The sequence below is a fragment of the Arthrobacter sp. NQ7 genome (assembly GCF_029581595.2).
GTDB lineage: Bacteria > Actinomycetota > Actinomycetes > Actinomycetales > Micrococcaceae > Arthrobacter > Arthrobacter phenanthrenivorans_B.
Genome location: NZ_JARFXU020000010.1, coordinates 1 through 55804, shown reverse-complemented (window position 1 = coordinate 55804; position 55804 = coordinate 1). Strand labels below are relative to the sequence as shown.

The window sequence follows — 55804 nt, the reverse complement described above, 5'->3', positions numbered from 1 at the left end:
CGCCCGGGTTGGCCGCGAAGGTGTCATGGCAGCCCTGGGAGCAGAAGTAGTAGGTGTTCCCGTGATGGTCGTGGGTCGCCGCCGGGCGGGCCGTGTCCACGTCCATCCCGCAGACCGGGTCCACCGCAACATTCGGGGTCTGACCGGCGTCTGATCCAATAGGGATGGTCTGTGCCGCGCTGGTGAATGCGCCCGGGTTGGCCGCGAAGGTGTCATGGCAGCCCTGGGAGCAGAAGTAGTAGGTGTTCCCGTGATGGTCGTGGGTCGCCGCCGGGCGGGCCGTGTCCACGTCCATCCCGCAGACCGGGTCCACCGCGCCATCGGGGGTCTGATTGAGTCCGTCTTCTGGCTTGCCGGCGACCTGGGCTTGGCTTGCATCCGGTGCCGGTGCTGCCGCCCCCATGGGTTCGGCGCCGGGCTGATGGATGTATTTGCCGGGGTCGTTGACGAACTTTTCGTGACACCGGTCCGAGCAGAAGTAATAGGTGTTTCCGGCGTGCACGTGGGTGGCGGGGGCGTGTGCGCGTTCTACCTGCATCCCGCACACCAGGTCCTGGGCGTATTTTTCCATCCCGCCGTAGCGTTCCCTGTTCCGATACAGCCAGTACACGACCGCCGCGGCGGCGATGGCGATGATGTTCAGCCAGGTGGTGTAATTCCACTCGAAGGACGTGTGGGCGATCTCTGCGGGACGGGCGGGAGCGGGGATGCCCAGGGCACGGAAGAGCAGGTCAACGGCGAGCCCGGAGACGCTCATGACGGCCCAGAACGAGAAAAAGATCCGGGTGGCGATCCGGCGGCCGTAGAACTTGCCGTAAATGATGACCAGGGGCAGTGCGATGAGGTCCGCGAAGACGAACGCGACGGTCCCGCCGAAGCTTAGGCCGCCTTTGAACAGGGCCGCGGCCAGGGGAACGTTCCCGATCGAGCAGACGAAGCTGATGAACGCCACGAAGGGCCCGACGATCACGTTTTCCAGATCCGTCCAGAACCCGTGGCCGGAGAAGAAGATCACATCGTAGGCCGAGGCCGGGACGGCGACGGCGAGGATCCCGGCGACCAGGTAGCCGATGAGCAGTTCACGGCGGAGCATGCTCACGTCCGAGACAGCGTAACCGGCCGCGTCAGCCCAGCCTGCCATGGAGCGCAAGCGCCTCCACAGGCCCACCCCGTGCCGCTCGGCCTCGTCCGACACATCGGGGCGGCCCTTCACAGCGGCCCGGGCGTTGAGCTGTTCCCTGGCCTGCTCGAGTTCGGCGGCGGGGAAAACGCGTGGGGCGACCAGCACGAACAAGGCGATCATGATCGCCCCGCCGACGAATTCGGCCAGGGCGAACTGCCAGCCGATCAGCAGCCACAGCACGATACCCAGTTCAACCACGAGGTTCGTGGAGGCGATCATGAAGACCATCGCGGTCGTGAAGTCCGCGCCGCGCTGGAACAGCGATTTCGCCAACGCTGTGGCCGCGTAGGAGCAACTTGAGGATGCGGCGCCGAGGAACCCGGTGCGCACCACAGTCCCGGGCCGGTGATCCCCCATGGCTTTCTGCATCTCATGCCGGGACACAAAGGCCTGGACCGCCCCAGAGAGCGTGAACCCGAAAATCAGGGCCCACAAGGTGGCCCAGAACATGAAAAACGCTTCCAGGACGCTCTGCCCTGCTGTCTGCAGCACTACCATCAATCCATTCCTTCGCTGCTCGTGGTTCCCGGACTCCGGCCGGGGCCGACAGGTGTCGCGCCGCCCCCTGAACCAGCGGCCTCTGAACCGGGGGCCTGGGTGGTGTCCGGGGTCGTGATTCCGTTGGTTCTGCCACTTCGACGGCCGCGTAAACGGGCCAGTGCATGACCGATTTCCCGGATGACGAACGCGGCCCTCCCGGCAGGCCCGGCGTCACAACCTGGCAGGCCCTCAACTATCGCGCACCTCTTGGCGCTGTCCCGGCCTCCCTGCCCGGTGCTGCTGTCGCGCCGGGCAGAGGTCCTGGCAGCGGCCACGGGGACCATCAATTCTCTGCTTTGCATGATTCTGCCTTTTTCCATATGGTCCTTCTGCTTCCCGTTTTTGTCGCCGTCCGGCCCGGGCTCATGCTGGCACCAGCCTCCGGGCGCACGTGCAGGCGCAAGCTGCGGTATCGCGCCGAACCATCCTAAAACTTTGCCCTTGGGGCAAAGTCAAGTCGGGGTCTGGTGTCATTTCTACCGGCCGGGGATGGGTGCGGCCCTGAACGGGGCCATCCTCCGGGGCAGGTTTTCCAGAACCGTCTGCCGGGTGCCCTGGATGCGTTCGACGGCCCTGTGGCTGCTGATGTTGAACAGGTGCGGAGATCAGCTGCAGGTGCTTGAGGCGTTGGCGTTCGGGCAGCATCGCGACAGCCGACGGGCGTCGGGTGTGCATCGCCACCCGGTGCTCCTCGGGCAGGTCCGCCAGCGAAGCGGTCATGATCCGCACGGTGCCGGCGAATTCCCCGGTTCAGGGCCAGGGCGCGGCGGGATGAGGATGAGGAAGCCGAGCGGGAAACCCAGAGGCCCCGCCAAAAGCTGTAGTAGCCGCAGCAGCTGATGCTCAACGCCCTGCCGTCGAAGATGGGAAGGAAGCCGTAGACCATCAGGGCCAGCCCGGCCCACAGCACGCCTGCTTGCCCATCATGAGGAAAGGGGTCCGGCTCACCCAGCCGGGTCTTGAGCCAGCCCCGCAGCGCGGTGAACCGGCGGGGGCGGTGATAAAGGGTTCGGGCCGGGGTTCCAGCGCCCGGCAGGGTGCAGAGGTTTCCTGCCGGAAAACCAGCGGCACCATCCCGGGCGGGGTAGGAACCCGGTCCCGGGCGGCTTCGTCAATCATTGCCGGGCCGCCGATGGCAGGTTCGCTGCCGCTTACTGCCCGTCTCATGCTTCCTGCTCCTGGGCCGCAAGCCGGGCTTTGCGGGCTTTGACGCTGCCGATGGCGTCGAAGAGCAGGGCCGGGCGGGTGCCGATGGAGTTCAGGAAGATCGCCGTGACGGAGGCGGCCATCGCGATCATCGCCCAGACCGGGTAGACCAGGCCGGTGGCTGCCAGCGGGACTCCGATGCCGTTGAAAGCGAAGGCCAGGGCGACGTTGGTCCGGGTCCGCCGGTAGGCGGAGTCGCTGATGGTGCGGGCGTCCATCACCCCGGCGACGTCTTCGCGCAGCAGCACGATATCCGCGGATTCGACCGCGATGTCCGTACCGGCTCCGGCGGCGATGCCGACGTCGGCCTGCATCAGGGCCGGGGCGTCGTTGATCCCGTCGCCGACCATCGCGACCCTCGTACCTCCGGCCTGCAGCTCCCGGACGATGCCGGCTTTGCCTTCGGGCCGCACCCCGGCGCGCACATCACTGATGCCGGTTTGTTCGGCGACCCGGCGGGCGGCTCGTTCGTTGTCCCCGGTGACCAGGACCGGTTCCAGGCCTGCGGCGCGCATCGACGCGACGGCTGCAGCCGCGTCGGGACGGAGGCGGTCGGCCAGGGCGATCACCCCGAGGGCACGCCCGTCCCGGGCGATGCCGATGACGGTGTTCCCGGCCGCTTCGAACTGATCAATCCGGTGTACCAGGCCCGACAGGGCCACGCCTTCAGCGGTCAGGAAGGCCGGTGAGCCGGCCAGAACCACGGCGCCGCCGATCATGGCACGGACCCCGGAGCCGGTGACCGATTCAAACTCCCAGGCAGGAGCCGGGGTGATGGCCCTGTCCCGGGCAGCGTTGACGATGGCCCGGCCCAAGGGGTGTTCGGAGTGCTGTTCGGCCGCCGCGGCCAGCGCCAACAGCTCATGGGCGGTACCGGTAGCGGGTTCGGTGGCGGTGACGGCGGGTTTGCCTTCGGTGAGGGTGCCGGTCTTATCCAGCACGATGGTGCGGACCTGGCGGAAGGTTTGGAACGCTTCCCCGGTGCGCATCACGATCCCCTTGTCCGCGGCCGTTCCGGCGCCCCGGACAATGGCCAGCGGGGCAGCGATACCCACGGCGCAGGGGTAGCCCATGACGAGCACGCTCAGGGCCGCGAACACGGCGCGGCGGACATCCGGTTCCCCGGTAAGGGCCCAGCTGCCGGCCAGCCAGCCGAGGAGGGCAACGGCGGAAATGGTCAGAATGGTGGGGGTGTAGACGCGCAGGATCCGGTCGACCAGGTGCAGGATCCCGGGTTTGAGGGCGCGGGCGTCCTCAACATGGCGGATGACCTGGGCCAGGAACCCCTCGGCCCCGGTTGCCCTGACCTGGACCAGCAGCGTCCCGGTGCCGTTGACGGAACCGCCCACGACCTGGTCCCCGGGGCCGGCGTCGACCGGCACCGGTTCGCCGGTGACCAGGGACACATCCACCGCGGACACCCCGTCACGGACCCGCCCGTCCAGCGGGATCCGCTCGCCGGGACGGACCCGGACCAGGTCACCGACACGGACCTGTTCGACCGGGACCTCCGCCTCGGCCCCGTCAACAGTCACCAGGCGGGCCAGGTCCGGCTGGAGATCCAGCAGTTTGCGCACCGACTGACTCGATCGGGTCTTGACCAGCAACGAGAGCCACTCTGAGAAGACGTGGTAGTTCATGATCAGCACAGTGACCGCGAAAAATGCCGCCGTCGGATAATCCGGCAACACCCCGGTCAGCCCGATCAACCCGCCGGCGATCCCGGCGAACGCGCCGACCTCCAGCAGTACGTGCTGGTTCAGGATCCCCCGCCGTCCCGACTGGTACGCCATCCGCAGGATATGCGGGCCGATCCCGAACACCGCGGCCAGTGCCAGGAGCCCGGCACTGACACTGACCACCGGTTCGCCCAGCACCCCGGCCGCCCGCAGGACCAGGGCTGCGACACCGGGCGCCACGACACCAGCGGCCCCGGCCAGCGCCCGGGCCCTCCCTGCCGGGCGCAGCAGCACGTACGAGAGCGGGACCATCAGGACCACGACCGTGGCCGGGACCAGAACCGAAAGTACCCCGGTCACCACAGCGATCAGCCCGATCGCTGCCAGGCTCGCCGTGACCGCCGCCAGCAGCCGAACACCTTCCCGGACCAGGGCCGCTTCCTCTTCCTCGAACGGACGCAGCTTACGCGGGTCATAGAGCTCGTACCCGATGTCCCTCAGTGTGCCCAGAATCAGGTCCGGGGAAACGATCTGCGGGTCGTAGTCGACCAGGGCCTGTTCATGGGTCAGGGACACCGCGACCGTGCCCACACCGTCCATCCGGCCCAAAGCTTTCTCGATCGTTCCCGTGCACAGCGAGCAGTGCAGGCCCGCGAGCCGGGCCCGGATCCGCTCATGCCCCGGTTCAGCGCCCGGCTCCGATGCCCACAACCGGGCACTGTCCTTCGTCGCGTTAATCATTCCGCTGCCCTCGGTCCGGCTCGCCATCAGGTCCAGCCTTCATGCCCGCATCTGACTCTGTTTCGCTGCCCTTCACGGTGTAGCCGGCGGCGGTGATTTTCGCCGCCAGCACCCCCGCTTCCACTCCCGGCCCGACATGGACCCGGACCCGCCCGGTGGTGTGATCGGCGGTGGTTTCCCGTACTCCTTCGACCCGGCGCAGGGTGTTGCCGATCCGCTGCTCGCACCCGGTGCAGGACATGCCCTCCACCTGCAGCGTGATCAGCGCCGGACCTGCCGCGTTGCCGGGAAAAACATTGTTGTTCATTGCTGATTCTCCTCATTCCCGTCGGGGCTTGTCCTCGTACTCCGGCCATGCTAAAACTTTGACCCAGGGACAAAGTCAAGGGTGCGTTGTTCGCCGCCGCCAGAGAAAACAAAAGGAGTCCGGATGAAAGTTGGACAGGCAGCCGACGCAGCCGGGGTCACGCCCAAGGCCGTGCGCTTATGGGAGTCCAAAGGGCTCCTCCCACCGGCGGGAAGAACTTCCACCGGATACCGGATCTTCACCGATGAAGACGTTCGGATTCTGCGGTTCATCCGGCAGGCAAAAGCACTGGACCTCAGCCTCGAGGAAATCGGGGACGTGCTGGACCTCCAGCGTCACGGCGCGGTCACGTGCGGGAAAGTCACCGCCTTGCTCGATGCGCACATCGAACGGCTCGACCGCACCATGACTGACCTCAAGCGCCTGCGCCGGACCCTGGACCGCGCACGCAAAACTGCACGCGATACCCGCGCGAGAGGCCAGGAAGCGGTCGTCTGCCACATCATCGAAAACACCGGGTGAACAGCTCTTCCCCCGTCCTGGGTCTCACCCGACGGCACGGGGGTATTCCCAGGATGCAAGGGACACAACCGAGATGAACCTCACCCGCGGTCCCTTCAGCGGAAGTTAGAGGTAACTGCAGATCCGGTTGGGATCGCAGTCCGCCGGGTCGCCGGCGGAGGCGGTGTGATGGAATCCGGCGACGGCATCCCGCAAGGCGGCCAGTTCTGCGATCTGGGCGTCCAGGTCAGCGAGTTGCCCGGCAAGCAGGTCCCTGACGTGGGTGCAGGGGGCGCTGCCGCGGTCGCGGAGGGTGAGGATCTCACCGATCTGGGCCAGGGTCAGGCCCGCAGCGCGGCCCCTGCGGATAAACTCCAGCCGCGTGATCGCGTCGTTACCGTACTCGCGGTATCCGTTTCCGGTGCGTTCCGCGGGCGGGAGCAGACCGCGGTCCTCATAGAACCGCAGGGTTTTAGTGCTCGTTCCGGCAGCTGCTGCCGCCTCACCAATCCGCATCATCTGCTCCTGCCGTGAAGGGGAAAGCCGGGGGTCCGATAAACCCCGCTTGACATTCCAGCATAGGGGAAGGTCAAGAATGGGGATACGGCAGAGCTGCAGTATCCCAAGTCCCGCTTCGGAACTGCCAGGCAGGCCCCACGCCCTCGGAGTTCCCGGCGGCCCGTTTTGCCGAAACCGATCCTTCCAGACCGACCCCTACCGGAGGTACCGTTGACCACCCAGACCACACCAGCCGCCCTTTCCGGCGGTGTTCCCGCACCGGCAACACCGCCCGCCGTTCCGGTGACGGCCCTCATTGACCTGCCCGGCCTCCGCAACGCCGCACCCATCGGCGGGGGCTGCTGCTCGCTCGCCGCCGATGACGTTGTCCGGGACGAGCTTGAGAGCTGGCCCGGGGTTACGGTCGAGAAGATCGATGCCGAAGCTGAAACCGTCCCGGTCCGGTACGAGCCGGACCGTGCTGACCGGCTTTCCGATGCCGTGGACGCGGTCCGTGACCTCGGCTTTGACCAGGCCGGCATCCGCGGCCGCTGACCCCAGTCCGGAAAGTTTCCGGCCGACCGGCCCTCTTGACCTTGCCCTGCAGGTCAATGTGCAGACTGGGCATGAACATTAGCCATTGGCGACGCGGCGACCAAAGAGGTCTTCGCACCCATTTTCTGGAAGGTCTCATGACTGAAGCAACAGCGTTTGATTATGATCTGGCAGTGGTCGGCTCCGGCGGTGGGGCGTTCGCCGCCGCGATCCGGGCCACCGGCCTGGGTAAGCGGGTCCTGATGGTGGAACGGTCCACCGTCGGGGGGACGTGCGTGAACACCGGCTGCGTGCCGTCCAAGGCCCTGTTGGCTGCCGCGGACGCCAGACATATTGCAGCAGATGCCTCCGGCCGGTTCCCCGGCATCAGCACCTCGGCCGCGCCGGTGGACATGGCCGCCCTTCTCGCCAGTAAGCGGTCGTTGGTGGAGGGGATGCGCACGGATAAGTACGTTGACCTGATCGCGGACTACGGGTGGGACCTGCGTCAGGGTAACGCGGTGTTCGCCGGAACCCCTGAGGAACCCGCCCTGGAAATCACCGGACAGGATGGTGTCCGTGAATCCGTTACCGCCGCCCACTACCTGGTCGCTACCGGTTCGGCCCCCTGGGCGCCCCCGGTTGAGGGTCTTCAGGATGTGGAGTACCTGACGTCGACAACGGCGATGGAACTGGAAGAGGTCCCCGAATCTCTGTTGGTGTTCGGCGGGGGCTATGTGGCGTTGGAACAGGCGCAACTTTTCGCCCGCCTTGGCTCCAGGGTGACCATGCTGGTCCGTTCCCGCCTGGCCTCGGCGGAAGAACCCGAAGCATCCCGGGCACTGATGGGTGTTTTCGCGGACGAGGGCGTCCGCGTCGTCCGCCGGGCGATGGTCACCGCCGTCCGATACGACCCGGATACCGCAGAGGTCCTCGCGACCGCCACAGTGTCGGGCGGCCAGGAGGAATTCCGGGCCGCCCGGCTGCTCGTCGCCACCGGACGCCGGCCCGTCACCGATGGTTTGAACCTGGACACCGTCGGGGTCAAGACCGGTGACCGGGGCGAAATCCTGGTGCAGAACACCTTGGCCAGCACCAACCCCCGGATCTGGGCCGCCGGCGACGTCACGGGTCACAGCGAGTTTGTCTACGTTGCCGCCTCCCACGGTTCCCTGGCGGTGGAGAACGCCTTCAACCAGGCCGGCCGCGAGGTCGACTACCGCCACCTGCCCCGGGTCACCTTCACCAGCCCGGCCCTCGCCGCGGTCGGCATGACCGACAAGGAAGCCAACGCCGCCGGGATCCGGTGCGAATGCCGGGTCCTGCCCCTTGAATACGTCCCCCGGGCACTGGTGAACCGCGACACCCGCGGCTTCATCAAGATCGTTGCGGACGCCGATACGGGACGGATCGTGGGAATCACCGCCGTGGGCAAGGAAGCAGGCGACCTGGCCGCAGCCGGTGTCTACATCCTCGAAGCCGGCATGACCGTGGACCAGGTCGCGAACCTCTGGTCCCCGTACCTGACCATGGCCGAAGGCATCAAAATCGCCGCCCAATCCTACAAAACCGACGTCTCCAAACTCTCCTGCTGCGCCTCCTGACCCCTTCGGGCACCACTCCCCTGAGGCCAGTACACGCCGGGATCACCCCTGCCACAAATACTCACTTTAGGAGGGACCCCGGTGGATGCGAATAACACGGCGAACGGTGGTGCTGCGATTATTTCGTCATCAGGCAAGGCGGTGCGATTACCACATGAACATCGGGGTCGGACTTCTGGCTGTGTAGGCGCACGGATCTGCTAGGAGCAGCCGGCTGTGGACGGATAATGAGCGAGGCCCGCTCGTCCCCGGGTCAGGGACCACGGGAAACCTGAGCATTTGGTTCCATAGCCATTCTGATCCTGCTGCAAAGGCTGGAGGTCGACCAGAGCAAGGCATCCGGCAGCAAGTTCGCGACCTTCACCTACCTCGACCAGGTACTGGCTCTGGATCTGCGCCATCTGGTGGGCAAGGTGCGCGGGTAGTGGCGGCTTTTCAACGGTCACCCATTTTCTATCCGGCCGGGGTCTGGTCCGCTGCCACAATGGTCCAGTCAGCCCCTGCGCGGCAGAGGTCATTCCAGCTGCCCGTCGGCGCGGACAGCTCCGGTTGCCACGCCGGGGCGAGTGAGGCGATCAGAGGGCGGATGACCGCCTCGTGGGTGACAACGATGACCGATCCCTCCGGGTTTTCATCAAGGACCGCATCAAGGGCAGGCCTGACCCGGGCGAGAACGTTACGGGCAGACTCGACCCCGGGTGCGTCATCAACGCTTCCCCACTGTGCGATCACCTCCGTTTTGAGCCGGCCCGTCTGGGGGCCGTAGTCACGGTCGTTGAAGCGTTCATCCACCACATGGGCCACCCCTGCCCGCTTCGCGATGGCGGCTGCGGTGTGTACCGCCCGTTGCAGGGGGCTTGAAATTACGATGGAAGAACCCTTTGCCGCCAGGGCTTCGGCGAGGCGGCGCGCCTCGGCTTCCCCTGCCGCATCCAGTGGCGGGTCCGCCAAACCCCGCAGCCGTCCTTCAGCGTTCAGTGCGGTTTGCCCGTGACGGGCCAGGTAGAGGTGCCGCACACCGTTCTCCGGCACTGTCATGGATACTCCTGCCTCCCTGCTTCCGTGCGCCGTGGTGGGACGACGGTGGTTTGTTATGGCTCGGTGGAGGGGGCGAATATCCGGGCGTACAGGTCCTCCCCGAAACTGGTGGCAGTCGGTTCGCCCTCAACCATTGTGAAGGTCCGTTCTCCGTTGTCCCGGCGCTCGGCCTGCAGGAACAGGGCCCCGGCCCGGTGCCGGGTAAACAGGGCGTGGGCGAGTTCGAAGAAGTGCGTGACGAAAACGACCCGGATGCCGGATTCGACCAAAGCGGCGATGACATCCCAGGCCAGGGCGGAGCCTTCGCGTTCGTTGGTCGCTGAGAACGATTCGTTGAACAGCATCAGCGACCCTGGCCTGATGGTCTGGGCGATCCGGTTCATCCGGTCCAGTTCCTCATCGAGTTTTCCACTGGTGAGGTTGGGGTCTTCCTCGCGCCGGTAGTGGGTGTAGAGGCCGGTACAGATGCCTGTGCTGAAGTATTCGGCGCAGACAAATATCCCGCATTCCATCATGAGTTGCGCGTTGCCGATGCTGCGCAGGAAGGTCGACTTCCCTCCTTCGTTTGCCCCGGTGACCAGGATCAGGTTTTTGGATTCACCGTTGACGTCACTGCCGATGACAGGCCCGGTGGAGGACAGTCCCAGGGCCGCGTCGCAGAGGCCTTTGGCGCACAACCAGTTCGGGGAGCCGGGCGCCTCGGGCTTGGGAAAACAGATCGGAACGGTGGCGGACAGCCGTTCGCGCAGGTTCAGGCACCCGACATAGAAGGCCAGTTCGGAGCGGAGCATCGAGAAGAAGCTCACGATGTGCTGATCCGACCGGGCCAGGGCGTTGGCCACGAGGATCAGGCCGCGGTCTTTGAGCTCGGACAGGGCCCGGTATCCGCTCTCGTCACGATCATTGATCTGAAAGGTGTAGCTGGATCTGTCGGGGAAGAAGAACCGCTGGAACCAGTTTCTGGGGTCCGCGTTGGGCCGGCGGAGGGTGTACCCGGTTCCCTCGTTGGCGGCGCCGAGCCCGGCACTGATCAGGGGTGCCGAACGGAACCGCAGCGTCTCCAGGTGCCCTGCGATAGTCCGGAAGTAGTCATCGTCAAGTTCCTCTGTGATCATGCTGAAGAGCCGGGTGAGCCCGGGGGAACTGAACCGGTGGCCGTGCTCGGCGGCGAGGTTCCTTAATCGCCGGAGCATGGGGACCAGGAACTCGAGTGATTCGATGGCTGTGCGCAGGACCGCGTCCGGGTACCGCAGGAAAATGCTGTGGTAGACCTTTTTTTCACCGTCAATGGTCTCCACCGCGAGGTCGTAGAGGTCCCGGATGATGGCCGGGTGTTCCAGGCAGTCGACCAGGATGTGCTGCCGGTAGAGGATGTCCGCCTGCTCTTTGAGTGGTGAGAGCAGGGTTTTCCTTGCGATGTCCTGCAGGAAGGTGTCTCCTGCGGCCATTGCATGCACTACCGGGACCAGGTTCAGGTCCCGGATCAGGTCGTGTTCATTCTCCGGCGGCGCCCCCTGGGGAACGTCCCGGTCGGGGAACATCAGATACGCCTTCATGGGGTCAGCCGCTCCTTCAATTGCTCGTAGGTGAGGCCGTATTTTTGGGCCAGGACCCGAGCGTAGGCCATCCCGTCGGCGGGCCTGCGCACGACTTTGAAGGTTCGTTCGGCCGGGTTCCCGGGGTTGACCGTACTGACCATGCTGACCATGGTGCTGCTGAGCGAAACCAGCTCATCGACGAACGTCACGCAGACGCAGAGCAGGTCCAGCTCAACGATCCGTGACATCACCTTCCGGCCCAGGGCCACCGCGTCCCGGAGGGCGGTGGAGGTAAAGATTTCATTCAGGATGACCAGGCTGTCAGGTGTTGCCGCTTCGAGGATGTCGTGGACCCTGACGAGGTCGTCCATGAGTTTTCCTCGAAGGTCCTTGGTGTTTTCTCCCTGTTCGAAATGGGTGAGGATGCGGTCCGGGAGGAAGATCCGGGCAGCGGTGCCCGGCACGGGAAGACCCAGGCCGGCAAGATAGTGGAGTTGCCCCACGGTCCGGGCAAAAGTTGTCTTACCACCCTGGTTCGGACCTGAGACAAGAAAAATGCGTTCCCGGTCGTGCAGATCGAAGTCATTGGTCACCACCGGGCGCCCATCGCCCACGCATTGCGCCGCGAGGGCAAGATCGAACGTTGAACGGACGGCCAGCTCCTTCGAGGTCCGGGAGACCTCCGGGAGACAGAACGGCAGGCCCGAGCGCTGCAGGGTGGCAATATGGGCCAGATACGCGAGGTAAAACTGGACCTCCCGGTCAAAGCGGGTGATGACCTCATCGATGTAGCCGGCGTGCCGGCTGCAGAAGTCCCGGAGGGATTCGAAGGTTTCAGGGAAGAGCCAGGCAACCCCATCGAGCACCATGGCCTCCACATGGTTGATGTCCACGGTGGTCGGGGGCGCTTCGAGGCGGTTCTTCACCTCTCCCTGCTGAAATTTGCTGAACGTCGCCGCGACCTCGGCGCTGTAATCGGCTTCGTCCTGATACCGGGAAACGCTCACCTGCCCGCCCTTGATGCGGAAACAGTATGTGGCGTTCGCCAGATCGTCCTTAAGGCGTTCCGCGTCCTCCAGCAGAGCCTGGAAGGATGCCGAACCGACGTACTGGTTCAGGTAGTCCCGCAGCGTGCGGAAACCGGACGACGTGACCGCTGAGGCGGCCAGGTCCGTGGACAGGCTGCCCACGGCCGTGCAGTAGATGGTGGCGGCGTCCAGGAACAGGGCCTGCTTCTGATACGGGTAGTGCAGCTTTTCCGACAGCGCACGCTGGTTGCGCATGCTCTGCATCCGCCCGGCGAAAGACCCCAGGGACGCCAGTAAGGAACCGTCCCGAAGGTCCTGGAGTACTTGATGCCGGTAGCTGATCTCTTCGACACTGGCCAACGGGGCGTAAAAGAAGGGTTTCAGGTTGAACTGATCCCTGCCCGCGGTCACCGCAGCAATGACCTGGTCAAGATGCAGATCGGCCAGAAAGGGTTCCTGCCCGGAGAGACCGGACCCGCGCGCGGTCCCTGCGGCCGCCCATAAAATGCTGGTGAACACCGCGGCGGTTGGTTCTGTGCGGGAAGATAATTTCGCGTCTGGGAACATGTGCCCCGCCTCCGTCCTTGAAGTTCTCTCAGACAGGAGCCATAAGCCGGCCGGCGGTTGAAACCGGATTTATCCGGTTCAGGCGGGTTCCATCACCTGGCTCCATGATAGCTAAATCGGGAAACATTGGGCCCTATCGTCTGGCCCTCTTTGCTGGGCTGGGAGCAGGACAGGCCAAGTGAAGGAGCCGGTAACCGGAGTTAAGGCAAGACTCGTCAAAGCCCGCTGCCGCGCCTGCTCCCTCTCCCAGCAGCGGTGTGTCCAGGGCATTAAACAGCGCTGCAGATAGCATCACGTGCACCGCATCCGGGCATCTGTGCTGGTCCCACCCGGGGGCCTCTGAGGGGACACCCCCGTCATTTCCTTGCCAGTTGGCCCCGCCATGTGGTTGATTACTGGCAACGGTGATGGATCTCGCCGGGGCGGGTCGCACCGTCCGAACCGCCGCCCCCGGCTGATAGTTCCTGTTCAGTGCCACGCACAGACGGAGAACTATGCCTAATTCCGCCACCGCCTCCCCTAGCCGGTATGAGCATGCCGACGAGGGCCGCAAAGACTTATGCCGTCCCCTGTCCCACGTTGCCCGACAGGAGACGCTCTCGTGACTGACTACAACGCACTGCTTGAGTGTGGGGACTACCTCCAAGGCCTGGTCACCGGAGTCATCGACATCCCGATGGGTTCGAGCCACAAAATCGAGTGGGACCGCACCACGGGCCTTTTTCACCTGGACCGCGTCGACCCGGGGATTTTCGCCAAACCGGTGAACTACGGCTTCATTCCACAAACCCTGGACGAGGACGGTGATGAACTGGACATCCTGTGCGTGACCCGCCAACCGCTGCCCACCGGGCTGGTCGTGCACGGCCGGATACTGGGCGTCCTGAACTTCCGCGACGGGGACGACATGGACTACAAGATCGTCGCAGTCCCCTCAGATGATCGTGATGAGGGGAACAGGATACGCACCATCGAAGACCTCGGCACCAGGTGGCAGGAACAGATCACCCACCACTTCAACCACTACAAGGACCTGCAGCCCGGCACACGCACCCGCGTCCTCGGATGGGGCACGCCGGAAGAAGCGGCCAGGATTGTCGGTGAATGCAGCCAACGCTGGCGGGCCCTCAAAACCGGCCGGTCCCGGCCATGAAGACCCCACTCGTGACGAACGGAAACCGATGGCCCCTTTCACCGCGTCCGAAGCAGGCGGCATGACCAGCATGCTCACCATTGCCATCGGTGCCCTGGCGGGATCCTTGCTCCGCATCCTCCTCCAGCGCGGCCTGGGCACAGCTGCGCGGCCACGGACCGAATGGGTCGCCGAATCCGTGTTGGCCCTTGTCCTGGGCGTGATCACCGGCGGGATCTTGGCCGCCGGGTCGGGCCCGTCCTCTTCGCCGGTGGCGATGGGCGTGGCTGCCGGGGTGACTACCTACGCCGGGACAGCCTTCGCCCTGTCCTGGATGAGGCAGGAAACGATCGAACGGGCACCTGTCGTGCCCGCTGTGCATCTTCTCGTCTCCCTTGCCTTCTCACTTGCCGGGGCCGGGGCGGCCGCTGCCGTGTGGCTGTCATGAGCAGGACCCCCGCCTGCCCGCCCGGACCGCGTCGCCAGGGAGGCCGCCGTGGCTGACGAGGCAAACACTCCCGCCCCGGACCCGAAAGCGGTCACCGGGCAGGACGCGTCCGGGGGCGGGGAGGGAGCGTGGCTGAACAAGGGGATCCTCGGGGTCGGCACCGCCTCGTTCTTCAGCGATGCCGGCCACGAGTTGGTGACCTCCCTGCTTCCGTCGTTCCTGACCTCGACCCTGCATGCTGGCCCGGCCGCCCTGGGTGCTATCGAAGGGGTGTCTGATGCGTTAGTGGGGTTGAGCAAGCTTGCCGGCGGCCCCCTCGCCGCTGAGCCTTCCCGCAGGGCCAGGATCGCTTCGGGCGGCTACCTCCTCACGGCCGCCGCGACGGCGCTGATCGGGGTGGCCACGATGGTGTGGCAGGTCGCGGTGCTCCGCGCCCTCGCCTGGGCAGCCCGAGGAATCCGTTCACCCGCCCGGGACACCCTGCTCGTGTCCATCACACCGCGTGCCGCCTACGGCCGGGCGGCGGGCATTGAACGGGCAGGGGACAACGCCGGCGCGATCGCCGGGCCGCTGCTGGCCGGGCTGCTGGTCGGACTGATCGGGGTACGGGAAGCCATTCTCCTGTCCTTCATCCCCAGCATCCTTGCCGCCGCCGCCATCACCCTGGCCGCCCGGCAGGCCCGCACTGTCCTGGCCGCACCCACCGCGCGGGCCCGGCTCAGCTTCAACCTCGGGGAACTGCGCCGCAGCGGAGCGGCCCGGGCGCTGGTCCCGGTGTCCTTTTTCGAACTCGGCAACCTTGCCACGACCCTGCTGATCCTGCGCGCAACCGACCTGCTCACCGGAGAAGACAGGGACACCACCGCCGCGGCAGCCCTGGCCATCTTCTTCTATGCAGCCCACAACGGCGCAGCGACCCTGGCAGCCCTGGCCGGTGGCCGCCTCGTGGACCGGGCAGGGCCACGCCCCGTCTTCGCCGCCGGCGGCGCCGTCTACGTCGGCGCCTACCTGCTCTTTGCGTTCAGCCCCCACACCTGGGCGCCCGTGCTGGCAGGATTCCTTCTCGCCGGCATCGGCATCGGCTTCGCGGAGACAGCCGAATCAACAGCGGTCGCTCTCGCCCTCCCGGACAGGCTGCGCGGTAACGGATTCGGCGTCCTCGGCCTCGTCCAATCCGTCGGTGACCTCGGCGCCACGGTCACGGCAGGGATCCTGTGGGCGGTCTTCTCACCCGCCGCCGCTTTCACCTACGCCGCCGCCTGGATGCTCGCCTCGGTCCTTTTCTCCCCCGCCCTCACCCCGGCCAAGGCAAGGGCGGGCTCCTAAAACAGCCTGGGTACAGACGCCCGGCACAGGGCCCGGCATCGTCCTACACCGCTGCTGCCAGGGCCAGGCCCGCCGCCGCGGCAGCTACGCCCATCACCGCGGTGCCGATTCCGTTGAGGAGGGCCAGCCCGGCGCGGCGGGACTGGATGAGTCGGACGGTTTCGAAGCTGGCGGTGCTGAAGGTGGTGTATCCGCCAAGGAACCCGGTTCCCGCGATGGCCTGCAGCTGGGCCGGTGCGGCGTGGACGATCACCGCCCCGGCGAGAAGTCCCAGGAGGAACGAGCCGGTGACGTTGATGGCGATGGTGCCCACGGGCAGGGCGGTACGGACTTTGGATCGGACCAGCCCGTCGACGACGAACCGTGTTCCGGCGCCAAGCCCACCGGCCAGTCCCAGGAGGATGAGAGTCAGGGCGTTCACCGGCGGCCCTCCTGCCCGTGGGGGCGAAGGGTCGCGTCCTGGCGCCGGGCGGTCATCCTGGTGTGGTGCCCGGAGGCGACCCGGATCCCTGCCACTGTTGCTATCGCGCCGCCGATCAGGGTCACCCCGGCATAGAGCAAAGCATCGCCGGTACGCCCTGCGCCGAGGAGTGTGTTGGTTTCCAGGGCCAGGGTGCTGTAGGTGGTGAAGGCGCCCATGAACCCGGTCCCGGCGATCAGGCGGATAATCCGCAGGCGCCCGGCGTCGGGGCCGCGGCGGACCAGGGCTTCCAGTAACGCTCCGAGCAGCAGTGCTCCGGTGAGGTTGATGATCAGGGTCGGCAGCGGCCAGCCGCCCGGGGACGGCAGGACGCCGCTGAGCCCGTACCGGGCCAGGGCGCCAAAGATGCCTCCGGTGATGACGACGAGCACGAACCCTGGGTGCAGGTGGACAGGCCTGTGGGTGCGCGCCTGACCCAGCGTCCCGGCATCAGTTTCATCGTCGCTGGTATCGGCCAGGTCACTGTCGATGGGCAGGGGCCTGTCGCCGGTGGTGTCGGTCCTTTCGTCGGGTGGGCCCGCTGTCGTGGTCTCGGGGGTCGTTGGTTCCATCAGTGGGCCTCCTTCCGGTGATGCCTGGTGTAGGGGGCGAGCGGGACGACGAGGACGGGCCGGTGCTGGCGGTGCGTAAGGTGGACTGCGACGGACCCGACGAGCAGCTCCTCGAAGCGGGCTCCGAGGCCGCGCTCCCGGGTGCCCACCACAATGACCGATGCCTCCACTGACTCGGCCAGCCGTCCCAGTGCCCGGGCGGGGTCGCCCGCGAGGGTGAGGAAGGACCAGTCGATGCCGGTGCCGGCCAGGGCGTCCTGCAGGCGTTCCCTGATGCTCTCGCTGATCCCTTCGATGTCGTCATCGATCCCGTCCGGATCAATCGGCAGGGACTCGACGCGTCCGTCGGGCTCTTCGGCGAGGTAGCTGGTGACGTCAACGTAGGCGCAGATGAGTTTCACGTTCAGGCTGTAGGCCAGCTCCGCGGCGCGGTGGGCGACCGCCAGCGGCTGGCCGGGAACCACACCCATCAGCACCGGCCCGGTGATCCGGCGCGGGACATAAGGCGTCTGCCCGGTCACCGCCGCGGAGGTGTTCTCTGGTTCATTCATCGGCGCTCCTGTCATTGGCCGTCGGTGTTGAGGAAGGTCCCGGTGGGCCCATACGGCAGGGACGGGTCTTCGTCGGTGATTTCCAGCAGCCGGTTGTACTTGGCGACGCGTTCCCCGCGGGCCGGTGCCCCGGATTTGAGCTGCCCGCAGCCGGAGCCGACCACGAGGTCAGCGACGAACGTATCATCGGTCTCCCCCGAGCGGTGCGAGACCATCGCCCCGAATCCGCCCTCGGACGCGGCGGTGAGCGTATCGAAGGTTTCGCTCACGGTCCCGGCCTGGTTCGGTTTGATCAGCACCGCCGTCGCCGACGCATGCTTGATGCCGTCCCGCACCCGGTCCGCGGAGGTGACGAACAGGTCATCGCCCACCACCTGCACCCGGTTCCCAAGCGCTGCGGTCAGCGCCGGCCACCCGTGGGTGTCCTCTTCGGCCAGCGGGTCCTCCAGGCTCCAGATCGGGTAATCGGTGATGAGCCTCTATAGTAGGAGATCATCTGCTCCGGGCTGTAAGCACGGCCGGCCACGGTGTAGTTTCCGTCCGCGTAGAAGGAGTTGGCCGCCGGGTCCAGTGCGATCGCCACCCCGTGCCGGCCCGGGGTGTAGCCGGCGTCCTCGATGGCGGCCACGATCAGGTCCAGTGCTTCCTCGGGGCGGGCGATCGCCGGGGCGTACCCGCCTTCGTCCCCCAGGCCGGTCGCGAGGCCCTGCTTGTGCAGCCGCCGGGACAGGGCGTGGTAGACATCCGAACCCCAACGCAGCCCGTCGGCGAAAGTGGGTGCCCGGCGGGGGCGATCATGAATTCCTGGAATTCCAGCGGGTTGGCGGCGTGCTGTCCGCCGTTGAGGACATTGAAGTGCGGCACGGGCAGCCGCCCGGCCCGGCCCAGGGTCTGGGAGATCCAGACATGCAGGGGCGTCCCGGCAGCGGCGGCGAAGGCGCGGGCGGCCGCCATCGACACTGCGACGACCGCGTTCGCTCCGAGCCGGGACTTTCCCGGTGTCCCATCCAGCCCGGTCAGTGCCTGATCCAGCTCCGCCAGGTTCTGCCAGCTCCGGGACATAAGCATTTCACTGATTTCCCCGCGGACGTTGGCCCCGGCTTTGGTCACGCCGCGGCCGGAGTACTCCTGGCCGCCGTCACGCAGCTCGACCGCCTCATGGGCCCCGGTGGATGCCCCGGACGGGGCAGACGCGACCGACACCCTGCCGTCTTGTGCCGTGAGCCAAACCTTCACCGTCGGGTAGCCGCGGGAGTCCAGGATCTGCAGGGCACGCACCCCGGTGATCTGAAGTTCATACATGATGATTTTCTCCTTTTCCTTGTCGTCGTTTCAGGTTCCGCCTGCTGCGGCTACCATGGCGGCCGCGGTCCGCGCCGCCAGCGGATTCAGGTACTCCCCACCCCGGACCAGCGGCACGATCTCCGGGGTGAAGCGGTAGGCCAGCGGGTGCCCGGTGGGGATGTTCAGGGCCTCCACCTCGGCATGGGAGAGCCGGTCCAGGACAAGGCACAGCGCCCGCAGGGAGTTACCGTGCCCGATCACCAGCAGATCCTCTCCTTCACGGATCCTGGGGCGAAGGTGCTGGTGCCAGAAGGTCCGAACCCGTTTAATCACTGCGCAGAGGGACTCGGTGGCCTGGACGGCTTCCGGCGGAAGGCCGGCGAACGCGCGGCTGCGGCGGATCCTGCGGAGCTGGGTGCCCGGCATGGGTGGAGGCGCCCCGTAGTAGGAGCGGCGCCAGAACCGGAAGACCTCCGGCCCGAGTTCGGTGAGCAGTTCATTCCGTGCCCTGCCGGTCAGGGAGCCGTAACTACGCTCGTTCAACTCCCACGCAGCACGGACCGGGACCTCAGTGGCGCCCATGGAATCCAGGACGATGCGGGCAGTGTCCCGGGTGCGGCGGAGGGTTGAGGTGAAGACGAGGTCCGGGGAGAAACCTGAGGAGGCCAGCAGGGTCCCGGCGCGGGCGGCTTCCTCTACGCCTGCGGGGGTCAAGGGAGGGTCGAGCAGGCCGGTGAACCGGTCCTGGGCGTTCAGGACGCTTTGGCCGTGGCGGAGCAGGAGAAGTCTGCCGGGCGCGGGCATGGCTCACCTACCTTCGGATCAGCAAAGGTAGGAACCATCAGCCAGGGAGGCGGTTCGAACACCCCCCACATGTGCGGGCTGTTCCGGCGGGATCCATCACCGTGAACAGAGACTACAGGCACCCCAGCGCAAACCGCCACCATGTGACGGGCTCATTCGCCCTGTTCAGCACCCTGACTGTGAGGTTCAGGCCATCCTTCCCCGACGTCAGTGGCCAGGTACAGGGGCAGCCCCCAGCCGGCGAAGAAGCCCATCGCCTCGATCCAGGACGTATTCTCAGCAGCCCCGACAGCGGCCCCGTGATCAGTCATGGAGTCGGTCAGGTGCCGCATCCGGGCCCGGATCTCCCGCAACCGCGCAGCCACCTCATGCCGCAGATCCTCAGCGAGGGGACGTCTTTTCGCAAGGTGGTAACAGCACAACAGCACCGGGTCGCCGGTCCCCTCCGATGAGGGATCGCAGTCCGGGCAGACCCTCTCCCGCCACAGGCCCACCGTTTCGAGGCACCATGTCGTGGAATGCACCAGAGTGTTCGCCTCGGCGGTCAGGGCCTCGGTATTGGAGTTCGCGTACCCAATCCGCAGCCCGGGCAGGTCCGGGGAGGCCATATCCGCGCAGATCCGGCACGGCCCGACCGGGACAAGGACATCATCAGGGTGCCGGTGCAACAGGGAACTCTTCTGGTCCAGCCCATCCGCGACGTGCTCAAGGAGATCCTCGTACAGGATCGTGACATCAAAGGGCTGATGCCCGCCCCGGGCACCAGCACCGGCCTGCCACAACTCGACCTCCACCACCGCGTAAGCCCAGGCATGCCGGGGACACAAGCCCAACGACGCCCGCAGCAACCGGCGCATACTCCCATCCATGATGTCCCCGTGGATGAAAGACCACAGCTGGCGGACTTCCTCCATCGACAACTCCAACGGGCCCACCGGCACCAACCCGCCAGTGACCCTGTCGCGCTCCCACACATCCGGGCCACGGGAACGCCCCTGATGTCCTGTCACAACCCATCACCTGCCCTCCAGAACCGGGCAGGAACCATCAGCCACGACCGGCAGTCTGGACAGGCATTTAACCGGTCCCGGTGGGATCCATCACCGTAATACCAAGGGTAGACCCGCACCAGGAGGACCGGGCAGCATCTGTCCAAAATTGTGCCTGGCCCACATCCCCCGGAAGCCCTTCGTCCTACCCAAGTCCTCTTCTTGAGAAAGAAGCAGAGGACCGCCGGAAAACTGCACGGGTGCCCTGGAAGTTAGGCCGGATGGATTTACGTAAGTATCGCGACCCTGCTTGCAATTCATCATGTGAATGCCGGCTCGTTCGTCTTCACAAGCCATCGATGAGCGACGGGTTCATGCTGCGCAGACAGGGTCCGCCAGTGACGGTCGGATGGGATAGGGCCGACCGACGCTGACGGACTGCATCAGAGTATCAAGGCTGGCGCTGACCCGGGCCTGCGGGTGTCCGCCAAGGCTGCTTTCCGTTTGGTCGTGCGGGGCCCGGGTTTGGGTGTCGCAGCCGCGATGAAAAAACCTACAGGCTCCCACTCGGAGCAAGAAATAAAAGCCGTACAGATGGCAAAACGCCCGTACGAGACACGGCCAAACCGCAAAGCTAACGCCCGGGTATCGACCGGGGACCAGGACGCAGCCCAGGTGTTGTGGCGGAAGACGTTCTCGGGGGGTCGTATTCGGTTTTGATCCTGTCCAGCCGGGAGAGAGGAAAGTGGCCGAGCACACCTAGCGCTCCGTATTGGTACCCGCGAGAGACTGCGGACCGGCTTTACCGGCTTCCGGATAGCCCGTGAGGATGAAGGCCGAGACTTGCATCTGTGAAGATTCGTGCAGTCCGGGTAGCAGGGCGGGATTTTCCGGGACGAAGAATGAGAAGACGATGAGCGCCGCTCCGACGATCCTGCTGAGCGTGCGGCCGTGACTCCATGTCTTCTCCAGCAGAACCGTTGCGGCTATGACGGCCATCCACGCAAGGTTTGAAAGGCCGACCGCTGTCAGCACCACCATCAGGCCCCAGCAGCACCCGATGCAGTACATGCCGTGGTAGATGCCCACGCGGACGTCCCGGAGCGGGCCACGGTAGCTGGAGGTGTGGAGCAGGAACGCGATCGGTGAGCGGCACTGGCGCAGGCAATAATCCTTGAGCGGCGTGAGCTGATAGGCGCCCGCGGCGGCCACTATTCCCGCTCCCACCCAGGACGCGACCTCGGGCGCCGACATTGCCAACTGCGATGCCAGCAGCGCAGCCACGAACGCGCCAGCCCCGAAAAGTGCCCAAGATACAAGGTAGCCGAGCACGAGCGCGATGGTCCTTCCCGCCCGGACCGAGGCGCTCCGGGTCGCTTGGATGGACCGCAGGTACACCGTGGTCAGTGGTGTCAGTGCCGGAAGCATCATCGCGGCCATCATCAGGGTCCATGCCGCGAGAAAGCCGCCGAACTCCAAACCCATCGTCCCGGGACCGGGAGGCATACCTCGGAGCCCCAGGATGGTGAAGTACCACGCCACGGCTCCACAGCCAAGCAGCACCAAGAGTGCCGCCTGGCTTCGGACGTCCAGATGCGTCCGCCCTGGCAATTCAGGCGGACCAGGCGAACGGAGCCGAGAAGGAATTCTTCCCGGTATTGTCCCACGACAGACCAAACACATCCACGGTAGACGTGGTCGCATGCCCGGCAGCCAGGGTGTCGGCAGGAAAGCCAACCCCACTTACCTTAACGCCTGCACCGGTGGAATCGAGGGAGGAAACGAAGTCCTCCACTTTTACCTTGATGACACTGTCGATCTGGACGCTGTGCTCGCGCCCGTCATCGGCGTAGGCGATAGCGCGGGACTCCATGCCCAGCATTTCACCGACCAGCGGGGCGAGGCCTTCCATTGGGCCTCCGAGTTGGCCGCCGAAGACCGCACCCAGCGCTTCGGCCTGCTCCGGGGATGCCGCTGAATCCATCAGCACGCCCATCTTCCAGCCCCCCTCGCTCATCAGCGCGGGAGCGTCGGCCACGACGGCGACGTTCAGGCCCCCGACATCGATGCCGTTAATATCGCCCTTCTCTACGTGGAAGGCCAGCATGACGTTGCAGCGGTCTCTGTCACCGGGGGCGGTGAGACCGGAGGTCGAACACGGGCAGACCATATCGCAGTTGCAGTTTTCGAAGTACGTGCCTTCAATTTGCCATGCCATCTGAGTTCCTTCTTAGGGTGGGCCCCCGGAACCCCACAGCCGTAAAGTACTCCCGCCGGTGACAGCCGTCAATACCCCGCGCCAACGCGCAGAAAAGCTCTTATAAGCTCGGTTGACCACCATTCCCACCACGACGCTCGCCAGCTATTGGGAATGGCCGAGGGGTGGTGGGATGCCGTGGCTGCTTCCACAGAATCCCGCCACAGCCGGAATCGCTTATCCAACGACGCTCACGGGCCCGAGCGTATCCGTGCCCGATAAGGAGGGTGAATGACGGGTGATTCCGTCGGGTTCGTTGGTCCTCCCCTATGGGGCGACCTGAAGCTGGGAATTTCCGATAAACGTAGGGATGAAGCCTGGCAGGGTCAGGTAGCTGCCAATGGTTCCGGTGTAGTGACCGTATGTGTCGGGCACCGTGATGGTCGTCGGGAAGCCTTCCAACCCGTTCAGCACGACCCCCGTGATGGTGAGGGTGCCCCCGCTGTCGGTCCAGGTTACGTCCCCGGAGTCTGCGGCTGCCCCTTGTCCTGCATGGCCGCAATCCGAGCCCTTGTAGTCGCCGGTTCCACCCTTGTCCAGTTCAATCCACAGCCACACACCGCCCCCGTCATGGCCGCTGACGTTGGCCGAGAGCTCGTACAACGGTTCGTACTTCACCTGGTCCCAGGGCCTTCATATCCGACCATCGGCACCAACTACGAAGACAAGGGATTAGATCTCCTGCTGACGGCAGTGTCCAAGCAGCGCGTTTGCCCGATAGCCTAGTTTCAGGTCGTACTGGGAGGGACCAATGGCACGCATTTCTACGGGCATGACCATGCGCACCGAGGCGGGCAGGCGCGACGGATTCCTCAGGGAATACGGCCTCCTACCCGAGGATCGGCTTGCGCACCCCGTCGAGACATCTCAGGAGCCCCTGCAGTGCCTGGTCGAGCTGGCCGCGAAGCTCTGCAGCGTCCCTTACGGAGTTGTGAATGTGGTGACCTCAGACCAGCAGCGCCAGATCGCGGCCGCTGGCCTGGAGCCCGGCATCTGTGCCCGTGAAGATTCGATGTGCGCCAAAGTCTTCCTCTCCGGGAGCTCTACGGTGGTAGAGGATGCTTCAAAGGACCCTCGCTTCGCGTCCAACCCGTTCGTCACCGGCGACCTTGCCAGTGTGCGGTTTTACGCCTCCGTGCCCCTGGAGACTTCCTCGGGATTCGTGCTCGGATCCCTGTGCGTCTTCTCAGACACCGCCGCTTCACCCTCTGCGGAACAGATCGGAATGCTGGAAATTTTGGCCCGCCAGGTGGTGGAACTGCTCGAACTTCAGCGCCGCACGCTGCAGCTGAACAAGGCCCTGGATGAGGTGCGCACCAGCAATGCCAAGCTGGCTGACTTCGCCGGCCGAGTCAGCCACGACCTGCGGTCCCCCCTGACCGCCATCCTGGGCTACGCCGGGATGAGCGAGGATGATCCCGAGGTCGGCCCCGACCACCCCGCCACGAGGTATTTGCAACTTGTAGACACCGTGGCCCGCCGCATGCTGGCCATGCTCGAGGATGTTCTCAGCTATTCACGTGTTGGCGGCGGCCTGCGCCCCCAACAGACCTCCCTACGGGAGACCGCTGCGGAAGTGGCCGCCGATCTGCGAATCAATTTCGGGCCTGGTGCAGTTCTGGACTGCGAGCACCTGCAGCTTTACGCGGACCCGGGGCAGCTGCGCACGCTGCTGCAGAACCTGCTGGTCAATGCCCTGAACTACCGGAGCCCGGAGCGGGAGCCTGCCATACGGATCAGCGGCATCTGCACTGACCAAGGGGCAACCGTATTCGTGGCCGACAACGGCAAAGGCATTGCTCCGGAGGACCGGCTGCGGGCCCTGGACCCACTGGTCCGGCTGCACCGTGAAGGTGACGGCAAAGGGTCCGGCCTCGGCCTCGCCATTTGCCGGCGGATCGCACAAGCCCACGGCGGCGAGCTGAAGCTCACTGAGACGCCCGGCGGGGGAACCACCGCGGTAATCACTTTCCCTGGCGTCTGACGGCGTCTCCGGGGCAAGCCCGGCGCACTAAGCCGAAGGCAATATTGCCCCGGTGTATCAAGCTTTCATCGAAACCATCGGGTCGGCCCTTGCTCTCTTGGGATCCACCCGTCATACACCGGACACTGCTCCAATACGAGCGTTCCGTGGTGCAGTCCCCATCCCGTAGCGGCACTCTTTCTTTACCGACGCACTACTTCGTTTTGGTGGGACCAGGACCGTCCCGTGGGACTTCCCGGGCTGGCCGACAGACTCCGGAGCCGCGATCGGGTCACGTCGTGACCCACAGGCCGCGTGATGCTTACGACAACCTGAAGATCGTCCGAGTCCGCACCAACACGCAAGTAGGGACCGCCCGTGAGATGGTCCCTACTTGGAGATCTCAAGCGCCGAACTGATGCAGGTTGTTCTTGTAGGCAAGTTCCTTGGAGAACGAGTCCTTGACCCGGTCAAATAGCTTCTCCATAGCCCGATCAACCTGCTCAGGAGAGAGCGAGATGTCGTCACTGACCATGGAGCCTCCCCCGAGGTCGATGCGGATGTCGGTATCCGCACGACTCACCCGAGGGATCTTGCCGCGACGCTTCGGGGACTTGATTGTTGCCATTTCACCCTCCTTCGTTGAAAAGATTCTACGGGGCCTGCCTTTGCTTCAACAGACGCCGCCACACGCTCTGAAATCGATCTTTGACCGCGACACCCAACATTCGAAAGAAACGCCCGGCCCTGATCACGGCTTTCGCGGCTCCGCGTGGCGCGTTCGCCAGATAGACGACGAGGAGCATTAGTATCGCACCGGCAGAGATGGGAACACCAGTCCAAACCACATCCCTCGCCCACTTCTCCAGCGGAAAGGCCACGGCTACGCCGGCTGCAATGAGAACGGTCGTGCAGAAGATCAGAATCCATCTGAGGGGCTGGAGCAGCGTTGCAAGCGTCCTGTGCTCCGGCGCCCTTGCCATCCAAGACAGGAACAGGGCGGGGCCAATGAGAATAAGGGACACGGCTTGGGACGGAAGGGACTTCGTCGCCAAGACTTTCCAGCCCCAGAACTTCTCCCCTGCCACGAACAGCGCGAACACGGCCAGAGCCACGGCGGCGACGACTGTGAACGAGAGGATACCGGCCCCAGCGGGGGCGACCCTGACTCGGACAAAAGCACCCGATGTCGAGCGGAGAGGCGTGAACGCGACGTGGGCGCTTGCACGCGGCTCGTCAGGCGTGTCCACAAGTGGGTCCCTCACAGGCTCACCGGCGAACGTCTCGGTGACCTTGAGCTGTTTGACAATAAGGCCAGCGGGAGCTTCGAATTCCACGTGCTGGCTCCGGGCGAATCCCACGTCCGGCATCGTGAAGTCGATCACTCCGATCCGGTTCCAAGGCGACGGTGTAGGCAAGTCGCGGTCATAGGAGAACTTGAGGACCACTCGCTGGCCGACGAGATCAGAGTCCAGGACAGCGACCAGCAGGAAATGGTCCAGGAAGCCTTTTGCGATCTCCCCGATGAGTTCCGACACGTCCGCGGGGTAGCCCTTGGCTTTGGCCGCATCCGCAATCCCAGCCTCCAGGCGCGTTCTTTCTTCATCGCTGCGGGTTCCGGGCTGGAACGCCACAACCTGCTGAAGGAGGGCGAAAAGCTTCGCGTCGTACCCCGCGGCCAGCCCGCCCGGGGTTGCGTCAAGCATGAAGAGCAGCATCTCGGCCGAGAGCCTTGAGTTGTCTTGGGCACCGAGAATGGGCAACGGGTGACCTGATGGGTCCTTGGCCGTGACCCTGCGCAACGCGCCTTTCTCAATAAGCGCAAGGGGAACGAGGACTTGGACCTGCGCATCTGTCAGGGGAACCTGCAGATCGGTCGGTACAGTCACATCGAATGAGACGGAGCGGCGGGTAGTACCGCTCTGTCCGAGGGCCAGCGAGTCGACGCGGCGGTGCACCCACTGAGCGGAGCCGAGCAAAAGCATCGCCAATGGACCACCGCGAGAGACGTCGTCCTTGATGATGGGCCAGTCGATCACGTCGGTCACCCATCAACACTACTGATCCGCTCTGACACTTTCCGGTAGCGCAGGGCCCGTGTCGAAAAGGCGCGAGGACGGAAAGATACGGGCTGCGCCTGCCGACGGGACCAGGGGCTCGTTTCGGTCAAGTCCGACTGTAAAGCTGACTTGATCCCTGCCGAAGCACTGACGGTCAGGCCGTCGCAATCAGAGGAGGCGGAAAGCACAAAAGAACGCGCAATCTCATTTTTCGCCACGCCCCGCGCCTATGCTGCGTCAACGGTGTTGGATGTTGACGCTTCGTCGGGAGCATCAGCCCACACGAGCCAGCGGATGCAACTCGGAGTCCGACTTTACATTCGGCTGGGTCTGCACCATCTTAAAGAATGTGTCTGACTGCGCTGCGGTCAGATACTGGAAGCTCTGTGGGGGACGAAGGGTCGTGCCGAGTTCAGACAGGGGGACCGGTTCAGGGAATCGGCCGGCTGTCTCCACCAGGATCCCTGTTCCGTGCTCCCGCTGGTCGTAGTACTCAAAGAACCTGCTTCTTGAAATACCACCAACTGCACGGAATGTGGACCAGAGCCCCTTCGGGGACATGGTCTGCTGCCCGCGGACGGCAAACCACCCAAGAAGTGAGCCAACAGGCATCGTGGCATAGATGAGAACGTGGCTGACGTCATCGGCGACGGGCCGCTTACGGAACTCAACAACCTTCTCTCCGGAGAGAATCGCATTGGCAAACTCCGGCCTAATAGACATCAGGGCTACCCTGCCTGGAGCGTTCTTGCCCACTGAATTCCTTCCTCTGATTTGATTTGGGCGATGGATTGCGGGGACTCTTCCATGACTCCCAGCATTTTGAGGTTTTCGCGCGACACTGGCGCGTCGAGCACTTGGTCAAGCCTGAATTTGACCGCCAGTACTTCCTTTGCGCACATCTTCTGGAGTTCCTCGGCACGGTATACGGTGCGTGCTCCGGCGAAACTCAGCACGTCGGCCAGGACGCTGGTGCGTCGTGTTTCTTCAACGACGCCAACAGCGTGCACAGCCCGCCTTTCGTGCGTCCGGAGAAAGAAAAGAGTGTCGCCCGGCTCCAACGTTTTTATACCCGAGTGGCAGATGTATACCTTACGGATTGCGTTTCCATAGGTCGAATCGAAGAAAGACTGCTGTGGTTCGGACGCAGGGAAGAGCATGCTGTGGAATACCGGAATGATAGGGACGAGGAATGCCCTTTTCACACGTCGCTTTCCAGGGCCGTAGCGCCTGTTGTACTCGAGGGGGTGCTCAGGCGGCTCTTGGTCGACGCTGGGCTCCAGGATCTTGCCAAGCATAATTTGTCCGGACGCCCCCGGTTTGGGCCCCAAATCGAAGAAGCCGAATTCCTTCAGCATCGCGAGCAACGGCTCTTTGTCCAAAGAAGCCTCGATGAAGCAGGTGTCAGCCCGCATCGACCGGATGCGGGCTATGACGGCTTCCAGCAGTGTCTCTCCCAGTTTCTTGCCCTGGTTGGCTTCGGCAATCTTGAATGTACAGATCTTCACGCTGTTCCCGGTCAATCCGGACACTTCCGGTTCCTGACGATCGAGGACCGCCAGGCCACGAATGTCCCTGCCGCCCCCTATGACCAGACAGGCCCGTCTTTCGGCAACCACTTTCTCCCACCAGCTGGAAAAGTCCCCATAATCAGCTCGGAGTGAATCAAAGAACGGTTGGACTGGATCTATGGTGTGAGGCTGGACGTCATCGACCGAATAATGAACTGGCAGCTGCCCCGACAGTGCCGTCAACACCCCTTGGGCGTCATCGAGCATCATCACGCGGTCTTGAAGTCCCGCATGACGGGCATGCGTGTGGAGCTTCCGGTCCTCAGTTATCAGCCAGGCGGCGGCGTTACGTTGCAGTGCAAGAAGCAGCGCGGCGTCCACGCCATCGTTACTGCGGGCCCCAAGATCCGATGCATAACGTGCCTCATTCAGGAACCCTGTGGTGAGTTCAACACGTCCCAACCGCGGATACTTCTCCAACTGACGGCGTCGGCGGTCCCTTAGCTGGCGATCCTGAATCCGCGAGATGTCGTCAAATTGATTCTCCACGATGGAGATCTTGCCGCCGGCGTCCAGAACAAGGCGATAAACATTCGACGCCGACTGGTGGTTGACGTGATCTGCCTCCTCGTCACCCTCGATGGCGAGAACAATATTTGTGTCCATCAGGACTCGCAGGTCCCCCATATGCCCGGCGTGGCTTCCCATTTTTCTCCCCAAGCTCTCGAATGCGGCAGACCATCCTGGTTGTCCCTGCTGCCTACGCTACCGACCTGACCTCATGCTGGCCCTTTGCCACGACGGCGGGGCAGAAAGTGACTGTCGAAGCCGGCGACGGCCAGCTGAGCTGCGTTAGTGCCGACAGGACCTAACCCCAGCCGAGCGCGATGTTTGTCCTCGAGAACTGCGCGCTGCATGGCAGGCGGTCCCAAGACCAGTACTGCGCACCCAGACCTCCGAGCGGGATGGCCGCGGATCACTCGGTCCCAGGACGTCCCCGGGGACCGTGTCGACAGCAGATAAGCCTGGTATACGAGGGCATCGTCACCTTCATGGTTAAGGACAGGGACCCGGGGGACTGCACACTTAAGTGTGCATGCGCGCTGACCTACGGTTATGTCTCAAAACGGACACCCCGGCGTGGGAGTTTGAAGGCTCAGCTCTCGTCGAACGGCAGGCGGACGACCTCATCGCCCGGGTCTTCCGGACTTGCTGGCGGAGCCGCGCCCGGGTGGTCCTGGTACAGCGCGTCCGAGGCGCTCTGGTCGTAAGTGTCGGAGAGGCCTGCGCCCTTGGTCCCGAGGACCTGCTCCCAGTTGAATCCCATGCACACGATTTTATCGGCCGGTATCGAACTCGCGAAGGATCGCCTCGACGCGCGCGGTGAGTTCGTCGGCGCGCTTGAGGATCTGCTCTTCCTCCTCATGTGAGATCTGCCGCCGGGGGCTGGCCTGCATCGCAGCCGCAGCAGGCCCGGGCCCAGGTGCGGGCTCCGGACCGTCGAGCAGCAGGGCCGCGGCACTGATGACCGCCGACAGCGAGGACGGGTGCATGGAGCGGTAGGCATCGATCCATCCCCAGCGGTCCACGGCTGGCAGCATGCCGACGCAGAGGTGCCAATCCGGATTGGGATCCGGCCGCAGGTGCCGGTGCGCGGAGCCTAGTTCGTCGCGGCGGTGTCCCAGGACCCGGACGGAACCGTGCGACCACCCGCTGTTGGTGCCGATCACATCAAGCCACGACCAGGTGGCGCACGCTGGGCAGGCGCTCGGGTCCTCGGCGATGCCAATCCACTGGCGCAGCTCGCGCATGCTGTCCGGCCGCAGTCCCAGCGCACCTGACCTGTCCAGTCCGAGGCCTCCGTGGGAGCGCGGTGCCAGCAGCACCGCAGTGAACAGCATCCGGCGCATCCGCAGCCGGAAGACCCAGTGCGTGCCGGGGTGCTGGATGATCGCCGTCCCACGCCGGATCAGCCGCTGCAGGGAGCCGGTGTCCTCCGTGTGCCCGCGCGGCCACGCGGGGGCCGGTGGATCTTTGGGAGCCAGCCGCCGGCGCAGCGCCGCGAGCACAGCTTGGGACGGCTGCGCCTGCTGCGAGAAACACGAGAGCGATACCTCGTCGATCCTCCCGGCGGGCACGCCCGTGACCGAGCACCAGTCGGTCCAGAGGTCGGGAAGCGCCGTCGTCATCCTCACGATTCTCCTACCGCGGCTTGGTTCGACACGAGCGTCGCCTCAGGCGAGGGTCAGGCCTGCTATTCGCGACCGCTCTTGTCCGCATAACTCTTGATGGGCCATCCGCCGATGCTCAGCTATCAAGCCCGAAAGCAGCGGTGACGTGCTCGATCGTGAACTGGTTTCGCAGTCTTGTAGCCGTGTTCTGGTTGGCGAAAAGACCCGTTTTCCGCACGGCCTGGGCTTGCGGAACGGCTCGTATCCATTCAACCGGAACAACCCATTCAGCATTGTCGTCGCTCTCATCGCCCTCGTGGCGATAATTCCCGGAGAGGTCGAGTTCACGCAGCTGTCGCTCGGCCCCGTTCACGAGAAGCGTGCTTTGGTCGTATCGCTGGGCTTCGCCGGCGACGGTACCAACTCCTACATAGCCAATCTTGGGAATGTAGGCGAAGACTCTGGCACCAATCGGCAGATTCTTGAGCGTCTGGGAGTATCTCTTGCCGCCACCGCCCGAGACGAAACCGTACTTCATGCCGTCGACCCATTGCCGGCCTGTTGGTTCTTCACCAAATGAGACGTACCAGTCAGACCCGTTCCAAGGCTCACGTGTCTTATTCTTCCGCGAGATCGCGGAAATGGACGACTTGGCTTGTTCGCTCTGATCGACCAGCCAACTGCGGGCAATGTACGAAGATCCGTTGTCCTGAAAATGTCTGAAGAAGACGACGTTGATGGGCACATCGAAGTCTTCATTGAGGAACCGCACGATGCGCTCGGTAGCGTTGTCAACGCTGGCGGCAACGATTGTGAATTCTTGTGCAGTGTTGACCTCTTCAGGAAGAGTGTCGCCGAAACGATCGGCAAACGCTTCTTCAAGAGCAAGGCCTGGACGGTAGGTGGCGAAGATATTGTCGATATCACTTCGGCCAAGGGTTGCTGCCCAGGAGCCATAATCGAGGGTTTGAGCGGCAACATCGCGGGGAGTCTTGTCGCGTTTGAGTTCGATCACGTGCAGCGACCCTGTTTCGTCCAAAGCAAGCAGGTCTACGAATCCCCCATGTGCCGTCGGAACCTGCCGGCCAATGACGAGAAGCGGCTCGCCAAGCACTGACGGGTCAGACTCGATGTAGCCCTCCAACTGGGATTCCAAGCCGATTGATACCGGCACGATCCGGCTGAGTTGGCCGCCCTCTGCCCGCCACAGGCCCATCTCAACCGCCATTGGTCATTCCCTTTTGCCGTCCGACGAGATTCTTGAGCTGAGCGTCGTAGACATAGTCGGTGATCTCGCCGGACATAATCATCGCAACGGCCTTGTTAATGATCTCCAGCGGCACCACGAACCACTCCGAGGGGTCGTAGTCGCGTCCCTTCCGGTCGACCTGCGTCAGGTCCAGACGCACCTCGGCAAACACGCGGTGCAACAGGTGCTCCAGCCACGATGCACGCACGTTGTAGAGCTGGTAGTCCGCCAGCACCTTCACGGGTGCCATCAGGTAGGTTGGCGAATGCGCCGCGTTCTTGATGCGGGTCTCGACCTTGGTGGTGGAGAAACCGATCTTGTGAAGGTCCTTCATTCCCGCGATCTGGGGGTCGTCGCTGAGCGACTGCAGCACGTAGATATGACCACTCTCTACGTCCGCGTCGAGGACCTCGTCCGCATCGTGGCCCGTCCGCGCCAGGACCTGGCCCTGCGCCTCGTACATACGGGTCATGAGGCTCTGCCTGTACATCGCCGACTCCGTGCCGTTCTCGAAGACGACGCGCAGGCGCTGCTTCTGCCTCGGCCTGCCACCAACGATCAGGTCGACGTCCTCGCCGACCTCTGCAACGAAGCACATGACGCCGCTCAGCACGAAGAACACACCCTCGCGGATGAGATCCATGCCAGTGAAGGGCATCAGCTTGTATGTGCCCTCGGCCAGCTCGGCGTGCTTCGCTTTGAACAGCGGCTCGAACAGGTCGAAGTCCTCGGCCTTCACCCGCTGGGCAACCGAGTCCGGAGACTCGGGACGCTTGATCACGGGCAGATCCGACACGTCGAGGATGCCGGAGTCGTCGCCGAGCAGATCGTCCAGGTCATCGCTCTCAAGAAGATCGTCCAGCGACTCAGGTGCTGCCTCTATTGCCAGCAGCTCGAACTCCGTGTCGAGGTGTTTGAGCGCCGCGATCTTCTCGTCGTTGGCGAGGATGCCCTCGAGCCGGGCCCCAAGCTTCCGCTCGGCGATCTCTCGGGTCGCCGAGCTAGGCAGACGCCCGTGCGTCCGGCGGAACTCCACGATTTCCAGAAACGCCCGCTCGAGCCGGTCGGACGAGGTTATCTTCTTGGGTTTCTCGGGCGCGTCGAGGAGCCCGTCGAGGTCGTTGTCGATGAGGTCCTGCAGGGAGGACGGTGCTGCTTCGACGATGTCGTCGTAATCGCTCATTCGCTCTCCACCATCTCAGTCGCGCGCTTCTGTGCTTCAAGCTTCTGCTTGGCCCGCTGGAGCCACAGCAGTGCGTCTGCATACCGCTTCTCAGTCGGGTCCTCGGCCCTCGGGTCCGGTTTCCGATCGTTGACCTTGATCCAGTTCTTGATCCGGGGAACGAGGGCCAGCGCCTCTTCTTCGGTGAACTCGACTCGGGTGGCCGTGATCTGGTCCTGGATGATCCGGAGTACCGAGGGAGTCACTGACTTGGAGATAACCTCGAAGGCGCGCTGGAAGGGATTCACCGAGTCGATGAGGTTGATGTTTAGCTCGTCGATGTTGACGAACTTCTCGGCCATCTTGATGAACCGCTTGTCCCCTACTGTGCGCACTTCGCCGTTCTTGATCACCGAGTCCACGACAACCTGCTGGCGGACCTCTTCCACCTGCGCCTCGGTGAGGTCCGGGTATTTCTCGCGGATGATTTTCGGAATCAGTACCTTGTTGGTCGTCTCCGCGTCGACTGAGCCGGCGGCGGCCCGCGCGAAGGTGTCGTCCTGGAGGATCGTCGCCTTCAGGTCGTTCAGATCGGTCTCCACGATCTGCTTCACGCGTGCGCTCGATGGCTCCTTGAAGCCCTTGATCTTCAGCTGCCCCGGCACCGCGGAATCGTCGCCGTCGAACTTCTTCGTCTTGAAGGTGAAGTTCTGCGCGAGGACCTGCTCCATGAGGAGCGATGCAGTGATGGCCTTGAGCATGTTGTTGACCGAGACCTTCACTTCGCCCTGCGAGGCGTCGGGCTCGGCGATGAGGTTCGTGAACTGGGCGTGGGATTTGCCGGGGCTGTCGCGGGTGACCCGGCCGATGATCTGGATGACCTCGGTCAGAGAGGCCCGGTACCCGACGGTGAGGGCGTGCTCGGCAAACGGCCAGTCAAAGCCTTCTTTGGCCATGCCCAACGCAATGATGATGTCGACCGCGTCGCGGTTTTTGGAGGCTGTGTGGGCCAGGTAGTGGAGGGTGTCGCCGCGCTTCTTTTGGTCAGTGTCATCGACGAGGTCCGCGACGCGGACGATGGTTCCAGTGTCCTGCCGGCGCACGCTGATGATGCCCGTGTCGGGGTCGGTCTCCTCGACGTGCCCGATGACATCGATGATGCGGCCGATCTCTTCGAGCTTGTCCTTCGTGGATTCACCCGAGTTGACGTTCGGGATGTGCACGATGGTTTTCTTGTCGAGGTCCAGCACTTCGCCGATCGCGTCCGTGTAGCGGCCCTGGTAGAAGTGGTGGCCGATGCCGAGCGAGTGCAGGTGCTCGTATCCGTTGAGCTGGTCGTAGTAGTTGAAGGTGACCGGCATGAACTTCGCCTCGTCCTCCGGCGAGAGCACCGGGACGGAGTCCCCGCGGAAGTAGGAGCCCGTCATCGCGACGATGTGGACGTCGCTGCCGTTCATCACGTCGCGCAGGAGCGCTCCGAGGCGGCTCGACTCGATGTCCGCGGAGACGTGGTGGAACTCGTCGATCGCGAGAACCGTGCCGTTGAACGACTCCGGTGCCAGCCTCTCGAACGCGAAGCGGAGTGTCGCGTGGGTGCACACGAGCGTTGCATCCGGCCCTTCGAGGAAGCTGATGAACGCATCGACCTTGCCCGCTGAAGAGCCTGCATCACAGAGGTTGTGCTCCGGCTTGATCTCCCAGTCCGCGAAGAAGCCATACTTCGACAGCTCAGTCGAGGCGAAGGACGCGCCGATCGATCGCTCCGGGACGGCCACGATGACCTTCTTGCGCCCCTGGTTGTAGAGCTTGTCGAGGGCCACGAACATCAGCGCACGCGACTTGCCCGAAGCGGGCGGGGCCTTGACCAGCAGGTGCTGCGCGTCACGCTTCGCGAAGACCCGCTGCTGCATCTCGCGCATGCCCAGTGCATCCGTGTTCACCGAAGCCTTCGTCTGGGCATAGGTGACGTCGACGATGTTGATTGGCTTCTTGATCGCGTTCACTTCGCGGTCCTCCGGGTCTTCTTCGCTGAGGCCCTTGCGGTCTCGGCGTTTGTCATCTCCTCATACATAGCAAAAAGGTCGGACAATCTTTGCTCGTCAGTCTCGTAGCCGCGCTTGGAGTAGATCGAGTCGACAAGCGCATCGACCTCCGCGTGCGCCTGGCGTAGGTCGACCGGCATCTTTTCAGGGTCATAGAGTCCTGCGAGAGTCTGCTCGCAGTGGTACTCCCGCACGTCGAGCACCCGGAGTGCAGCGACGGTGAGCTTCTCCTTCATCGCGTCGGACAGCGACGGTACGGGGAAGTTGTTGTAGACGATGGTGTTCGAATATTGGTAGTCCTCGCGCATCCGACCTGACACCGCGTTGACCCAGGACATGTGCATTTTCGAAATGAGCAAGGCAAATACCCAGAGCTCAGCGTCGTAGACTGCGAACCCCTTGTTGGAGATAACTGTTTCGGGTCCAAGGTATCCCACAGGGATGTAAGTCCGACGTCCCGACGAGATACTTGGCACAATGATCGAGTCGGTAGGCTTATAGGCGCGCTGAAGAAAACGGTGGGGTTCTGCTGCGTATTTTTTGGAAATACTGCTGGCTTTTTCGGCCATCCGCGCTTTCTGAACCTGGGCCACGCGCTGCTGAATGAATTGAACTTTGCGTGCCTCTTCGACCTCATCGTCGTCGATCCAGAGGCAATACCGTTCACCGCCGTTGATGAATTCCGAAGCACCGATGTACTGCTTGACGAATGCCGCGGATTCGGGGGCCATCGAGAGCAATCTGTCACGGTCCACCTGGTCCAGAATGAGATGACCCCCATCAGTTGGCTTCGAGCCGAACGCCATCGGAGGTAGCCCTGAGATTGGCTTCGTCCGGCGTCCCACGATGATGCTTGGCGCGTCGGCGAGGTAGCCGTTGATGTTGTTGGCTGAGATCTGGAGATCATCCGTATAGATGTACTTCGGAGCTGACGACTCGTTTCGCAGGCTGATCACCGCGACGGTCACACCGGCATTACGCTTGGCGTTGTTTTCCCACTTGAACGACGTGTACGCAAATCCGATCTCGACTCCCATACCGAAGATCGTGGGGAACATGAGGCTGACGTGCTCCCCCTGTGCGACGGAGTTAGTGGTGACGAAAGCCAGCTCTGATCGCGTGCCTTTGATGTAGTCGGCACCCTTGACGAACCACAAGGCGATGTAGTCAAGATTCTTCGAGAACGGGCGAATGCCGAACACCTGCTTGAACTCGGCCTTTTGCTCCGGAGTCTGCATGCTCGACCCAACATACGGCGGGTTGCTGATCAGGTATATCTCGCTGCCGTCGTTCAGGCAGACGTCGTTCCAGTCGACGCGGGCCGCGTTGCCCTGCTTGATCTGACCGGTCTCTTTCAGGGGGATGAGCGGGATCGCAATGTTGAACTTCTCTTTGAATTCTGCGTTCATCTGGTGTTTGGCGATCCAGAGGGAGAGGATCGCGACTTCGACGGCGAAGTCGTCGATCTCGATCCCGAAGAAGTTCTCGATGTTGATTCTGGACTCGGCGAATAGCACTTGGTGCTTGTCGTCCAGCTCAGCAAGGCGTTCGAGGATCGCGTGTTCGAGCTTTCGCAGCTCTTTGTAGGCGATGACCAGGAAGTTGCCTGACCCGCAGGCCGGGTCGAAGACTTTGATGTCGCTGATCCGGTCGAGCAGCGTTTCAAGTTTCTTCACGGAGTCGAAGCTCGCGTCGAGCTCGTCCTTCAAGGCGTTGAGGAAGAGTGGCTCGATCGTCTTGAGGATGTTCGGCACAGAGGTGTAGTGCTGACCGAGGTCGCTGCGCTTGCCCGGAGTGACGATCGCCTGGAACATCGAGCCGAAGATGTCCGGGTTGATCTCGCGCCAGATGAGCTTGCCGGCATTGATGAGCTCTTCGCGTGCCTTCTTGGTGAATCTGGGCACCACGTGGTCCTCGGACATCGTGAACAGCCGGCCGTTGACGTAGGGGAACGCCGCGAGGTGCTTGGGCTTGTCGGCCGGGTCTGCGGTGTCCAGCGCCGTGAACAGGTCTGTGAGGAAGTCCGCGGTGTCCGAGCCGTCGGTTTGTGTATGGGAGCCGACGGCGTTGGTGAACGCGCCTTCCTCGAAGATGCCGGTGTCTTCGGCAAAGAAGCAGAACAAGAGTCTGGTGAAAAACACGTTGAGTGCATGGCGTCCGTGCGCCATGTCGAGCATTCCGGGGTTCGCCGCCAGCAGTTCGTCGAAAAGCTTGCCCATCCGCTCGGCAGCCTTGACGTCGGCGTGCGCCTCGGCGACGTATTGGGCCTTCTCCATGCCGGCCCAGGGCAGGAAGAACGTGAAGTGCTGGTTGATGTCCCGGATCGGGATCATCAGGTTCTCGCCGGTCTTCGTGTCGATGGCCAGCAGTTCCGTGTAGTCGGTGACGATTACGAAGCGGGTGTTGTACCGGACGACCAAGGGTGACGTTTTCAGCTCGTCGATGACTGCGAGCGGATCACCGGTCGTCTCCTTGAAATAGACGACGTTCTTCTGCGCCACTTCAGTGGAGGCGTCAGCGGCAACGTTGAGGGAACCATTGCGCAGCCTGGTCACGTTGCCCTGAGGCTTGCCGTAGGCCAGCAGCAGGCTGAAAATAAACTCCCGGTCGTAGGATTCACGGCCTCCAAGCGGGGCAACGCGTTCCTCGACGGCTTTCAGGTTGAGCTTCACCATGAACCGGATTCCTCCGCGAACGTGTTCTTATCCTGGGCCGTCAGTCTCTTGGTGGTTATGCACGTGCCTCGGGGGCAGGCTGAAAGACCGTCGGTCCACGGTTTACACACGTTGTTACTCCTTACGCGGCAGGGCGGAGGCGCACTGCCTCCTCGTGATCTTATCCGGGACCTGACGGCGGTTGATTTTCCCTCACCGCGTCACGCGACGGCAATGTTCATCCTTGCCCCGATAAGAGCAGTTACCAGAGACCCGGTTCAAAGCCGCGCCGTCGATCGCGGGTATGCGGAATCGCCACTCATAGGCCATTGCGACTTGGATTCTCCGGCCAGTGAGTTGAGACTGGAGTCATGGCAGCACAGGCGAGGCTTGCAGCACTCAGCGCTCCGACGGTCCCGCTGGAGCCGGAGGTGGACGACGAGCTGCGTGAGCTCGAGGAGATCTCGCGGTCTTTGGAAGGACACACGCTGTCTGCTGCCACCCGGCGCGCCTATGCCACTGCGTGGCGTGCCTTTGATGACTTCTGTACCGGCCACGGACTGGAGGCGCTGCCTGCGCATCCGGAAACCGTCCGCTGGTACGTCGCCTGGATGTCCACGCAGCTCGATGACGACGGGCTCCCCCGGTTCTCTGTCGCGACGATCCGCCAGCGTCTGGCCGGTATCGGCGAGAGGCATCTGCGCGGCGGGTTTCTGGATCCCACGGCCCACCGCGGCGTGGTAGATCTCGTGCGCGGGCTGGCCAAGCTGCGGGCCACCAGGCCCCGGCGCAAGCGCCCGCTGCTTCTGGACGACGTGGTCCGGATCATCGCGGTGATGGAGCACGACACATATCCGGCAGGCGTGTCAGCCACCAGGGACGCCCTGGCGGTGTGGCTCGGGTTCGCAGGGGCCCTGCGCAGGAGCGAGGCGGCGGCCCTGACGCTGAACCGCCTCGAGCTGCATCCGGTCGATGGTGTCCACGTTCATGTGGGGGCCTCGAAGGCCGACCCGGAGAACGCGTTGCCGGACGTGGTCGTGCTGCCGTTCGGGGGCTCGCCGGCATCCTGTCCCCCGTGTGCGGTGCACCGTTGGGTCGTGCTGCTCGGGTTCGCCCGGCAGGACGATGCGCGCACACGGCGTCGCGGGATCATGCAGCAGCTGTTCTCGTACGGTCTCGAGGAGCACGTCTGCGGGGCCGCCGGCTCGACGGCGCTCATCAGCAGCGCCGACCTGGCCTCGGGCGCGCCCCTGCTCCGGGCAACGTACCGCAACAGGAAGGACGCCCGGATCCATACACGGGCGGTGAGCGGCGACGCGCTGCACACGATGCTGCTCTCGCGCATGGTCGAGGCGGGGATGAACCCTGCTGCCTACGGCTTCCACTCGCTGCGGGCCGGGCACGTCACCCAGGCGCGGCGCAACGGTGCGAGCACGGAGGAGATCATGCGCGCCGGCCGGTGGAGCCGGGCAGCGACGGTAGACGTCTACGACCGCGAGTTCAATCCTGCGGCACGTAACAGCGTCATGCGTCTGGGGTTGTAGACCCCTCGATGCCGGGGGCAACCGGGTGCCCGTGCTGGTCGTCCTCCTCGACCGGGACGCGGGCGTCGATGCTTTCCAGGAGGCGGAAGTCGACGACACCTTTGAGTTGAGCGCCGCCGCCGAGCACTTGAATGGCCTTGGAGAGCCGCAGCACCTCCAGCCTGTTCTTCTCCCACTCGCGCTGGGCCGCTGCGAGGTCGGCGAGGTACTGCTGCAGCTGGGCCTCGCTCTCTGCCTCCGGATCCTCGGCGACCAGGATTGCCAGGGGGACGTCCAGGGCCTTGGAGGCGGCGACCGCCTCGTCCAGGCGGACGGCGCGGATTTGCTGCTCTATCCGGGTCACCGCCGAAGGGTCGACGTTCGTTCCGAGGATCTCGGCAATCCTGCGGGCCAGCTCAGCCTGGCTGATGCCCAGGCGTTCCCTCTCCTGTCGCAGTCGGCGGGCGAAGAGGTCTCCGGGCAAGGCGTTCATCTGGTTTGGGCTCCTGGTCGGGTACATGGGCGCGAAGGGCTCAGCAAGAAGCGTATGCCGAGCCGTGCCGGAGCCGCACACCGCGCGCCCCGTCATGTGAAATCTACACGTTTTTGAGCAGAACGTCAGTCCTACCGCCGACACCTCGTTTGCGCTCGTCTTCGAGCACATTCCGGACTCGTATCCGACTCGTCACTGATACGACTATGACTGATGACTCGAATGATGTAGATTGGTCACTGAAGATGTGCACGTATACGAGTCCCTAGAGAGGGGTCGGCCGCATGATTGCAGGCATTTCGTCCCGCTCAACGGGGAGTCACGTCGCATCGGGAGAAACCATTGATAGGGCGCTGTGCTCTGTCTAGGCGAATCGGTTGTGCCAGTTCGCCTCGTGACACATGTCATGCAAGCGACCATTCGATAGGCGAGAGGAAAGAACCATGACGAAGATTTACGAGGCGGCACTCGAGCGGGTCGCCCTGCCCACCGCGGCCTGGGACCTGACGAGCTTCCTGGAGAACGCGAAGTCCCAGATCCAGCTCTGGGGCGGGCTGCTGCTCATGCTCCTGGGTGCGGTCGGACTGGTCTGGGGCGGCGTGCTCCTGATCAAGAAGCTGATGGCTACCCCGCAGTCCGCGGGCCAGCAGCAGGGCTGGGGCACCATCGCCCTGCTCATCCTGGTCGGCGGCGCGCTCGGCACCGGCGGGTGGTCGCTGATCAACACCATCGGCTCCGGCGGCCAGAAGACCCTCGAGGACCTCGGCGGCGGCTCGGTCCTCGTGCAGACGGTCAGCCACGTACTGACCAGCGGCGTCCTGGGCTAAGCCCGGCGCGGCAGGAATCAACGGCCGGGCACACAAAGCGTCGACGGACCGCACCGGGTCGGTTGAGGTCACCAGGCCTCAACCGGCCCGGTGCGTCGTTTCCGGGGTCGGACGACGGCGCTGACGACGAGCAGGACAGGCAGAGCAAGGAACAGGACGAACGGGAACGGACATGGGGATCAAGGACAAGGCGCTGGCCTTCGGCAAGCGGTTCAAGCTCGACTCGCACCACGCAATCGAGCGCTTCGGGGTGTTCTTCGGCATCTTCGCTGTGATGGGGCTGGTCGTGGTGGCCGGCTCGGGTGCCGCCGCCTTCAAGGCGGGCAGCGACGCGGTGTCGCACACCGCGCTCTACAACACCGAGTTCACCTCCTCGAAGACCCAGCTCAAGGGCACGGTCGACGGGGTCTACACCAATCACACCGGCAACAGGGCACTGGTCATGATGCACTTCCCCGCCAGCGCGGCGATCTCGTACAACGCGGCGGACTACCAGGCCTTCCTGCTGGGCACCAACGACAAGCTGCAGACCGAGAAGGTCAGTACCAGCGGAATCAGGGGCACCTTCCACGTCTTCGGCTCGACCGGTTACGTCGGGGTCCTCCTGGACGCGGACCGGCCCTTCGACCGGCAGGTGCTCAACCTGACCGTCCGCGCGAACGCCGAGCTGACCTACGACGAGCGGCAGCAGAGCAGGGATGACCAGGTCGTGGGCGACTCGAGCTTCAAGAAGTACGACCAGTGGCGCGTGATCATCAACCCGGGTGCGTCGGGCACCACCGACATCCCGGCCCTGGACGCGGCCAGCTTCGACCCGGCCCGGGCCTATTACGACGTCGTGCTGAAGACCCAGGAGCAGCAGACGCGGGACAAGCTCGACCAGAAGCTGCTCGCGATGCGCACGAGCCTGAAGCAGGTCGAGTCGTACACCTCCGATCTGGCGACCACCAAGGTCGATGGGCTTTTCCTCCGTCCGCCGGCCGTTCCGACCTCCATCGCAGGTGATCAGGTGGCTGGTGCCTCGGCGGCCGAGGCCAAGGACGGGAAGGCGACGCTCGAGCTGAAGACGGGCCATGTCGTGCCCGGCGGATTCGACTTCAACTGGCGCGCGGGCAACGTCTATGCCGGCTACCTCGACACGCTCGTGCCCGCCGGTAAGGGCTATGTGCAGTTCCTCGCCGACAAGCGCGCCGAGGGCAGCGACAGCACGAGCCAGCAGGTCTCGGACATGAAGTGGGTCCTCTCCGACGGCACCGACCTGAAGAAGGACTACCGGTCCTCCGATGTGACGATGCGCCCGCTCACGAATGTGATGAACAACCTCTCCCAGGCCTACCAGGACTACGGCAAGGCCAAGTCGGAGTACCAGTCCGGGCTCCTGCTCGAGCTGCTCGGCCTGGACGTGAAGCTGCGCGATGTGCAGTCCAACAGCACTGCGAACTCGGCCGGGGACTTCCTGACCGTCTATCACTGAGCGCGCTCCACGGAGCGGGCAGTCACCACCCAGGCATCGAGCCGGAAAGGACAAGCTCATGGCCATCGACAAGCCGACGCGGCGGGATGACCCGGCACGGCGCGCTGCATCGCCCCGCGGGGACCGCAGGTCCGCCGACGGGGGTGCGAAGGAGGAGTCGCAGCCCCCTCGTCGTGAGGGGTCCGGCGAACGCCGCGCCGGGCCCCGTACCGGAGCGGCCTCCGCTCCTTCCCCGTCCGGGGATGCAGCCAAGGGCCTGCCGAAAACCCTGGGGGCCTCCCCCGCGCCGCAGCCCGTGGACCCGACGCCTGCGGGCCGCGGGTCGAAGCACCTGGGAGCCGCACCGGCCCCGGACGCAGGGGCTGCCGCTGGCAAGGCCGCACGTGCGGCCGACACAGCCAGCAAGACCAGCAAGGCTGCCAAGAGCCTCGACGGTGTCGCCGCCGGGGCGGCCGGGGGAGCTGCCCGCAAGGCGGTCGAGGGTGACGGCAGCAGCGCGGTCCGCCGCGGTGCCGGCCGGTACGCGGGAGCGGCTGCCTCGGGAGCTGTCGCCGGGGCCCAGGCCGGAGCCGCCGCCGGCGGTGTCGGCGCGCTGCCCGGGGCAGCGGTCGGCGCTGCTAAGAATGTGGGCCTGGAGACCGGCAAGGATGTTATCGATGGTGCGTCCAAGGTCACCGGCAGAGGTCCGGACGCCGAGCCTGCCGACAAGCGGCTTGGTGCCGGGGGCACCGGCTACGAGCTGACCTCGCAGAAGGAGAAGGACGGCCAGCTGCTGTCCAAGACCGCTAAGGGTGTCGCCGTCGGCGGCACCGCGGCGGCCGCTCCCCCGGCTGCGGGGCTTCTCATGGTCATGGCCTTTCTGAAGTGGCTCAAGACCATGTTCTTCGCAATGCTCGCGATGGCCGCCAACGCGGCCAGCATGATCTGGGGTTTCATCCTCGGGATCGCCAAGGCGGTGGGGCACACGATCGCCGCACCGTTCATCGCACTGGGCGGGCTGGTCGGCAAGGTGGCAGGAGCCGTGCTCGGGGTCACCGTGACGGCCACCGTCGCCCCCGTGGCCACGGCCGCATCCGGGGTGGCTGCGACCGTTGCCGCGGTGGCTGTGCTCAGCACGGTCCTCACGGGTGTGCTCGACCAGGCCGGCCTCGATGGCGGCCGCGGCTCGACCATGACCAACTGCATCGTCAATGTCAGCCGCAACGGCCCCGGCGCTGACGTCCCGGCGAACACCGAGGCGAACGCCCGGGCGGTCTACTCCGTGCTGAAGACCTGGGGTATGCCCGAGGAGAACATCGCGGGCATCCTGGGCAACTGGTCGCAGGAGTCGGGCGTGGACCCCACCAGCGTGGAGGGCATCTACAACGAGCCCTACCAGATCGGCCCGCGCAAGCAGACCGCCTGGGACGGGAACTTCACCCACATCCCCGGCCAGTCGCACGGCGGCATCGGTCTGGGCCAGTGGTCAAACGGGCGCACCACGATGCTCCTGGACTATGCCAAGTCCAAGAACCTGGACTGGTACACCATCAAGGCCCAGCTGGCATTCATGGCGGAGGGCGACAGCCCGGGGGACGTGGCCGTGTTCAAGGACATCATCAAGACCTCGCAGGGCTCTCCCTCGGCTGCTGCACTGCACTTCCACGACAAGTGGGAGCGTTCGGCCGACAACGCCTCACAGCTGCAGGAGCGTAAGGCCGACGCCGAGATGTGGTTTGGCAAGATGAGCGGCTGGACCGTCGACACCTCGGTCGTGGGCGGGGTCCAGGACATCGTGGGCGGCATTGTCGACACGGTCGGCAGCGGGATCCGCTCCATCTTCGGCAACTGCGACAGCGACACCAAGGTGCGCCCGGGCAGCCTCGTCGACGGCGGCATGAACGAGGAGCAGGCCCGGCAGCTGATCGACCTGTACAACCAGGAGGGCGACAAGTTCCTGGACGACAAGTACGGCGCTGGCGGACCGGGCTCCTGCGGCGACAACCACGCCATGAACTGCGTGTCGTTCTCGGTCTACTTCATGAACAAGTACACCTCGTTCCAGCAGTACCCGCCGGGCGACGGCATCCAGACAGCCCACGCGATCGCGTCCATGACGGGCAAGCAGGTCTCGAGTACGCCGACGGCGTACTCGGTCGGTTCCGGGCCGGGTACGGGGTCCGCGGGCCACACCCTCGTGGTGCTGGGCGTGCAGGGCGACAAGGTCATCCTCGGTGAGGCCGGCTATTGCGCGTTCATGGGCCGCGTTCGCGTTGACAGTGCGGAGCGGATGAAGTCCGAGGGGTGGGTGTTCGTCGACGTCACGGACCTCATCACCACGGGCGGCAACCTGCCGGCGTAGCCGGCGGAAGCAGGGCCGGTGTCCGGACCATCCGGGCACCGGCCCTTTCTGCGTCCCGATCCGTGCGCAGTGACCTGTCGAATGGGGCAGACTCGTTATTGAATGACCATTGAAGATAGACTTGGGAGTCATATATGAGGACAACGCGAGAAAGGGCGGGCATCGTGACGAGTGCGGATGATGATGCGCATGGCAGGGCCGGGGACACGGTCAAGGACGAGGACGGCGCGCCGAAGAAGCTGAAGGCCCCTGCCACCCGCAGGCGGGTCAGCGGGGTCGAACTCGAGGCCCGCTTCGAGGGCTGGCGCTCCGAGCGGCGCGGAGAGCGGCAGGCACGCACTCCCGAGGAGTCGGCGCGGCGGACGCGCCTGGTCTTGAGCGCCGCAATGGGCATGGCGATCCTCGGGCTGGCGGCGGCCGCGGGAGTGAGCGGCAAGGGATTCGAGGCGGAGCACGCGGCCAACGCCGACCGGATCTCCGCGCTCCAGGTCCAGATCGAGGATGCCAGGAGCACTCCGGTCGCCCCGGATCTGCCCGGAAAGATGACGCGGCTGATGGAGGCAGCCGCAAAGGACGCCCAGAAGGTCGCGGAGGCCCAGCAGCGCTTCGCGCAGCTGCACCACGAGGCGGCGACACAGCCCAATGCGGGCAACGGTACGCCGAACGCGGCGACACTGCAGATCGCCGAGCACCGCCGGACGCTGGCACCCCTGTTCAGCCCGCGCTCGTTCCTGGCCGACGAAAAGGGGGCCTACTCCTGGACCTCTGTAACGCCGTTCGACCCGAGCACGCAGATCGACCCGCGGTTCCCCTGGTACGTGCGCTACGAGGGTTTGAAGGCTTCCTCGCCCGGAGCATACGCCTGGTCGGTCGAGTCGGTGATGCCGGACCTCGCCACCCAGGACGCCACGGGCACCACGCGCACGGCGCGGGTGATCTGGCTGTGCCGGGACACCGCGGGTGGACAGGTGCTGGCGTGGGCGAACGCGGCCTACTCCTCTGACGGGAAGGCCGGGACTTTCGCCGATCTCAAGGTCGTGGTGACCGCCGCCGGCGCGGAGCACCGGCAGGGCGCATCGACGACGGGCAACGCAAGCGGAGAGGGCTGATGATGCAGGAGCAGCAGATTGACGGCACGGACGAAACGGCAGCGCCGGGATCGGGCTTCATGCGGCGCAACGCCCTGGTGGTCGGGGTCGCGGTACTGCTGGTTACCGCCGTGACGGTGACCGGTCTGACATGGGGGTCCCAGCGCAGTGCACTGGATCAGCAGCAGCAGACAATCACGGGCCTTCAGGGTCAGCTTGCCTCGTTCGGGACCGCGAAGTCCGAGCAGGTCGAGCAGGATGTCATGCAGTCGCTCGGCGTGAGCCAGAGCCGGATCCACGACGACACGCAGATCGTGGACCGCCTGGTGAAGACGGCATTCACCTGGGACTCCGGCCAGGCCTACGAGGCCGCTCGCCGGGACCTGAAAGAGCGCTACCACCTGTCCGAGGACGAGCAGTTCCTGAAGCAGTTCATGCCGCCGGCGCGCTTCAACGAAGACGCCTCGGGCAAGCGCTACTACTACATCGACACGCAAGGGCTGAACTCGGCGGTCAATGCCGACGCGGACCTCGAGGTCGTGAAGGTCACCGCGGACGAGTACACGTATGCCGTGCAGGTCGAGGTGGCGGTTACCTCCGATGCGGTGTCCCAGAACAAGGTGGCACCGGACCGGGTCAAGTCGTACCGGACCGTGCTGGTGTACCTCACCGTCGACGCGCAAGGGAAGGTCTCTGGTCTGTCCGCCATTCCCGCTGGCGGTTCGACTCGTCATTCCAGATGATCCGACTCCCTTTCGACTCATCTTCTTGATAGAGTTGTACTAGTATTCGAGACGAAGAGCGAGTCGAGGGGCAATGGCATCGACAAAGAGCGGCGAGTCGGGTGTGCAGGCTGACAAGCCTGTCCGCAAGACCCGCTTCGTGGCCGCGCCGGACGCCGGTGCGGCACCGGGCGACGCCGACCCCACTGGGGACGGAAATGTCCCGGGTGCGCTGATGAGCCGCCGGGCGGCCATCGGCGGGGGGTGCATGGGGGCAGCTGCGCTGCTCTGCTTCCTGGTCGGCGCAGGTTTCTCTGGTGGCGAGGCCACCGTCAGCCACGACAAGGCTCAGCAGATCGTCTCCCTGCGCGAGCAGATCCGCACCGCCGAGGTGCGCACGGACGCCCTCCCGGAGGCCACGGACGCTGACCGCGCCCTGGTCACGGCACAGGGAGCTGCGGAACAGATCGCCCGGTTGCAGAACGAGTACCGCTACCTGACACCCTCGGTGGCGGACTCGGGCGGGACGCTGGACCAGGCTGCCGCCGAGCCGACGCGCCGGAACCTCACCCCGTACTTCGCTCCCGACGTCGGGCAGGCCACTCTCCAACCCTGGTACCTGCTGGCCTCCGACAAGGACGTCGCCGCGGGCAACGAGATTCCGATGAGCTTCGACTCCGGCTTCAAGTGGGTCGCCCAGCGCCCTTACTCGGTCGAGGTGGACGGCACTATCCGGGTCACCTGGTTGGCGGTGCAGACCCGTCCGGCGGCTGGGCACGCCCCGGCGGTACTGGCCTGGGCCCGGGCTGACTACGACATGACCCGCAAGAGCTTCTCCGGGGTCCAGACCGGAACGACGACCACGGGCGAGGCCCTGCGGCAGGAGGTGAAGGCACCGTGATCGAGGACGTGAAGGACTGGGTGCGAGCGAGGGCCGGGAAGGTCCTGGTCTGCAGCACCGGAACGCTGCTGGCGCTGTCGCTGCTCTCTCTGGCCCCGGCGCTGCTGGCCGACGGTTCGGCGGACGCCGACGCCAAGGCCGACCAGCTCATCGTCCAGCTCCAGGCCAAGCAGGAGGACGCGCAGGCGGCACTTGAGACCAAGCACGCCCGGTTGCTGGCTGCCCTGCCGGGGATGGATGCCGAGCGGGCCGACCGGGACCGGGCCGCAGCGCGCTCGGTGCTGCTGAGCCTGACGGATTCTTCGGCCGCCTCGCGGACCGTCAAGGAGACGCAGGCCGCCCTCGACGCCCGGTACGGGTTTCTCGGGACCTCGTCCCGGACCCTCACCGAGTTCATCCCGGAGTGGATGGCAGCGACCGGTGCCGGAAAGGGCGCGGGGACGGCGTACCAGCTGGCCGACTTCGACGTCGACGTTGCCGCGGTGAAGGGCCTGGACTACTCCTACATCGGAGTGGCGCGCCTGGACCCGGTGTCCGCCGACGGCAAGTCCACGGCCAAAAGTGAGTACGTGGTCTTCACCTTCGCCACCGGACAGGACGGCACGGTCGCCTCGTTCGAAGCGTACCGGGCCTCGGGCCGGACGCGGGACCAGCTTGCCGCGCAGAGGCCACCTGCCTCTGCTTCACCGGCCGAGACCGCCAGCCCCGGACCCAGCCACAGCGGCTGACCGGCGGGACACCCGCACAGACACGACACGACAACAACGAAGGACGAGACAAATGACGATCCAGACTCTGGACAAGACCGGCAGCGCGACCGAGCACGAAGCCCGGGTGGAGGCTGCCACTGCAGTCCCCGTCGAGAGGGCCCCGGCCAAGCCGAAGGCCGGGCGTGGCCCTTCGAAGCTGGCCGGCGCGCTGCGCCGCCTGGCCCCCGGGAAGGGCTCCGGCGGTCGCCGGTGCTGATCTGGGCGGTGTTCTTCCGCTCGGTCGTGCTCATCGCCGACTACGTGCTGGCCTCGATGACTGCGATGGTCGTGATCCCGATGCTCGGCGCGTGGCTGCACCGGCAGTCGGGCGCAGCAAGCGGCGACCTGACCATGGCCGGGACCGTCGCGATGTGGATCGCCCCGCTGCTGTTTGTGGTCCTGTTGCTGGCCGCCGCGGAGATCGCCGCGATGCGCGGGATGTGGCGCTGGTCCACCCGCCGGATCCAGGCTGTGCGCGACGCCCGCACCCCGGCGCTGACCCCGGCCACCGCCGCCCCCAGGACCACCCGCCCGAGCCAGAAGACCAACCGGAAGAGGAGCAACTGATGCGCACTGCTGGACTGATGATGAATGACGTGTGGGCCGACCGGGCCCTGCGGGAGCGTGGCGTGCAGGCGCACCGCTACGACGGCCTCGATGCCCAGATCGGGGTGCTGGTCGACTCTGTCGAGCTCAAGCACCGCGGCAAGGAGGAGAACTACCGGCCCTATCTGCACGTCGTGGGCGAGCTGCGCTCGATCACTCCCGCCGAGCCGCTTCCGTACGGGATCACCCAGGTGACCTACTCGCACGGCCAGGGCGAGAAGGTCGACGCCTTCTACGAGTTCGACGACGAGCAGCTGGTCGCACTGGCGGCCAAGGGCTACTTCAGCCCTTCGTTCACCGTGCCCGACCAGCTCACGGGGATCGAGTGGGAGCTGCCCGCCAGGGTGGATGCCCTCGTGCTCACCCCGTCCGGGGACCAGGCCGATGCCCCCGTGGTCTTCATGAACGTGCACCGCATCGCCGATCTCGAGATCGACCTGGCCTCCACCGAGTACGACCTGGCGGCCTACTTCGCTGATCGCTCCAAGGATGGTCATGGTTCGGTTGAGTCCGTCGTCGACCAGCGGGGCCTGCGGGCCCGCTCCGACGCGATCAACTCGCTGTTCAGCGAGGACGAGCTTGACTTGTTCGCGCAGGCGGAGAACCTCCAGCGGCCGGAGGCGCAGCAGCCGGCTGCCGAGGGCGTCACCGCGCAGTTGCTGGCGGTCGAGGCCGAGATCACCGCGGAGCGCGAGCGGTATCAGGCTGAGCTGGAGCGCACTGAGGGCACGCCCGAGCACCTGTATCACCAGCGTGTGGCCCCGGCCCTGCACCTGGACGGACCGGAGGATCCTGCCGTCCCTGCGGACGCGGAGCCGGATGCCAGCGCGACCCACGATCTGGACTTTGGTCTGGATGAGGAGGCCACCGGGCAGGAGGTGCCCGCGCCGACGCTCGAGGAGCGCAAGCGCGAGGCCTCCCGCCGCGCCGCCGACCTTGACTTCGGCGAGGAAGACGGGCACGGCCTGGGCCACTGAGGCCGAGGCGGGCAGAGCAGTCAGGACGGGCCCGGTCGCTGGAGGACAGCGGCCGGGGTTCTGTGCATTCACACGACGGAGGGATGAAGCGGGATGGGCCTGAAGCAGTCAGTGGTCATCGTCAACGAGTTCAGTGTGCCGCTGCCCGGCGGCAAGGGGTCCCGGGGCGGCACCCCCGGCGACTACGTCACCCGGTACATGGCGCGCGAGCAGGCGACTGAGTCGCTCGCGCCGATCCAGCGGCTGCGCACGGACGACTTCATCCTGCGCTACATGGCCCGCGAGAGCGCGGTCGAGCGCGCCGGGACGAGCAGGGTCGAGGCCAAGACGATAATGCGCCAGGCCCAGGGCGATGGCGGCGTGGCTTTCGGCTACGGCTCAGTGTCGCTCTCCGACGAGCAGCTGCGGGCTGCGTCCCGGGACATCCAGAAACACTTCGAGAGCGGCAAGACGGTGCTGAAGACCGTGCTCTCCTTCGATGAGGAATACCTGAAACGGCACCGCATCGTCGGCGAGGACTTTCACTGCGAAGGCCGCGGGGACTACCGCGGCCACATCGACCAGATGAAGCTGCGGATGGCGATCATGCACGGGCTGGAGCGGATGAGCTCGGGCACGAGCGGTTTCGACGACCTGCGCTACGTCGGCGTGATCCAGGTCGACACCGAGCACGTCCACTGCCACCTGGCGATGGTCGACGCCGGACACGGCCACCTGGCCAAGGACGGCACCCAGCGGGGCAAGCTTCTGGACCGGCACAAGTCCCGGTTGCGGCGCGGCGTGGACGCCTGGCTGGACGAGAAGCAGGCCGTGACGCACCTGTCCAGCGCCGTCGGTTACGAGCGCAGGAACGTGACGACCTTCATCAAGCGCTGGGCACACGAGCGCATGCGCTCAGAGGCCCTCCCCCAGTTCCTGCTGGCCTGCCTGCCCGCCGACCGCTCGCTGTGGCGCGCCGGAACCAACGATCTGCGGATGCGCAAAGCCAACCGTCTGGTCTCCGAGCTGGTGGCCGAGCAGCTGGAGCGGCCGGGCTCTCCGCTGCCGGCGGCAATGGAGAGGGTCGTGGAGTACGCCAATCAGCGTCGCAAGGTCGAGGGCCTGCCCACCGACGCGTGGCAGCGCCTGGTCGACGCGGGTCGCAGCCAGATCACCGAGCGGGCGGTCAACGGCGTCTACCAGATGCTGCGCGCCCTGCCCGAGGAGGAGCTGCGGGTGCGTACGCCGATGCTTGAGGTGATGGGTATGGACTACGCCGAGATGGCCGCCCTGGCCGCAGAGCGCCAGCAGCAGCACGGCAGCTCGGAGGACGATGTCGTCTCCTTCGGCTTCCAGCTGCGCAGCTATGCCTCCCGCCTGCAGCATCACAAGTCCAAGGCCAGCGCCTACCGGGACCTGGCACGGCAATGGGAGCGTGCCGAGAAGGCCGAAGTGGCCGTAGAGGACTCCCGGCCGCTCTACGACTTCTACCGCTACGAAGAGGACTGGCACCGGCGGGTGATGAGCAAGTACCAGCACTTCCTGCCGTTTGTCGGCGACGCCAGCCAGTGGTACGCCCAGCAGCAGGAGGTCGCCGCGTACGGCCAGCGCCTGCTCTCGCTGATGGCGCTCCGCCAGGACGCCTCGCTGCAGCGGATGAAGGACGCCGACCAGGCCGAGGAGATGGGCCGCGAAATCTACGGCCAGCCCGGCGGACGGCACCTGACCGCGGGCAAGGCCGGACGGGCGGTGCTGGACGCGCGCATCGAGACGATGAAGCAGGTCTACGACGAACGGCTCCAGGAGCTGCGCACCGACCTGGCCGACTCGGGGCTGGTGCTCGTCGCCGGTCCTGCTGACCAGCGCAGCGCCGTCGCCGGCGGGGATCCGGCGCTCTCCACCCAGCTGTCGATCGAGACCGGGACGGTACACCCCTTCGACGAGGTCAAGGCACTGGACCTGCATCACCTGGGCTACGACTTCGTGGCCGATGTCGAGATCGGCGAGCGGGCCCGGCGGGAGTTCACCGCAGCCGCGGCCGAACGCCGCCGGCTGCTGCTGGCGGCCATGGAGTACCTCGACCAGTCAGGCCAGTCCGAGGCGATCGCCGACCTCCCGGTCGACGACATCGCCGCGATGACCCGGGTCTCGCGGGAACTGGTTCCGGTGGAGGACGGCTCCACGCGGCCGGTTCTGCGTTCGAGGATCGCGGCGCTGCGCGAAGAGCAGGAACAGGCGGCCCGGATGCGCCGTTCGAAGGCCTCCTCGCTCGACGCCGGCCTGGTGGTGCGTGTCCAGCAGCGGGTCGACGCCGCGGTGGCTGGTGCCGGGGTCCTCCCCGGCCCCGAGCAGGAGCCGGCAGGCCGGTCCGACGATATCCAGCACGAGTAGGGACACGAGTCGAAAGATCATTCGAATGGTTGCGGAATGCTCTATAGGAGTATTAGTGTATAGAGCAGTTCGGCACTGCACTTCGGGGCTTTGCTCGGACGACGTGAATGATCAAGGCCGTTCTGCCGAGTGGCGGACGGAACGACGAAAGGACGAGATCATGGCACTTCTCAAGGGCAAGGGCGCAATGACCGGGGTCAACCTCATCGCCAAGGTCTATGACAACGGCGCGACCAAGGACGGCAAGTCGCACTACGCCGACATCCAGGTCGACGCCCGCGACTCGCGCGGACCGGAGCAGAGCAACCTGCACCTGAAGTCCGAGCGCGTGAAGGGCCCGGACGGCAAGGAGCGCTTCGCCAACACCGCCCCCTACTCGGTGGGCCAGCTGGAGGAGATCGTCAAGGCCGCGGGCCCGAATACGGAGCCGCTGCTCAACAAGGACGGCGAGAAGGTCGGCACCGTCTACGGCTTCAAGGGCAACGTGATGCCGGCCTCGCGCGGCACCGGTCTGGTGGTCAACACCAAGTCCGTGGAGGCCAGCGACTTCAAGGTCGACGCCAAGACCCTGGACAACCAGTTCGCCTCCATGAAGGCGGCCAAGGAGGCCCAGGCGGCTGCCAAGCAGAGCCAGGCCGGTCCGGAGCAGACCGCCCAGGCCGAGCAGGTCGTCGAGGCCGAGGCCCCCGCGGTCGGCTGACACCGATCCACGGCTCAGCAGAACTCATTGAAAGGCCCCCGGAGAGACCTCTCCGGGGGCCTTTCGCATAGAGAGGAACGAATCACCATGGCAGATCTCAGTAAAGGTTCCCAGGGCCGACCGGAGCACGGCCAGCGCCCGACGTCGTACACGCCCGAGCAGCTGGCGGCGATCCGCGGGGCCAGCCCCGATACCGGAGAGCAGCGGGGCCCGAGCTCGCAGGCGGGCCTCGGCGCGGTGCGGGGTCCCCGATACAGCGTGCCCTCCTCCCCCGCCCCCGGCCAGCCGGGCTCGAGGTTCAACCCCAACGTGGTCGAGCGGCGGCCGCGCCCGCAGGCTGAGCCGGCACCGGGGATGATCACTTCAGCGGATGTGCCGAAGCCGGAATCGTCCCGGCAGGAGCAGCCCCAGGCGAAGCAGGCCCATGCCGGCGGCACGGTTCAGGGTCCGGTGAAGGTCCCGCTCACCCAGCGGGCCGCCGGGTCGAAGCTCGGACAGGCCGTGCAGTCCGCGGGCCTCCGCGAGGGAGCCAGGCGGCTCGGCACCGAGGCCATGCAGGATGCCGCGGCCCACGCCCAACGTGCCCAGCAGTCTGGTGCATCGACCAGGGGCGTCGCCGCCAGCGCCGCCAGGGGAGCTGCCTTGGGTGCAGCCCGCGGGCTGCACACGGAGCTGGCCGGACATGGCGGACAGAAGGCCCCCCAGGGCTCCGCTGCCGGGGCGGACCTGGTCGGGCGGATGGGCTCGGTTGTCGGCCGTGGTGCTCAGGAGCAGCTGCCGGGCACCTCGCCGCAGGGACGGAAGCCGGTCAGCGAGAGGTACGACTATCAGTTCGAGGACCAGGGCGGGCCCGTGGGCACCGAGCAGCAGCGCGGGGCCTGAGACAGGCACGGAGGAGGAGAAGGCTATGGCGACGAACCATCCCAGCCCACTGAGCGGCACGAGCCTGCTGGAGCTGGGCCTGGACGAGATCACGGCCCCGGACGAGGGCAAGGACATGTGGGCGGAGGCCGGGCGCGCCCTGGTCGACCGCGTGGGTGCCTCGATGCGTCAGCAGCGCGAGGCGAACGAGCGGGCACGGTGCGACCGGGAGTCCAGCAGGCCGCTGAGCGAGCGGTACGACTACCAGTTCGAGCAGGGTGGGGCTTCGTCCCAGGAGGACCGCCTGCAGGGGCTGTGACAGCACCCCTACGGAGTGAATGGCCAGGAGGCCCCCGGATATGAGTCTGGGGGCCTTTCACTGTCCTATCACAGTCGAGCCGAATGGTGTCATGATAGACTTTCGACTGATCTATCAAATGAATTCAAGTCTTGGCGAGAGGTCTTCCACGGCATGTTCCATGAAGTGCACCTGAATGAGGGCTATCCGCTCCTGTCGAAGCTGTCGGACCCGCTCAAGAGGGCCGAGCGCGAGATCGTCGGCCGCGAGCACGAGAAGCTCCAGCTGCTGGCCTCGATGAGCAGGCCGGAGCTGTGCAACGCCCTGCTCCTGGCCGAGGCAGGTACGGGTAAGACCGCTCTCGTCCAGGCCACGATGGCCGCTGACGCCGAGCGGCTCTATCTCGAGGTCGATCCGTCCCGGATGATCTCCGAGGCCGGTGACTCGGACCGCATGGCCGCCATGCTCAAGGGCTTCTTCGACGAGGCCGAGCACTTCGTGGCGGACGAGAAGCAGGAGCTGGTCCTGTTCATCGACGAGTTCCACCAGATCATCCAGCTTTCCGATGCTGCGGTTGAGGCGATCAAGCCGGTGCTGGCCGCCTCCGGGGCACGCGGCATCCGAATCATCGCCGCGACGACCTATGACGAGTTCCACAGGCACATTGCGCCGAATCAGCCGCTGGTTGAACGGCTGCAGCGCATCAACCTGACGCCGCCGGACCAGGAGACGACGATCCGGATTCTGCAGGGCATGGCCGAGCACTACGACGTCGCCGACCAGTTCTACGACGACCACATCTACCGGCAGATCTATGAGTACACCGAGCGCTACATGCCGGCGAGCTCGCAGCCGCGCAAGTCGATCCTGGTGCTGGACAGCATGGTTGGCTGGCACCGCCTCACCAAGCGGGCGCTGGACCGCGATCTGCTCTCGGACGTGCTCCAGGAGTCTCTGGGCGTCAACGTTGCCTTCAAGGTCGACGGCGCGAAGATCAAGGAGCAGCTGGACTCGAAGGTGTTCAGCCAGGACCTGGCCACGCGTGCGGTCGCGCGGCGGCTGCAGCTGTCGGTCGCGGACCTGAACGACAAGGGCCGGCCGGAGGCCTCGCTGCTGTTCACGGGGTCGACCGGCGTGGGTAAGACCGAGCTTGCCAAGCAGCTGGCACGGCTGCTCTTCGGTGACGACCAGCGCCACCTGATCCGCTTCGACATGTCCGAGTACGCCCAGGACTCCTCGATGGACCTGTTCCGCTCCGAGCTGACGAAGCGGGTCTGGGACCTCTCGCACGCCGTACTGCTGTTCGACGAGGTCGAAAAGGCCTCGGCGATGGTCACCCGCCTGCTGCTGCAGGTGCTCGACGACGGCCGGCTCTCCGACGACAACAACCGCGAGGTCAGCTTCCTGAACACCTACATCGTCATGACGACGAACGCAGGCTCGGAGATTTACAAGACCATCGCGCAGTATGCGGCCGACGACACGGGCTCGGGCGAGCAGCTGCTGAAGTACGACAAGCTCATCCGCCGCTCGATCACCGAAACCTCGGCGGATAACCGCTTCCCGCCCGAGCTGCTGGGCCGTATCGACGCCATCGTCCCGTTCCAGCCGCTCTCGGAGGACACGCAGCGCAAGATCGTGCGCAACAAGCTGCGACACATGGTGCAGGAGGTCCTCATCAAGCACAACGTGCGGGTGGACATCGACCAGAGGGTCCTGCAGTACCTCATCGACGACAAGGGCGACACCGACTCCAATGCCGGCGGTGCCCGTGGCGCGGTGGCGAAGATGACCGACGAGGTCACCACCGGAGTGGCGACGTTCATCAACGAGCATCCCTCTGAGCGGCGGATCCGGATCGACGTCGTCGGCGAGTTGGCGAGCGACCACAAGGACATGCTCACCTCCGATGCGTGCATCGAGGTGAGCGCCGTGCGCTGATCTGCGCCAGCGGCCATTGCGGGCCATTCGGCGTCGTGTCGGATTGCCTATCATTGCACCTATCGACTCATAGGCGATAGGATACTCATATACCAGGCGAACTGCGTTTCATCATCGAAGGGATCGACACCAATGGGCATTCTGGGCACGGCTGCGGGAAGCCGGAACAAGGAGCGGAAGAAGAAGCCTGACGAGCTGCTGTCGTCTGTGGTCAGGGAGACGGCGATCCCCGCAGCAGTCGAACTGCTGCGGTCGAACGCGAAGTTCGTCTTCCCCAGCGGCACGGCGTGGGTCATGCTCGTGCTGGCCGCCGAGTCCATCGGCGGGCTGAGCA

Annotated in this window: 51 protein-coding genes, 1 pseudogene and 4 riboswitches; of the genes and pseudogenes, 24 read left to right on the top strand and 28 right to left on the bottom strand. The window is 65.2% G+C overall.

Translation table 11 applies throughout. The features are described 5' to 3' along the window. The 4 genes from PUN71_RS12235 to PUN71_RS12220 all read right to left on the bottom strand — a co-directional run. Positions 1–1681 (bottom strand): permease (locus PUN71_RS12235; protein ID WP_277798623.1); only part of this gene is annotated, 1681 nt, incomplete at its 3' end. 927 nt (positions 1682–2608) lie between these two features. Then, on the bottom strand, positions 2609–2890 hold the full coding sequence (locus PUN71_RS12230; RefSeq protein WP_277798622.1) for a hypothetical protein: 282 nt from the start codon (positions 2888–2890) through the stop codon (positions 2609–2611). Continuing rightward, a complete protein-coding gene (locus PUN71_RS12225; RefSeq protein ID WP_277798621.1) occupies positions 2887–5376 on the bottom strand; it encodes a heavy metal translocating P-type ATPase in 2490 nt (829 codons plus the stop codon). Before PUN71_RS12225 ends, PUN71_RS12230 begins: the two co-directional genes overlap by 4 nt. Then, entirely contained in the window at positions 5342–5656 is a 315-nt protein-coding gene (locus tag PUN71_RS12220; RefSeq protein ID WP_277798620.1) for a heavy-metal-associated domain-containing protein, read from the bottom strand. Before PUN71_RS12220 ends, PUN71_RS12225 begins: the two co-directional genes overlap by 35 nt. A 123-nt stretch (positions 5657–5779) precedes the next feature. Between PUN71_RS12220 and PUN71_RS12215 the strand changes: the two genes are divergently transcribed. Further along, a complete protein-coding gene (locus PUN71_RS12215) occupies positions 5780–6178 on the top strand; it encodes a MerR family transcriptional regulator (RefSeq protein ID WP_277798619.1) in 399 nt (132 codons plus the stop codon). Between the two features lie 105 nt (positions 6179–6283). On the opposite strand, the gene PUN71_RS12210 is transcribed toward PUN71_RS12215, so the two are convergent. After that, positions 6284–6673: a heavy metal-responsive transcriptional regulator gene (locus PUN71_RS12210; RefSeq protein ID WP_277798618.1), complete on the bottom strand. Its 390-nt coding sequence runs from the start codon at positions 6671–6673 to the stop codon at positions 6284–6286. 213 nt (positions 6674–6886) lie between these two features. Between PUN71_RS12210 and PUN71_RS12205 the strand changes: the two genes are divergently transcribed. Continuing rightward, positions 6887–7210 (top strand): hypothetical protein, encoded by a 324-nt coding sequence (locus PUN71_RS12205; RefSeq protein WP_277798617.1) that lies wholly within the window; start codon positions 6887–6889, stop codon positions 7208–7210. A gap of 137 nt (positions 7211–7347) precedes the next feature. Next, entirely contained in the window at positions 7348–8793 is a 1446-nt protein-coding gene (gene merA / locus PUN71_RS12200) for a mercury(II) reductase (protein WP_277798616.1), read from the top strand. A gap of 453 nt (positions 8794–9246) precedes the next feature. Here the strand turns inward: merA and PUN71_RS12195 are convergent, their stop codons facing one another. From PUN71_RS12195 to PUN71_RS12185, 3 genes are read right to left on the bottom strand one after another with little or no spacing between them, the layout of a single operon-like run. Then, complete coding sequence (locus tag PUN71_RS12195) at positions 9247–9831, bottom strand: histidine phosphatase family protein (protein ID WP_277798615.1); 585 nt, start codon at positions 9829–9831, stop codon at positions 9247–9249. Between the two features lie 53 nt (positions 9832–9884). Then, on the bottom strand, positions 9885–11387 hold the full coding sequence (locus PUN71_RS12190; RefSeq protein ID WP_277798614.1) for a MutS-related protein: 1503 nt from the start codon (positions 11385–11387) through the stop codon (positions 9885–9887). Continuing rightward, positions 11384–12916, bottom strand: a complete 1533-nt coding sequence (locus PUN71_RS12185) for a MutS-related protein (RefSeq protein ID WP_277798613.1) — start codon at positions 12914–12916, stop codon at positions 11384–11386. The genes PUN71_RS12190 and PUN71_RS12185 overlap by 4 nt, the downstream gene beginning before the upstream one ends. 74 nt (positions 12917–12990) lie before the next feature. After that, a riboswitch (Fluoride riboswitch) is annotated at positions 12991–13070 on the bottom strand. A 288-nt stretch (positions 13071–13358) separates the two neighbouring features. After that, positions 13359–13438, top strand: a riboswitch (Fluoride riboswitch). 127 nt (positions 13439–13565) lie between these two features. Between PUN71_RS12185 and PUN71_RS12180 the strand changes: the two genes are divergently transcribed. From PUN71_RS12180 to PUN71_RS12170, 3 genes are all read left to right on the top strand, one after another. Beyond that, on the top strand, positions 13566–14117 hold the full coding sequence (locus PUN71_RS12180) for an inorganic diphosphatase (protein ID WP_277798612.1): 552 nt from the start codon (positions 13566–13568) through the stop codon (positions 14115–14117). Between the two features lie 61 nt (positions 14118–14178). Continuing rightward, positions 14179–14544 carry a hypothetical protein gene (locus PUN71_RS12175; protein ID WP_277798611.1) on the top strand — a complete coding sequence of 122 codons (366 nt, stop codon included), beginning with the start codon at positions 14179–14181 and terminating at the stop codon, positions 14542–14544. Between the two features lie 48 nt (positions 14545–14592). Further along, on the top strand, positions 14593–15870 hold the full coding sequence (locus PUN71_RS12170; RefSeq protein ID WP_277798610.1) for an MFS transporter: 1278 nt from the start codon (positions 14593–14595) through the stop codon (positions 15868–15870). A 43-nt stretch (positions 15871–15913) separates the two neighbouring features. On the opposite strand, the gene crcB is transcribed toward PUN71_RS12170, so the two are convergent. From crcB to PUN71_RS12125, 9 genes and pseudogenes are all read right to left on the bottom strand, one after another. After that, positions 15914–16282 (bottom strand): fluoride efflux transporter CrcB, encoded by a 369-nt coding sequence (gene crcB, locus PUN71_RS12165; protein ID WP_277798708.1) that lies wholly within the window; start codon positions 16280–16282, stop codon positions 15914–15916. Positions 16283–16287: 5 nt separating this feature from the next. After that, complete coding sequence (locus tag PUN71_RS12160) at positions 16288–16902, bottom strand: fluoride efflux transporter FluC (protein ID WP_277798609.1); 615 nt, start codon at positions 16900–16902, stop codon at positions 16288–16290. Beyond that, positions 16902–17453 (bottom strand): universal stress protein, encoded by a 552-nt coding sequence (locus PUN71_RS12155; protein WP_277798608.1) that lies wholly within the window; start codon positions 17451–17453, stop codon positions 16902–16904. Before PUN71_RS12155 ends, PUN71_RS12160 begins: the two co-directional genes overlap by 1 nt. 11 nt (positions 17454–17464) lie before the next feature. Then, a pseudogene (gene eno / locus PUN71_RS12150) lies at positions 17465–18755 on the bottom strand (phosphopyruvate hydratase). Between the two features lie 30 nt (positions 18756–18785). Further along, a complete protein-coding gene (locus PUN71_RS12145) occupies positions 18786–19541 on the bottom strand; it encodes a 2,3-bisphosphoglycerate-dependent phosphoglycerate mutase (RefSeq protein ID WP_277798607.1) in 756 nt (251 codons plus the stop codon). A 21-nt stretch (positions 19542–19562) separates the two neighbouring features. Continuing rightward, positions 19563–19651, bottom strand: a riboswitch (Fluoride riboswitch). Positions 19652–19693: 42 nt separating this feature from the next. Continuing rightward, entirely contained in the window at positions 19694–20455 is a 762-nt protein-coding gene (locus PUN71_RS12140) for a hypothetical protein (protein ID WP_283532402.1), read from the bottom strand. Between the two features lie 117 nt (positions 20456–20572). Beyond that, a riboswitch (Fluoride riboswitch) is annotated at positions 20573–20655 on the bottom strand. 634 nt (positions 20656–21289) lie between these two features. Continuing rightward, entirely contained in the window at positions 21290–22072 is a 783-nt protein-coding gene (locus tag PUN71_RS12135; protein ID WP_277798605.1) for a DUF2182 domain-containing protein, read from the bottom strand. Positions 22073–22142: 70 nt separating this feature from the next. Continuing rightward, positions 22143–22748 carry a DUF1326 domain-containing protein gene (locus PUN71_RS12130; protein ID WP_277798604.1) on the bottom strand — a complete coding sequence of 202 codons (606 nt, stop codon included), beginning with the start codon at positions 22746–22748 and terminating at the stop codon, positions 22143–22145. 306 nt (positions 22749–23054) lie between these two features. After that, a complete protein-coding gene (locus PUN71_RS12125) occupies positions 23055–23405 on the bottom strand; it encodes a hypothetical protein (protein ID WP_277798603.1) in 351 nt (116 codons plus the stop codon). 133 nt (positions 23406–23538) lie between these two features. Here PUN71_RS12125 and PUN71_RS12120 point away from each other — a divergent pair, with 133 nt between their 5' ends. Beyond that, positions 23539–24771 (top strand): GAF domain-containing sensor histidine kinase, encoded by a 1233-nt coding sequence (locus tag PUN71_RS12120; protein ID WP_277798602.1) that lies wholly within the window; start codon positions 23539–23541, stop codon positions 24769–24771. Positions 24772–25153: 382 nt separating this feature from the next. Here PUN71_RS12120 and PUN71_RS12115 read toward each other — a convergent pair whose 3' ends face one another. The 10 genes from PUN71_RS12115 to PUN71_RS12070 form a co-directional block, all read right to left on the bottom strand. Continuing rightward, positions 25154–25378 carry a hypothetical protein gene (locus PUN71_RS12115; protein WP_277798601.1) on the bottom strand — a complete coding sequence of 75 codons (225 nt, stop codon included), beginning with the start codon at positions 25376–25378 and terminating at the stop codon, positions 25154–25156. A gap of 25 nt (positions 25379–25403) precedes the next feature. Further along, positions 25404–26798 (bottom strand): hypothetical protein, encoded by a 1395-nt coding sequence (locus PUN71_RS12110; RefSeq protein ID WP_277798600.1) that lies wholly within the window; start codon positions 26796–26798, stop codon positions 25404–25406. Positions 26799–27083: 285 nt separating this feature from the next. Continuing rightward, a complete protein-coding gene (locus PUN71_RS12105) occupies positions 27084–27566 on the bottom strand; it encodes an ASCH domain-containing protein (RefSeq protein ID WP_277798599.1) in 483 nt (160 codons plus the stop codon). Further along, positions 27539–29029, bottom strand: coding sequence for a PIN domain-containing protein (locus tag PUN71_RS12100; protein ID WP_277798598.1), 1491 nt, complete (start codon positions 29027–29029; stop codon positions 27539–27541). Before PUN71_RS12100 ends, PUN71_RS12105 begins: the two co-directional genes overlap by 28 nt. Before the next feature lie 448 nt (positions 29030–29477). Next, a complete protein-coding gene (locus PUN71_RS12095; RefSeq protein WP_166185493.1) occupies positions 29478–29648 on the bottom strand; it encodes a hypothetical protein in 171 nt (56 codons plus the stop codon). A 10-nt stretch (positions 29649–29658) separates the two neighbouring features. Next, positions 29659–30516: a hypothetical protein gene (locus tag PUN71_RS12090; RefSeq protein WP_277798597.1), complete on the bottom strand. Its 858-nt coding sequence runs from the start codon at positions 30514–30516 to the stop codon at positions 29659–29661. Between the two features lie 112 nt (positions 30517–30628). Then, entirely contained in the window at positions 30629–31720 is a 1092-nt protein-coding gene (locus PUN71_RS12085; RefSeq protein ID WP_277798596.1) for a DUF8606 domain-containing protein, read from the bottom strand. Beyond that, complete coding sequence (locus PUN71_RS12080; RefSeq protein WP_277798595.1) at positions 31710–32924, bottom strand: GIY-YIG nuclease family protein; 1215 nt, start codon at positions 32922–32924, stop codon at positions 31710–31712. The genes PUN71_RS12085 and PUN71_RS12080 overlap by 11 nt, the downstream gene beginning before the upstream one ends. Further along, a complete protein-coding gene (locus PUN71_RS12075) occupies positions 32921–34906 on the bottom strand; it encodes a DEAD/DEAH box helicase (RefSeq protein WP_277798594.1) in 1986 nt (661 codons plus the stop codon). Before PUN71_RS12075 ends, PUN71_RS12080 begins: the two co-directional genes overlap by 4 nt. After that, positions 34903–37620 carry a DNA methyltransferase gene (locus PUN71_RS12070; RefSeq protein WP_277798593.1) on the bottom strand — a complete coding sequence of 906 codons (2718 nt, stop codon included), beginning with the start codon at positions 37618–37620 and terminating at the stop codon, positions 34903–34905. The genes PUN71_RS12075 and PUN71_RS12070 overlap by 4 nt, the downstream gene beginning before the upstream one ends. A gap of 350 nt (positions 37621–37970) precedes the next feature. On the opposite strand from PUN71_RS12070, the gene PUN71_RS12065 reads away from it, so the two are divergent. Next, the gene (locus tag PUN71_RS12065; protein ID WP_277798592.1) at positions 37971–39143 is read left to right on the top strand and encodes a hypothetical protein; all 1173 of its coding nucleotides are present in this window, start codon (positions 37971–37973) and stop codon (positions 39141–39143) included. Here PUN71_RS12065 and PUN71_RS12060 read toward each other — a convergent pair. Then, positions 39124–39615, bottom strand: a complete 492-nt coding sequence (locus PUN71_RS12060) for a helix-turn-helix domain-containing protein (protein WP_166185512.1) — start codon at positions 39613–39615, stop codon at positions 39124–39126. The genes PUN71_RS12065 and PUN71_RS12060 overlap by 20 nt on opposite strands. A 443-nt stretch (positions 39616–40058) precedes the next feature. Between PUN71_RS12060 and PUN71_RS12055 the strand changes: the two genes are divergently transcribed. From PUN71_RS12055 to PUN71_RS11980, 16 genes are all read left to right on the top strand, one after another. Then, a complete protein-coding gene (locus tag PUN71_RS12055) occupies positions 40059–40442 on the top strand; it encodes a hypothetical protein (protein ID WP_056387364.1) in 384 nt (127 codons plus the stop codon). 172 nt (positions 40443–40614) lie between these two features. Then, the gene (locus tag PUN71_RS12050; RefSeq protein WP_277798591.1) at positions 40615–41916 is read left to right on the top strand and encodes a hypothetical protein; all 1302 of its coding nucleotides are present in this window, start codon (positions 40615–40617) and stop codon (positions 41914–41916) included. Between the two features lie 58 nt (positions 41917–41974). Next, positions 41975–44257: a phage tail tip lysozyme gene (locus PUN71_RS12045; RefSeq protein ID WP_277798590.1), complete on the top strand. Its 2283-nt coding sequence runs from the start codon at positions 41975–41977 to the stop codon at positions 44255–44257. A 134-nt stretch (positions 44258–44391) separates the two neighbouring features. Continuing rightward, complete coding sequence (locus PUN71_RS12040; protein WP_277798589.1) at positions 44392–45366, top strand: hypothetical protein; 975 nt, start codon at positions 44392–44394, stop codon at positions 45364–45366. Beyond that, entirely contained in the window at positions 45366–46088 is a 723-nt protein-coding gene (locus PUN71_RS12035) for a hypothetical protein (RefSeq protein WP_277798588.1), read from the top strand. Before PUN71_RS12040 ends, PUN71_RS12035 begins: the two co-directional genes overlap by 1 nt. A gap of 73 nt (positions 46089–46161) precedes the next feature. Next, the gene (locus tag PUN71_RS12030) at positions 46162–46968 is read left to right on the top strand and encodes a hypothetical protein (protein ID WP_277798587.1); all 807 of its coding nucleotides are present in this window, start codon (positions 46162–46164) and stop codon (positions 46966–46968) included. Then, on the top strand, positions 46965–47696 hold the full coding sequence (locus tag PUN71_RS12025; protein ID WP_277798586.1) for a hypothetical protein: 732 nt from the start codon (positions 46965–46967) through the stop codon (positions 47694–47696). Before PUN71_RS12030 ends, PUN71_RS12025 begins: the two co-directional genes overlap by 4 nt. Positions 47697–47748: 52 nt before the next feature. Continuing rightward, positions 47749–47934: a hypothetical protein gene (locus PUN71_RS12020; RefSeq protein WP_277798585.1), complete on the top strand. Its 186-nt coding sequence runs from the start codon at positions 47749–47751 to the stop codon at positions 47932–47934. Next, positions 47928–48284, top strand: a complete 357-nt coding sequence (locus tag PUN71_RS12015; protein WP_277798584.1) for a hypothetical protein — start codon at positions 47928–47930, stop codon at positions 48282–48284. Before PUN71_RS12020 ends, PUN71_RS12015 begins: the two co-directional genes overlap by 7 nt. Then, positions 48284–49300 carry a hypothetical protein gene (locus PUN71_RS12010; RefSeq protein ID WP_277798583.1) on the top strand — a complete coding sequence of 339 codons (1017 nt, stop codon included), beginning with the start codon at positions 48284–48286 and terminating at the stop codon, positions 49298–49300. The genes PUN71_RS12015 and PUN71_RS12010 overlap by 1 nt, the downstream gene beginning before the upstream one ends. A 93-nt stretch (positions 49301–49393) precedes the next feature. After that, positions 49394–51670 carry a relaxase MobL gene (mobL, locus tag PUN71_RS12005; RefSeq protein ID WP_277798582.1) on the top strand — a complete coding sequence of 759 codons (2277 nt, stop codon included), beginning with the start codon at positions 49394–49396 and terminating at the stop codon, positions 51668–51670. A 160-nt stretch (positions 51671–51830) separates the two neighbouring features. Beyond that, positions 51831–52370 carry a hypothetical protein gene (locus tag PUN71_RS12000; protein ID WP_071416492.1) on the top strand — a complete coding sequence of 180 codons (540 nt, stop codon included), beginning with the start codon at positions 51831–51833 and terminating at the stop codon, positions 52368–52370. Positions 52371–52457: 87 nt separating this feature from the next. Next, entirely contained in the window at positions 52458–53252 is a 795-nt protein-coding gene (locus tag PUN71_RS11995; protein ID WP_277798581.1) for a hypothetical protein, read from the top strand. Between the two features lie 25 nt (positions 53253–53277). Continuing rightward, positions 53278–53550, top strand: a complete 273-nt coding sequence (locus PUN71_RS11990) for a hypothetical protein (protein ID WP_277798580.1) — start codon at positions 53278–53280, stop codon at positions 53548–53550. Positions 53551–53826: 276 nt separating this feature from the next. Beyond that, entirely contained in the window at positions 53827–55470 is a 1644-nt protein-coding gene (locus PUN71_RS11985; protein ID WP_283532401.1) for an AAA family ATPase, read from the top strand. Between the two features lie 132 nt (positions 55471–55602). After that, the coding region (locus PUN71_RS11980; protein ID WP_277798579.1) for a hypothetical protein at positions 55603–55804 on the top strand (202 nt) is incomplete at its 3' end.

What these genes read in the sequence shown, in the direction of transcription:
- PUN71_RS12230 (WP_277798622.1), bottom strand. Translation starts at nt 2,890, where the DNA reads ATGAGACGGGCAGTAAGCGGCAGCGAACCTGCCATCGGCGGCCCGGCA.
- PUN71_RS12225 (WP_277798621.1), bottom strand. Translation starts at nt 5,376, where the DNA reads ATGGCGAGCCGGACCGAGGGCAGCGGAATGATTAACGCGACGAAGGAC.
- PUN71_RS12220 (WP_277798620.1), bottom strand. Translation starts at nt 5,656, where the DNA reads ATGAACAACAATGTTTTTCCCGGCAACGCGGCAGGTCCGGCGCTGATC.
- PUN71_RS12215 (WP_277798619.1), top strand. Translation starts at nt 5,780, where the DNA reads ATGAAAGTTGGACAGGCAGCCGACGCAGCCGGGGTCACGCCCAAGGCC.
- PUN71_RS12210 (WP_277798618.1), bottom strand. Translation starts at nt 6,673, where the DNA reads ATGCGGATTGGTGAGGCGGCAGCAGCTGCCGGAACGAGCACTAAAACC.
- merA (WP_277798616.1), top strand. Translation starts at nt 7,348, where the DNA reads ATGACTGAAGCAACAGCGTTTGATTATGATCTGGCAGTGGTCGGCTCC.
- PUN71_RS12195 (WP_277798615.1), bottom strand. Translation starts at nt 9,831, where the DNA reads ATGACAGTGCCGGAGAACGGTGTGCGGCACCTCTACCTGGCCCGTCAC.
- PUN71_RS12190 (WP_277798614.1), bottom strand. Translation starts at nt 11,387, where the DNA reads ATGAAGGCGTATCTGATGTTCCCCGACCGGGACGTTCCCCAGGGGGCG.
- PUN71_RS12175 (WP_277798611.1), top strand. Translation starts at nt 14,179, where the DNA reads ATGACCAGCATGCTCACCATTGCCATCGGTGCCCTGGCGGGATCCTTG.
- PUN71_RS12160 (WP_277798609.1), bottom strand. Translation starts at nt 16,902, where the DNA reads ATGGAACCAACGACCCCCGAGACCACGACAGCGGGCCCACCCGACGAA.
- PUN71_RS12155 (WP_277798608.1), bottom strand. Translation starts at nt 17,453, where the DNA reads ATGAATGAACCAGAGAACACCTCCGCGGCGGTGACCGGGCAGACGCCT.
- PUN71_RS12145 (WP_277798607.1), bottom strand. Translation starts at nt 19,541, where the DNA reads ATGCCCGCGCCCGGCAGACTTCTCCTGCTCCGCCACGGCCAAAGCGTC.
- PUN71_RS12140 (WP_283532402.1), bottom strand. Translation starts at nt 20,455, where the DNA reads ATGGAGGAAGTCCGCCAGCTGTGGTCTTTCATCCACGGGGACATCATG.
- PUN71_RS12130 (WP_277798604.1), bottom strand. Translation starts at nt 22,748, where the DNA reads ATGGCATGGCAAATTGAAGGCACGTACTTCGAAAACTGCAACTGCGAT.
- PUN71_RS12120 (WP_277798602.1), top strand. Translation starts at nt 23,539, where the DNA reads ATGGCACGCATTTCTACGGGCATGACCATGCGCACCGAGGCGGGCAGG.
- PUN71_RS12115 (WP_277798601.1), bottom strand. Translation starts at nt 25,378, where the DNA reads ATGGCAACAATCAAGTCCCCGAAGCGTCGCGGCAAGATCCCTCGGGTG.
- PUN71_RS12100 (WP_277798598.1), bottom strand. Translation starts at nt 29,029, where the DNA reads ATGGGAAGCCACGCCGGGCATATGGGGGACCTGCGAGTCCTGATGGAC.
- PUN71_RS12095 (WP_166185493.1), bottom strand. Translation starts at nt 29,648, where the DNA reads ATGGGATTCAACTGGGAGCAGGTCCTCGGGACCAAGGGCGCAGGCCTC.
- PUN71_RS12085 (WP_277798596.1), bottom strand. Translation starts at nt 31,720, where the DNA reads ATGGCGGTTGAGATGGGCCTGTGGCGGGCAGAGGGCGGCCAACTCAGC.
- PUN71_RS12080 (WP_277798595.1), bottom strand. Translation starts at nt 32,924, where the DNA reads ATGAGCGATTACGACGACATCGTCGAAGCAGCACCGTCCTCCCTGCAG.
- PUN71_RS12070 (WP_277798593.1), bottom strand. Translation starts at nt 37,620, where the DNA reads ATGGTGAAGCTCAACCTGAAAGCCGTCGAGGAACGCGTTGCCCCGCTT.
- PUN71_RS12065 (WP_277798592.1), top strand. Translation starts at nt 37,971, where the DNA reads ATGGCAGCACAGGCGAGGCTTGCAGCACTCAGCGCTCCGACGGTCCCG.
- PUN71_RS12060 (WP_166185512.1), bottom strand. Translation starts at nt 39,615, where the DNA reads ATGAACGCCTTGCCCGGAGACCTCTTCGCCCGCCGACTGCGACAGGAG.
- PUN71_RS12055 (WP_056387364.1), top strand. Translation starts at nt 40,059, where the DNA reads ATGACGAAGATTTACGAGGCGGCACTCGAGCGGGTCGCCCTGCCCACC.
- PUN71_RS12050 (WP_277798591.1), top strand. Translation starts at nt 40,615, where the DNA reads ATGGGGATCAAGGACAAGGCGCTGGCCTTCGGCAAGCGGTTCAAGCTC.
- PUN71_RS12045 (WP_277798590.1), top strand. Translation starts at nt 41,975, where the DNA reads ATGGCCATCGACAAGCCGACGCGGCGGGATGACCCGGCACGGCGCGCT.
- PUN71_RS12040 (WP_277798589.1), top strand. Translation starts at nt 44,392, where the DNA reads ATGAGGACAACGCGAGAAAGGGCGGGCATCGTGACGAGTGCGGATGAT.
- PUN71_RS12035 (WP_277798588.1), top strand. Translation starts at nt 45,366, where the DNA reads ATGATGCAGGAGCAGCAGATTGACGGCACGGACGAAACGGCAGCGCCG.
- PUN71_RS12030 (WP_277798587.1), top strand. Translation starts at nt 46,162, where the DNA reads ATGGCATCGACAAAGAGCGGCGAGTCGGGTGTGCAGGCTGACAAGCCT.
- PUN71_RS12020 (WP_277798585.1), top strand. Translation starts at nt 47,749, where the DNA reads ATGACGATCCAGACTCTGGACAAGACCGGCAGCGCGACCGAGCACGAA.
- PUN71_RS12010 (WP_277798583.1), top strand. Translation starts at nt 48,284, where the DNA reads ATGCGCACTGCTGGACTGATGATGAATGACGTGTGGGCCGACCGGGCC.
- mobL (WP_277798582.1), top strand. Translation starts at nt 49,394, where the DNA reads ATGGGCCTGAAGCAGTCAGTGGTCATCGTCAACGAGTTCAGTGTGCCG.
- PUN71_RS12000 (WP_071416492.1), top strand. Translation starts at nt 51,831, where the DNA reads ATGGCACTTCTCAAGGGCAAGGGCGCAATGACCGGGGTCAACCTCATC.
- PUN71_RS11995 (WP_277798581.1), top strand. Translation starts at nt 52,458, where the DNA reads ATGGCAGATCTCAGTAAAGGTTCCCAGGGCCGACCGGAGCACGGCCAG.
- PUN71_RS11990 (WP_277798580.1), top strand. Translation starts at nt 53,278, where the DNA reads ATGGCGACGAACCATCCCAGCCCACTGAGCGGCACGAGCCTGCTGGAG.
- PUN71_RS11985 (WP_283532401.1), top strand. Translation starts at nt 53,827, where the DNA reads ATGAGCAGGCCGGAGCTGTGCAACGCCCTGCTCCTGGCCGAGGCAGGT.